Here is a 55,003-nt window from a genome sequence, read left to right as displayed (position 1 = left end):
TGTCGACTCAGCCAAGGCCGAGGTATTCGCCGAGCAGGCGAGGGTCACCCAGACCCGCGCCGCCTTCGTGCGTCAGCAGAAACTGTTGCCCAAGGGCTACACCAGCCAGAGTGAATACGACTCGGCTGAAGCTGCCCTGCGCAGCAGCCAGAGCGCGCTCAAGGCGGCCCAGGCACAACTGGCCAATGCCCGTGAGCAATTGAGCTACACCGACCTGGTGTCCGAGGCGGATGGGGTGATCACCGCGCGCCAGGCCGAGGTTGGCCAGGTAGTGCAGGCGACCATGCCGATCTTCAGCCTGGCCACCGACGGCGATCGTGATGCCGTCTTCAACGTCTATGAGTCGCTGCTGGTGTCGCCACCCAGCGACGAAGGCGTGATCGTCCGGCTTGTGGATAACCCCAAGGTGCAGGCCGAAGGACGGGTGCGCGAGATCACCCCGACGGTGTCTGCCGAGAGCGGTACGGTGCAGGTCAAGGTGGCGCTGCGTAACGTGCCGGCTGCCATGCAGTTGGGCTCGCCGGTAACCGCCACGGCTCACGCCCAGGGGCGCCCAAGCATCGAATTGCCCTGGTCGGCGCTGACCAAGGCGCTGCATGAGCCGGCGGTGTGGGTGGTGGGCGAGGGCGACAAGGTCGAACTGCGCAAGGTCCAGGTGGCGCGTTATCTCACCGGGCGCATCGTCATCAGCGACGGCGTGAAAAGCGGCGAAACCGTGGTGGTCAGTGGCGGCCAGTTGCTGCATCCGGGTATGCAGGTGCAGAAAGTCGACGCCAAGAGCCCCGGAGGTGAGCCATGAAACCCTTGCTGGTGTTACTTGCCGCAGCCACCCTGCTGCCCGGTTGCAAGGGCGATGAGCCGGCGCCCGAGCCCGTGCGTCCGGTGCTCTCGACCCTGGTGGAGCCACAGATGCAGTCGCAGCTCGGTCGTTTTGCGGGCACCATCCAGGCACGCTTCGAAAGTACCCTGGGCTTCCGAGTGTCCGGGCGCATTGCGCGGCGCTGGGTGGACGTGGGCGCGCAGGTAAAACCGGGCGACACCCTGGCCACCCTCGATCCCACCGACCAGCAGAACCAGCTGCGCGCTGCCGAAGGCGACCTGGCGCGCATCCAGGCGCAATGGATCAACGCCCAGGCCAATGCCCGCCGCCAGCAGCAGTTGTATGACCGCGGCGTCGGCGCCCAGGCCCAGCTGGACATCGCCCAGACCGACCTGAAGACCACCGGCGCCTCGCTCGAACAGGCGCGTTCGGCGGTCAGCCAGGCACGCGACCAGCTCGGCTACAGCACCCTGCGCAGCGACCACGCAGCAGTAGTCACCGCCTGGCGCGCTGAAGCCGGGCAGACGGTCAGCGCCGGGCAGGAGGTCGTCACCCTGGCGCGCCCGGATGTGAAGGAGGCGGTCATCGACCTGCCGATCCACCTGGCCGAACAACTGACCCCGGCGCTGACCTTCACGGTCGCCTCGCAACTGGACCCGAGCCTCAACACCACCGCGACCCTGCGTGAGCTTGAGCCTCAGGCCGACGCCACCACCCGCACCCGGCGTGCACGGTTGAGCCTGGTGAGCACGCCCAACGGCTTCCACCTCGGTACCGCGATCAGCGTCACCCTGAGCTCGGCGGTGACTCCGCGCAGCCAGCTGCCGGCCACCGCGCTGCTCGAGCGTGATGGCAAGACCCAGGTGTGGGTGGTCGATCCGCAGCAGAAGACCGTGGCTACCCGCGACATCACCCTGCTCGAGCGCACCGATGACAGCATCGTCCTGGCAGGCGGTGTGCAGCCTGGCGAGCGGGTAGTGACCGCCGGTGTCAACAGCCTCAAGCCTGGCCAGAAGGTCACCTTCGACGAGGACGCACGATGAAAGGAAGCTTCAACCTCTCCGAATGGGCCCTCAGGCACCAGTCCTTCGTCTGGTACCTGATGTTCGTCAGCTTGCTGATGGGCGTGTTTTCCTACCTCAACCTGGGCCGCGAGGAAGACCCTTCCTTCACCATCAAGACCATGGTGATCCAGACCCGCTGGCCCGGCGCGACCCAGGACGAGACCCTGCTGCAGGTCACCGACCGTATCGAGAAAAAGCTCGAGGAACTGGACTCGCTCGACTACGTGAAAAGCTATACCCGCCCCGGTGAGTCCACCGTCTACGTGTACCTGCGCGACACCACCAAGGCCAAGGACATCCCCGACATCTGGTACCAGGTGCGCAAGAAGATCCAGGACATCCGCGGCGAATTCCCCGAGGGCATCCAGGGGCCGGGGTTCAACGACGAATTCGGCGATGTGTTCGGCTCGATCTATGCCTTCACTGCCGACGGCCTGACCCTGCGTCAGTTGCGCGACTACGTCGAGCAGGTGCGCGCCGAGGTGCGCGAGGTGCCCAACATCGGCAAGATCGAGCTGATCGGCACCCAGGACGAAGTGCTCTATCTGAACTTCTCCACCCGCAAGCTGGCAGCCCTGGGTATCGACCAGCGCCAGGTGATGCAGGCGCTGCAGTCGCAGAACGCGGTCACGCCTGCCGGGGTCATAGAGGCCGGCCCAGAGCGCATCTCGGTGCGCACGAGCGGACAGTTCGCCTCCGAGAAGGATCTGCAGAACGTCAACCTGCGCATCAATGATCGCTTCTTCCGCCTGGCCGACATCGCCAATATCGAGCGTGGCTACGTCGACCCGCCAGCACCCATGTTCCGCTACAACGGCGAGACGGCGATCGGCCTTGCGATCGGCATGAAGGCCGGCGGCAACATCGAGGTGTTCGGCCAGTTGCTCAAGGAGAAGATGACCAGCATCACCGCCGATTTGCCGGTGGGCGTGGGTGTGCATACGGTTTCCGACCAGGCTGTGGTGGTGAAGAAGGCTGTGGGCGGCTTCACCAGTGCGCTGTTCGAAGCGGTGGTCATCGTGCTGGTGGTGAGCTTCATCAGCCTGGGTATCCGCGCAGGGCTGGTGGTGGCCTGTTCGATTCCGCTGGTGCTGGCGATGGTCTTCGTGTTCATGGAGTACAGCGGCATCACCATGCAGCGGATCTCCCTTGGTGCGTTGATCATCGCCCTGGGGCTGCTGGTGGACGATGCAATGATCACCGTGGAGGTGATGGTCACGCGCCTGGAAATGGGTGAAACCAAGGAGCAGGCCGCGACCTTCGCCTACACCTCGACCGCGTTTCCCATGCTTACCGGCACCCTGGTGACCGTGGCTGGCTTCGTGCCGATCGGGTTGAACGCCAGCTCTGCCGGCGAGTACACCTTCACCCTGTTCGCGGTGATCGCCGTGGCGTTGCTGGTGTCGTGGATCGTGGCCGTGTTCTTCGCCCCGGTGCTGGGCGTGCACATTCTCAACAGCCAGAAGGTCAAGGCCCACGAGACCGAGCCGGGCAGGGTAGGGCGCGCCTTCGAGCATGGCCTGCTGTGGTGCATGCGCCATCGCTGGATCACGGTGATCGGCACCATCGTGCTGTTCATCCTGTCGGTGGTGGGTATGCGTTTCGTGCAGAACCAATTCTTCCCATCTTCGGACCGCCCGGAAATCCTGGTCGATCTCAACCTGCCGCAGAACGCCTCGATCGAAGAGACCCGCAAGGCGGTGGATCGCCTGGAGGCGACCTTCAAGGACGATCCGGACATCGTCAGCTGGAGCACCTACATCGGCCAGGGCGCGATTCGTTTCTACCTGCCTCTCGACCAGCAACTGCAGAACCCTTACTACGCGCAATTCGTGATCGTCAGCAAGGGCCTGGAGGAACGCGGCGGGCTGATGGCGCGCCTGCAGGAGCGCCTGCACAAGGACTTCGTCGGCATCGGTACCAACGTCCAGTCGCTGGAAATGGGCCCGCCGGTGGGGCGGCCGATCCAGTATCGGGTCAGCGGCAAGGATATCGACCAGGTGCGCCGCCATGCCATCGAGCTGGCCACCCTGCTCGACAGCAACGAGCACATCGGTGAGATGATCTACGACTGGAACGAGCCCGGAAAGGTGCTGCGGGTCGAGATCGCCCAGGACAAGGCCCGGCAGTTGGGGCTGTCGTCCGAAGACGTGGCCAATGTGATGAACAGCATCGTCAGTGGCGTGCCGATCACTCAGGTCAACGACGACATCTACCTGATCGATGTGGTCGCCCGTGCCGAGGACAGCGAGCGTGGCTCGCCGGATACCCTGCAGAACCTGCAGATTCTCACCCCTAACGGCACCTCGATTCCGCTGCTGGCCTTCGCCACCGTGCGCTACGAGCTGGAGCAGCCGCTGGTGTGGCGCCGCGACCGCAAACCGACCATCACCATCAAGGCCTCGGTGGCCGGCGAGATCCAGCCCACCGATCTGGTGGCCCAGCTCAAGCCGAAGATCGACGAGTTCGCCAGCAAGCTTCCAGTGGGCTACGAGGTGGCCACGGGCGGTACGGTGGAGGAGAGCGCCAAGGCCCAGGGCCCGATCCGTCAGGTGGTGCCGCTGATGCTGTTCCTGATGGCGACCTTCCTGATGATCCAGTTGCACAGCGTGCAGAAGCTGTTCCTGGTGGTCAGTGTCGCGCCGCTGGGGCTGATCGGCGTGGTGCTGGCGCTGGTGCCGACGGGAACGCCGATGGGCTTCGTTGCGATCCTCGGGATTCTTGCGCTGATCGGCATCATCATCCGCAACTCGGTGATCCTGGTGACCCAGATCGACGAATTCGAGGCCCAGGGCTACTCACCATGGGACGCGGTGGTCGAGGCGACCAACCATCGGCGCCGGCCGATCCTGCTCACGGCCGCGGCGGCCAGCCTGGGGATGATCCCCATTGCTCGCGAGGTGTTCTGGGGCCCGATGGCCTACGCCATGATCGGCGGGATCATCAGCGCAACGCTGCTGACCTTGCTGTTCCTGCCGGCGCTGTACGTGGCCTGGTACAAGATCCGAGAGCCGCAGGCGCAGAACTGAAGCCTCGCCCCCTGTAGGAGCGGGCTTGCCCGCGAATGCAACAGTGGCTGCACCACGGCATTCGCGGGCAAGCCCGCTCCCACAGCCACCTACTGGGCTGTTCAGTAATTCAGTTATATAAACATTCTTAAACAGTATTTTTAAGAATATCCCGCCATCACTAAGATTGCCCTCAAGCCAGGCGCAATCCCCTTCCTCTGCCCGGCACCCTTACTCAATGGAGAACGAGCATGAGTGCATCTCTGCGTAGCATCGACGGTCAGGACGAAGCCACCATTCTGCGTGAAATCCAGAGCGCGCTGCGCGACCTGCGCTTCGGTGCAGTGGAGATCACCGTGCACAACGCTCAGGTCGTGCAGATCGAGCGCAAGGAGAAATTCCGCCTGCAGCAGCCCGGCAACAAGTCCGGCTGAGTCCGACACATCCAACTAGAAAAAATGCCAATCGGGAGCTTCACCATGTCCATCCGCCGTTATGCGCTCGCCGCTCTGGCCAGTGCCGTTTTTGCCGGTTCCGCCATCGCCAAGGATTACGAACTGCTCAACGTGTCCTATGACCCGACCCGTGAGCTGTACCAGCAGTACAACGCCGAATTCATCAAGCACTGGCAGCAGACGCATCCGGACGACAAGGTGAAGATCCAGCAATCCCACGGTGGCTCGGGCAAGCAGGGCCGCGCGGTAATCGATGGCCTGCGCGCCGACGTGGTGACCCTGGCCCTGGCTGGCGACATCGACGAGATCGCCAAGCTTGGCAAGACCCTGCCGGAAAACTGGCAGACCCGTCTGCCGGACGCCAGCACCCCCTACACCTCGACCATCGTGTTCCTGGTGCGCAAGGGCAATCCGAAAGGCATCAAGGACTGGGGTGACCTGGTCAAGAAAGACGTCTCGGTCATCACTCCGAATCCGAAAACCTCCGGCGGCGCGCGCTGGAACTTCCTCGCCGCCTGGGCCTATGGCCTGAAATCCGGTGGTAGCGAAGCCAAGGCCAAAGAGTACGTGCAGGAGCTGTTCAAGCACGTACCGGTGCTGGATACCGGCGCCCGCGGCTCCACCATCACCTTCGTCAACAACGGCCAGGGCGATGTCCTGCTGGCCTGGGAAAACGAAGCCTTCCTGGCACTGAAGGAAGACGGTGGCAGCGACAAGTTCGAGATCGTCGTGCCGTCGCTGTCGATCCTCGCCGAACCGCCAGTGGCGGTGGTCGACAAGAACGCCGAGAAGAAGGGCAACACCGAGATCGCCACCGAATACCTGAAACACCTGTACAGCCCTGCTGGGCAGAAGATCGCTGCGGAAAACTTCTACCGTCCGCGTGACGAGAAAGTCGCCGCCGAATTCGCCAAGCAGTTCCCGAAACTTGACCTGGTGACTATCGACAAGGACTTCGGTGGCTGGAAAACTGCTCAGCCGAAGTTCTTCAACGACGGCGGTGTGTTCGACCAGATCTACCAGGCGCAGTAAGGCCCGAGGACAGCGGGGCCGCTCCTGCAGGGGAACGCGATCCCTGCAGGAGCGGCCTTGTGCCGCGAATGGGCTGCGCAGCAGCCCAGGATTCAAAAGTTTGCACCGGCCCGGGATCCTTCCGGGCCAAGTGCGTTCAACCAGGGATATTTATGTCACGTCGCATCTCCCCCGTCATACCCGGCTTCGGGCTGACGCTGGGCTACACCTTGGTGTACCTCAGCCTGATCGTGCTGATACCGCTGGCGGCCATGTTCATTCATGCCTCGCAGCTTACCTGGGAGCAGTTCTGGAACATCATCAGTGCACCGCGGGTCATCGCGGCGCTCAAGCTGAGTTTCGGTACCGCCCTGTTCGCCGCCATCATCAATGGCGTGATCGGCACCCTGCTGGCCTGGGTGCTGGTGCGCTACACCTTCCCCGGGCGCAAGATCATCGAAGCGATGATCGACCTGCCGTTCGCCCTGCCCACCGCCGTCGCCGGTATTGCCCTGACTGCCCTGTATGCACCTGCGGGCTGGGTCGGCCAGTTCGCCACCGACCTGGGCTTCAAGATCGCCTACACCCCGCTGGGCATCACCCTGGCCCTGACCTTCGTCACGCTGCCGTTCGTGGTGCGTACGGTGCAGCCGGTGCTGGCGGACATCCCGCGTGAGGTCGAGGAGGCCGCCGCCTGCCTGGGCGCCAAGCCGTTGCAGGTGTTCCGCCATGTGCTGGCGCCGGCACTGCTGCCGGCCTGGCTGACCGGCTTCGCCCTGGCATTCGCCCGGGGCGTGGGCGAGTACGGTTCGGTGATCTTCATCGCCGGCAACATGCCGATGAAGACCGAGATCCTGCCGTTGCTGATCATGGTCAAGCTCGACCAGTACGACTACACCGGCGCCACGGCCATCGGCGTGCTGATGCTGGTGGTTTCCTTCATCCTGCTGCTGCTGATCAACTTGCTTCAGCGGCGCATCGAAACCCCTTGAAGGAGGCCCGGTCATGTCTTCGTCATCCATAACTGCAAGCTCCGCCGCCAATGCCGCCCGCCGTGGCAGCGCCACCTCGCGCCGTGTACTGATCGGCCTTGGCTGGCTGGTGTTCGCGCTGTTCCTGCTGCTGCCGCTGGTGATCGTGGTGTCCCAGGCGCTGAAGAATGGCTTCGGCACCTTCTTCGAGGCGATCTTCGAGCCTGACGCGCTTTCGGCGCTCAAGTTGACGCTGCTCGCGGTGGTCATCTCGGTGCCGCTGAACCTGGTGTTCGGCGTCAGCGCCGCCTGGTGCGTGAGCAAGTACAGCTTCCGTGGCAAGAGCGTGCTGGTCACCCTGATCGACCTGCCGTTCTCGGTCTCGCCGGTCATTGCCGGCCTGGTCTATGTGCTGATGTTCGGCGCCCAGGGCCTGCTCGGCCCCTGGCTGCAGGACCACGATATCCAGATCGTCTTCGCCCTGCCGGGCATCGTGCTGGCGACCATTTTCGTCACCGTGCCCTTCGTCGCCCGTGAGCTGATCCCGCTGATGCAGGAGCAGGGCACGCAAGAGGAAGAGGCCGCGCGCCTGCTGGGTGCCAACGGCTGGCAGATGTTCTGGCATGTCACCCTGCCGAACATCAAGTGGGGCCTGATCTACGGCGTGGTGCTGTGTACCGCGCGGGCCATGGGCGAGTTCGGTGCGGTGTCGGTGGTCTCCGGCCATATCCGCGGCGTCACCAACACCTTGCCGCTGCATGTGGAGATCCTCTACAACGAGTACAACCATGTCGCGGCCTTCAGCGTGGCCAGCCTGTTGCTGATCCTGGCGCTCTTCATCCTGCTGCTCAAGCAGTGGAGCGAGAACCGTATTAACCGCCTGCGCCACAGCGCAGCGGAGGAATAAGTCATGTCGATCGAAGTTCGTAACGTCAGCAAGCGCTTCAACAGTTTCCAGGCCCTGAACAACATCAACCTGGATATCCACAGCGGTGAGCTGGTCGCGCTGCTCGGCCCCTCCGGCTGCGGCAAGACTACCCTGCTGCGCATCATCGCCGGCCTGGAGACGCCGGATGACGGCAGCATCGTGTTCCACGGCGAGGACGTCTCGGGCCACGATGTGCGCGATCGCAACGTCGGGTTCGTGTTCCAGCACTATGCGCTGTTCCGCCACATGAGTGTGTTCGACAACGTCGCCTTCGGCTTGCGCATGAAACCCAAGGGCGAACGCCCGAGCGAGAGCAAGATCGCCGAGAAGGTCCATGAGTTGCTGAACATGGTCCAGCTCGACTGGCTCGCCGACCGCTATCCCGAGCAGTTGTCGGGGGGCCAGCGCCAGCGTATCGCCCTGGCCCGTGCCTTGGCGGTGGAGCCGAAGGTGCTGCTGCTCGACGAGCCGTTCGGCGCCCTCGATGCCAAGGTGCGCAAGGAGCTGCGCCGCTGGCTGGCGCGGTTGCACGAGGATATCAACCTGACCTCGGTGTTCGTCACCCACGATCAGGAAGAGGCCATGGAAGTGGCCGACCGCATCGTGGTGATGAACAAGGGCGTGATCGAACAGATCGGCTCGCCGGGCGAGGTGTACGAGAAACCGGCCAACGACTTCGTCTACCACTTCCTCGGCGATTCCAACCGCCTGGCCTTGAGCGAGGGCAACCATGTGCTGTTCCGTCCTCACGAGGTGTCGCTGTCGCGCCATGAGACCGAGGGCCACCACGCTGCCGAAGTCCGCGACATTCGCCCGCTGGGCGCGACCACCCGAGTGACGCTGAAGGTCGAGGGGCAGAGCGAGCTGATCGAGGCCGAAGTGGTCAAGGACCACGACAGCCTGACCGGGCTTGCGCGCGGCGAGACCCTGTTCTTCCGGCCGAAGGTCTGGCAGAAGGTGGCGGATATCTAAGCTGCCGTGTGCATGAAAAACCCGGGTTTGCAGCCCGGGTTTTTTATTGCCTGGGCGAAGGTCGGGGCTGCTGCGCGGCCCTTCGCGGATAAACCCGCTCCACAGGCTCCCCTCGGCTTCAAGGACAGCGCTGTGCCTGTAGGCGCGGGCTTGACCCGCTATCGAGGGCGCAGCCCTCGCCGGATTTCGATACCTTCCACGAATATTTTGCATGCCGCACGTGCATGATTTTCCCCGTGCGTCGTTACAGCCCTTGTGCCACGCGGCTTTGCGGGAACCCCTGAAATCTTATATTCGATAAAGGAATAGCTATAATTTTAAACATTACTTTCAGAGATAAGCCTCTGGAATGGATGATTCAGCCACGAGGACCGGCCAAGGTCCGAAGACCTGCATCACGTTTCCAGGAGTCGATTCAATGGGTAATGTCCAGACGGCCGCGAGGGCCTACGACCAGCCATGGCGCCCGGCCCCGGGCGACCTGGTCGAGCTTGGACGCACGCTTCGCCTGCCGCTGGCGCAGCTGCGCCTGCAGCGCACGCCGGTCAGTGGTCTCAAGCGTCGCGACAAGCTGGCGCTGGGGTTGCTGGTGCTGGTCTTGCATGGCGCTGCGGCCTACTGGGTCAGTCAGCGACCAACCCCCGAGCTGCCGGTGATTCCGCCAGAGATTCCGCCGATGACCATCGAGTTCGCCGCCCCGGCGCCGCCGGTCGTCGAGCCGCCACCGCCTGTGCCTGTGGTCGAGCCGCCACCGCCACCACCGCCGGTGGTCGATGAGCTGGCTGCCAAGCCTGCACCGAAGCCGGTACCTAAACCAAAACCGGTGCCAAAGCCCGTACCCAAGCCGCAGCCCAAACCGGTCGAGGCGCCACCACCGGCACCGACCCCAGCGCCTGCACCGCCTGCTCCGGCACCTGCACCACCAGCACCGGCACCGGTCACGCCCGCTTCAGCCAACGCCGCGTACCTGAAGAACCCGGCGCCGGAATACCCGCAACTGGCCCAGCGCCGTGGATGGGAAGGCACCGTGTTGTTGCGGGTGGAGGTACTGCCTAGCGGCAAGCCGGGGCAGATCCAGATCCAGAAGACCAGCGGCCGCGATGCCCTGGATGCTGCCGCGCTCGCTGCGGTGAAGCGCTGGAGCTTCGTGCCGGCCAAGCAGGGTGACGTGGCCCAGGTGGGCTGGGTCAGCGTCCCGATCGATTTCAAGCTTCGTTAACTCGCGCCATCGAACCGAACATAGGAAGACTTCATCATGAGCCTGTTGGCATCCCCTCTCGAATCCGTTGAAAGCGCCGTCATCTGGCTGCTGGTTGGTTTTTCCGTGGTCACCTGGGCGTTGGCCCTGGTCAAGGTCGTGCAGTTCGTGCGGCTGAAGAACCAGGACAAGCGCTTCCATGCCCAGTTCTGGGCCGCTTCAAGCCTCGACTCGGCGGCCGAGATCAGCCACGAGCAGCCAGGCCCTGCGGCCCGCGTCGCCCAGGCCGGTTATGCCGCCATCGCCGTCGGCGAGCCGGGCCAGGCGGCCGACCTGAGCCATGCGATCAATCATCAGGACCGCCTCGAGCGCGCCCTGCGCCAGCAGATCGTGCGTGAGCGTCGCTCGCTGGAAACCGGCCTGGCCGTGGTCGCCAGTATTGGCAGCACCTCGCCGTTCATCGGTCTGTTCGGCACCGTGTGGGGCATCATGGAAGCGCTCAAGGGCATCAGCGCTGCCGGTTCCGCCAGCCTGGAAACCGTGGCCGGCCCGATTGGCGCGGCGCTGGTCGCCACGGGCGTGGGTATCGCCGTCGCGGTGCCGGCGGTGCTGGTCTACAACTACTTCCTGCGTCGCCTCAAGCTGACCGCTGCCGACCTCGACGACTTCGCCCACGACTTCTACAGCCTGGCGCAGAAGAGTGCTTTCCGCGTCCTGGTTCACCCGACCCTGCAAAAAGCCCAGGCCGGTTTCGGCCAGCCGGTGAAGGAGGCTTCCTGACATGGCGTTCTCGACCCAGGACAGCGATGAAGTCCTCAGTGAAATCAACGTCACGCCGCTGGTGGACGTCATGCTGGTGCTGCTGGTGGTGTTCATCGTCACCGCGCCGCTGCTGACCAACGCCATCCCGATCAACTTGCCCAAGACCGAGGCCGTCGCGCCGGTGGAGCAGAAAGACCCGTTGGTGGTGAGCATCGATGGTGGCGGCAAGCTGTTCATCAACAAGGATGAGATCCAGCCGGACCTGCTGGAAACCAACCTCAAGGCGGCCAGGGAAAAGGACGCGGATGTGCGTGTACAGCTGCAGGCTGACGACGGTGTCAACTACGGCGAAGTGGCGCGGGCGATGGCGGCCATCGAACGTGCCGGGATCAGCAAGCTGGCGGTGATCACCGCGCGTTGATCGGCAACACCCTCTTCAGGCAAGTGCTTCAGGGCCATTTCTCTTGGCAGGGGATGGCCCTTTTTTTTTATGCACCTCCCTGTAGGAGCGGGCTTGCCCCGCGATGGCGTCCGCGCAGGCGACGATGTTGCCCAGGCGGACGTCATCGCGGGGCAAGCCCGCTCCTGCAAAGGGGCGTGCAGTTACCTTGATTATGGTTATTAATAAATAGCTTCTTATTCCTTTACGAATATAACTGCCTCCCTATACTTGGTTCCCAAGCACGCAAACTTCCAAGGAGGCGTCCCCATGCGCAATGAGTCGATTCGTTACCTGATTGTGCCGGGCTGGCAAGGATCGCCAGACAATCATTGGCAAAGCCACTGGCAGCGCAGCCTGCCCAACAGCGCCCGGGTCGAGCAGCGAGATTGGCTCACCCCGCAGCGGCGCGACTGGGTGCAGGCGCTCGAGCAGGCGATTGCCGCCGAACGCTCGCCGGTGATCCTCATCGCCCACAGCCTGGGCTGCGTCACCGTCGCCCACTGGGCCGCGCAGGCCAGCCCTGCGCTGCTGCGCCGGGTGCGAGGGGCGCTGCTGGTGGCGCCAGCGGACGTCGAACGGCCGACCTGCGCGCCGGCCTTGCGCAACTTTGCGCCCATCCCGCTGCATGCGCTGCCGTTCCCCAGCCAGGTGGTCAGCTCGGACAACGATCCGGCCGTCAGCGTGCCGCGTGCACTGTACCTGGCCAAGGCCTGGGGGGCGGAAGCGGGGCTGTTGAGCAATGCCGGGCACATCAACGTCAAATCCGGTCACGAGCGTTGGGAACAGGGCTTCGCTTATCTGTACCGCCTGCAAGGCCGGATCGAGCAGCGCTCACTGCGCCGCGCCTGACCTGGTCTTTCAACCGATTCGCTGACTCCCCGGTCGCCTGCGGCCGGGGCGGGAGTTTTCCATGAGTTTCAACAATCCCTTCGGCCAGCCGCTGCTGACGTTCCCCGAGCTGGACAAGAGCCCGCTGAGTATCCGTGCCAAGGCGCTGGTATTCGTCGATGCACGTTCGCAGCAACTGCGCGAAGCGCTCGAACGCCTGGCGCCGCAACCGCTGCCGGTGCTGATCCGTGGTGAGACCGGCACCGGCAAGGAGCTGCTGGCCAGGCAGATCCACCGCGCCAGCGATCGCGCGGGGCTGTTCGTCTCGGTCAACTGCGCGGGCATCAGCCACACCTACGCCGATGCCGAGCTGTTCGGCTACAGCGCCGGTACCCATGGCGGCACGGCCAGCAGTCGCGCAGGCTGGTTCGGTTCGGCCAATGGCGGCACCTTGTACCTGGACGAGATCGCCGACCTGCCGTTGGCCATCCAGGGCAAGCTGCTGGCGGCACTGGAAAACCGCGAGGTCACCCGGGTCGGCGCCCACCAGCCACAGGCCGTGGATGTGCGCCTGGTGGCCGCCTCCAGCATCGACCTGGCCCAGGCAGTGCGTGCCGGGCGCTTCAACGAGCGGCTGTACCTCTATCTGCGCGAGGGCGAACTGGAGCTGCCAGCGCTGCGCCAGAGGGTCGGGGACATCCTGCCGCTGGCCGAATACTTCGTCGGCATCTACAGCGTGCGCCTGGAACGCAGCGTGCCGCTGATCAGCGAAGCGGCGCAGCAAGCGCTGGAAGCCCATGCCTGGCCCGGCAACACCCGCGAGCTGGAGAACGTCATCCACTTTGCCCTGCTGGTGGCCGAGGGCGATGAAATTCTCCCGCAGCATCTGGACCTGCCCGAGCGCGCGCCCCTGACCCGTCTGGCCAGCCAACTCGCGCAACTGGGGCGCAGCCGTGAGCCAGGTACGCTTGCCGCCTTGCGCGAATTGCTGGAGCGAAGCCTGATCGAACTGAATACATCCGCGCGCTAGAGCGGTCGCCGACGGCTCATAAGCAAAGTGGGTGATGGCTTTTTGTTTTTGGAATAAGCAGCGAATCAAAAGATATTGTTAGGGCATAAAAAATCCCGGTATCGTCCGCTCCACGCCCACTGTCGAGACGGTGCGGCACCTGACTTCGCCATCGTCGATGGCCCCAGCTTGATAACAAGGATCACCATGAAAAAGACCCTGCTGACGACTGCCCTCGCCGCTGCCCTGTCGCTGTCCGGCCTGGCTCACGCCGCCGAAAAACTGGTGGTAGCCGCCACGCCGGTGCCACACGCCGAAATCCTCGAGCTGATCAAGCCCACCCTGGCCAAGGAAGGTGTGGACCTGCAGATCAAGGTCTTCACCGACTACGTGCAGCCGAACGTGCAGGTCGACCAGAAGCGCCTGGACGCCAACTACTTCCAGACGCTGCCGTACCTGAAGAACTTCAACGAAGGCAAGGGTACCCACCTGGAAACCGTGATCGGCGTGCACGTCGAGCCGTTCGGTGGCTACTCGAAGAAGGTCAAGAGTCTGTCGGAGCTCAAGGAAGGCGCCACCGTGGCTATTCCGAACGAGGGCAGCAACAGTGGTCGCGCCCTGCTGCTGCTGCAGAAGGCCGGCCTGATCACCCTGAAGGATCCGAAGAACGCCCTGGCAACGCCGAAAGACATCGCCGAGAACCCGAAGAAACTGAAGTTCCGCGAGCTCGAGTCGGCCATGCTGCCGCGCGTGCTGGATCAGGTCGACCTGGACATGATCAACACCAATTACGCGCTGGAGGCGGGCCTGAACCCGGCCAAGGATGCGCTGGTGATCGAGGGCAGCGACTCGCCTTACGTGAACTTCCTGGTTGCGCGTCCTGACAACAAGAACAGCGACGCCATCCAGAAGCTGGCCAAGGCCCTGACCAGCCCTGAAGTGAAAGCCTTCATCGAGAAGAAGTACCAAGGTGCGGTGCTGCCGGCGTTCTGATTTGCCCGGTTAGTGCTTCACATGAAAACGCCGACACTGCTGTGTCGGCGTTTTCGTTTGGAAACCGAAACCTTCAGCGCTGCCCGGCAAGCGCCTTGCGCAGGGCCAGCAACCACTGAAGCTGTTCATTCGAAATGGGCGTGCTTGGGCTGTTCATTGTTGTCGTCCCTGTGGGCCTGGCTGGCCGATCAGTCTGAAGTCCTTTTGAGAGGTATTTCGAAGGAAAGATCCCTGGCAGATGTATGAAATTTCCGGTTAGCCCGTCGGGTGATATCAATATGCAATAAAGGTATTTAGAGAAAGATTTTTATGCCTTTAGAGTCTACCCATCGTGCTTACCCGCACACACCTTTTCATCGTCCACGACGCTGAGCCAACCTCGCGTCGAGCCCGGAACCTTGCCCATGTCGTACCTCCGTGACCCTGTGTCGAGGCGTTATCCATGACCTTCGACACTGCCTTCATGCTTAGCACACTCCCGGCATTCCTCAAGGCTGTTGGCGTCACCCTGCAGGTCGGGCTGATCGCCATCGCCACCTCGCTGCTGGTCGCCGTGTTCAATGCCGCCGTACTGGTGTTTCGCACCCCCTACCTGTGGCGGCTGGTCAAAGGCTACGTAGAGCTGGCGCGCAACACGCCGCTGCTGATCCAGTTGTTCTTCGTCTATTTCGCATTGCCGACCCTGGGTTTGAAAGTATCCGGCTTCGCTGCCGCGATCATCACCATGACCTTCATGGGCGGCGCCTACCTCACCGAGGTGCTGCGGGCGGGTGTCGAAGCGGTGCCACGGGCGCAGCTGGAGTCCGGGCGCTCCATCGGCTTGTCCGAGGGCCAGCTGCTGCGCCACGTGATCCTGCCCCAGGCCGGCATCCTCAGCTTGCCGGCGCTGTTCGCCAACTTCATCTTCCTGCTCAAGGAAACCACCGTGGTCTCGGCGGTAGCCGTGCCGGAAATCCTCTACACCACCAAGAACTACATCGCCCTGTACTACAAGACCTACGAAATGCTCGCAGTGCTGACGTTGCTCTGCGTGCTGCTGTTCCTGCCGTTGTCGCTGCTGCTGCGCCACCTGGAAAGGAGGTTGCAACATGGCCAGTTCGGCAATTGAGCTGCTGCTGGTGTCCTTGCCGCAACTGGCCAAGGGCGCCGGACAGACCCTGGCGATCTCGGCCTTGGGCATCGTTTTCGCCACCCTGGGCGGTGTGCTCTATGGCGTGCTGGCCACGTTGGGCAAGCGTGCGGTGAACATCGCCTTGCAGGTCTACCTGGAGCTGTTTCGTGCAATACCGGTGCTGGTCTGGTTGTACCTGGTGTTCTTCGGGTTGCCGATCTTCTTTTCGCTGAGCATCCCCAGCTTCTGGTGCGCGGTGCTGGTGCTGGGGCTGTGGGGCGCCAGCGAGGTGGGCGAGGTGGTACGCGGGGCGCTGGCTTCGCTGCCGCGCGGCCAGCGCGAGGCGGGGCTGGCGATCGGTCTTTCGGGCCTGCAGTTGTATGGGCACGTGCTGTTGCCGCAGGCGCTCAAGCGCATGACGCCACCCACCATCAATATCTACACACGGATCGTCAAGACCAGCGCGCTTGCCGTGCTGATCGGCGTCGTCGACGTCATCAAGGCCGGCCAGCAGATCATCGAGCGCACCTACGAGTCGGTGCTGATCTACGGCGTGCTGTTCCTGTTCTTCTTTTTTATCTGCTACCCGCTTTCCGCCGCCTCGCGCGCGCTGGAACGCCGCTGGGCCCACTCATGAGCGCATTGATTGAATTCCAGGGTTTCAACAAGTTCTTCGGCGAGCACCAGGTGCTCAAGGATGTCGACCTGCAGGTTCAGGCCGGTGAAGTGGTGGTGATTCTCGGCCCCAGTGGCTGCGGCAAGAGCACCTTGCTGCGTTGCCTGAACGGTCTGGAGGACGCCCATGGCGGTAGCCTGCGCCTCGATGGCCAGGAGCTGCTGGGCCCCGGCACCGACTGGCGCCAGGTCCGCCAACGGGTGGGCATGGTGTTCCAGAGCTATCACCTGTTCGGCCACATGAGCGTGATCGACAACCTGCTGCTCGGCCCGCTCAAGGTGCAGAAGCGCGAGCGCACCGAAGCCCAGGCGCAGGCCGAGGCGTTGCTGGCGCGGGTGGGGTTGCTGGACAAGCGGGACGCCTTCCCCCGGCAGTTGTCGGGTGGCCAGCAGCAGCGCATCGCCATCGTTCGTTCGCTGTGCATGAACCCGCAGGTGATGCTGTTCGACGAGGTCACCGCAGCCCTGGACCCAGAGATGGTCAAGGAGGTGCTGCAGGTGATCCAGGGCCTGGCCCGGGACGGCATGACCCTGCTCATCGTCACCCACGAAATGGCCTTCGCCCGTGCGGTGGCCGACCGTATCGTGTTCATGGAGGCCGGCAGGATCCTTGAACAGAGCGACCCCGAGAGCTTCTTCAGCCAACCGCGGACCGCACGCGCGCAGCAGTTCCTGGACAAATTCTCCTTCGTCGAAAGCCTGCCGAAGACACTACACAAGGAACTGTCATGAAAACTGCCCACTTCACCAAACTGCTGGCGCCGCTGTTCGGCCTGGCCTTGCTGGCCGGTTGCGACAAACCCGCGGAGCCGGGCAAGTCGGCTGCGGCGACGTCTGCACCGTCCACCAGCTACCTGGAAACCATCAAGGCCCGCGATAAGCTGATCGTCGGCGTCTTCACCGACAAGCCGCCGTTCGGCTTCGTCGACGAGAGCGGTCGCTACGTGGGCTTCGACACCGATATCGGTCGTCGCTTCGCCAAGGACCTGCTCGGCGACGAGAACAAGGTCGAGTTCGTGGCCGTGGAACCGGCCAGCCGCATTCCGTTCCTGCAGAGCGACAAGGTCGACCTGATCCTCGCCAACATGACCGTCACCCCGGAGCGCAAGGAAGCGGTCGATTTCACCAACCCCAACCTGCGTGTGGCGGTGCAGGCCATCGTCGCCGATGGCAGCCCGGTGAAAACCCTCGACGAGCTGGCCGACAAGACCATCATCGTCACCACCGGCACCACCGCCGATATCTGGCTGACCAAGAACCACCCGGATTGGAAGTTGCTCAAGTTCGAGAAGAACAGCGAATCGCTGCAGGCCCTGGCCAACGGTCGTGGCGATGCCTATGCCCAGGACAACCTGATTCTGTTCAGCTGGGCCAAGCAGAACCCGGGCTACCGCGTGTTGCCAGAATTGCTGGGTGATGAGGCGCCGATCGCCCCGGCGGTGAAGAAGGGCAACACCGAGCTGCGTGACTGGGTCAATGCCGAGCTGGCCAAACTGGGGGAGGAGAAGTTCCTGCTCAAGCTGTATGACCAGTACGTGCGCAAGGAACTGAGCGACGACACCAAGCCTGAGAGCGTGATCGTCGAAGGCGGCAAGTGGCAGGGGTGAGTCGAGGCGCAATCGCGGGGCGAGCCCGCTCCTACAGCTATTTGTAGGAGCGGGCTGCACAGCGCATTGGCCTATCAGCTGTTACGCGGCAACCAGTTCAACAGGAACTCATTCACCACCTTCGGGTTCTCCAGGCTGGAGATATGCCCTGCGAATGGAATCTGCGCTGCCAGGCAACCGATGATCCGTGCCATTTCGTTGCTTTCGGCAGGCGGACGCGGGATGTCCTGGTCGCCGCAGACCACGATGGTCCGCTCTGCCGGCAACTCGCCCAGGCGGCCCAGCAGGTCAGGGCGTCCGAAAATCACCCGCCCCATCGGGTCGAGGCTCTGGCGAATGGCCTCGGCACTGCTGGCCTTGAGGGCGGCGCGGAACTGCTCGCGAACTTCCGGCACCGTCTGGCCGCCGGCATGGAAGAAGATCGGCACCACGATGTCGAGCAGTGGGTCAGGGAAGAACCCTGCGCCGCTGGCAGCATCCAGCAGGCCGAAGTACTTCAGGCGCGTTGCTTCAGGTTCGGCGCCGAGGTAGGTATCCATCAGCACGATGCGGTCAACCCGTTCCGGGTGCTCGATCGCCAGCTCAGCACCCCACATGCCGCCGACCGACAGGCCGACCAGATGGCATTTGTCGATGCCCAGTGCGTCGAGAAACGCCAGGTGCTGGCGTGCCAGCGCGCTCATGTCGGTGGTGGTGGCTGGTGGTGCCTCGGAGTCGCCATGGCCCCAGAGCTCGGGCACCAGCACGCGGAAGTGTTTCGACAGCGCATCGATCTGCGGTTGCCACATCGCGGCAGACCACAGATAGCTATGGCCCAGCAGCACCGGGAAGCCCTGGCCCTGGTCGACGTAGCTCATGCGGGCGCCGTCGATTTCGATGAAGTGCTTTTGCATGAGGAAGGCTCTTGGAAGAAAGGGGCGCTCAGGTTACCTGTTCGCAGTGTGAAGGGTTGTGAAACCGGTCATGTTCGGGCTGCGCCTGTGGTGATCTTTTCGCGGGCACGTCGGCGCGACGAATCGCCGCTCGCGCAGACGTGCACCGCCGATGTCCAGGGCTCACTGCCCCGGCGGCACCAAGCGCAAGGTGCTGCGCGCCGGAATCACCCCCATCTGCGCCTTGTGATAGCGCCCCTGCACATAATCCTCGGCCTGGTCCGAATAGTGCCGGTCGAACGGTACGCCACTCTGGCCTACAGGGTTGATTGTCAGCGCTTGCCCGGCATCGGCGAAGTCGATCAGGCGTCGGGTCGAAGGCCCGTAGTTCACCGGCCAGGGCGCTGGGCCGATCTTCGCCGACAGGTTGTTCGGCACTTCGTGGGTGCCCGGTGCGGCGAAGGGGCCGACATTGAACAGCAGGTTCAACGGTTTCTGCTGGCCCAGCGGGTGGTTGTGGGTGAGGGTGTGGGCTTTGCCCCATTGCCAGTCCGCCGGGTCGTTGCCGTACAGCTCGCGCAGATGCGCCAGGCTGCGTTGCCAGGCCTGACGGACGATGGCGGTGCGGTCGGTACGGTCGTGGCCGCCGCGCAGGTTCCACCAGGGGGAGTCGGCGTCGGCCGCCAGGCGCGGTAGCGCAGCGTCGATGGCACGGGTGCTGATCAGCACCTTGAACCAGGTGTCGCCCAGCTCGTCATGCAGGGCGGCGAACGCCAGTTCGTAGAGGAACTGGTTGAACAGCGTGGCGCTGGTCGAATCCAGCGGGTAGTCGCCGCGCCATGCGGCCAGCTGTTCGACCAGCTCCTTCTGCTCGTCACCCTCGGCGATCGCACGCAGGGTACTCAGCAGCGGCGCCAAGGTACGAGGGCCGTAGTCGGTGCTGGTGTCCAACTGCAGCGTCTGGCTGTTCTGCACATCCCATTTGACCTGCGGGTCGGCCAGTCGACGATCCAGCTGGCGGCCACGGTCGGGCAGGTTGTAATAGCCGGGAATCGGGATGGCGGCCGGCGGCTGGTAGTTGGCCGAGACAATGTAGCCGCTGGGCGGGTTCTCCTGCTGGGGATTGGCGCTGAAGGGGTAGAAGCCGAGCTTGTCGGCCTGGTGGGTACTGCCGTCGAGAATGAACGCCGGGTTGACCCCGTCTGGACGAATGGGTAACTGCGCCGAGGCCCACCAGCCGATGTCACCGCGAGCGTTGGCCCATACCAGGTTCAGCCCCGGTGCCTGGATCTTCGCTGCGGCCTCGCGCATCTTGCCCAGGGTGTCGGCGCGGTTGACCTGGTAGAAGGCGTCGAGAATAGGGTTTTCGGTTTCCAGGAACGCCCACCACATGGCAATGGGGGTTTGCCCTGCGGTTTCGCCGAGTACATCGTTGACGATCGGCCCGTGGGGCGAACGGCGCAGGTTGATGGTCACCGGCGCTTCGCCCTTGACCGCGATCTGTTGCTCGGTCGTCTCCAGCGCACGCCACTGGCCATCGACCATGACCTGGTTGGCGTCGGCGGGATTGGTCTTCTCGGCGATCAGGTCGACGTCGTCGTTCTGGAACATGGTCAGGCTCCAACCGAAATCACGATTGTGACCGAGCAGGGCGAAGGGGTTCAGCGCCTGGAAATAGCCGTAGAGGTTGAAGCCCGGGGCCGATAGCTCGGCCTCATACCACACCGCCGGTACTGCGAAGCCGATATGCGGGTCGCCCGCCAGCAGGGGGCTACCACTGCGGGTATGGCTGCCCGCGACGACCCAGGCGTTGCTGCCTTCGAACTGCGGGATGCCGGCGTCGCCGAGCGCCTGGTGGCTGAGCTGGGCCAGGCCTTCGAGGGTGCGCCAGTCACTGGCGGCAAGGGCCGGGCGCAGAGCGCCATCGGGCTGCCAGTCGAGGTCGAAGATCTTCAGATACTCGGGGCCGAGCTGGTCACGAATGTAGGTCAGCGCAGGCTCGGTGCGGAAGGCTGCGGCAAAGCTGTAGGCCAGGTAGCCGGCGATGCTCAGGGTGTCTTCGGCAGTGAAGGGCCGTTCAGCGATGCCGAGGACGTCGAACTCCACCGGCTTGGGATGGTTGGCCTGCCAGCTGTTCACGCCTTCCAGGTAGGCCTGCAATGCGAGCCAGGACGGTGACTGGTGATCCAGGCGCTCGACCATCCGCGCCGCCTGCTCGCGGATGCGCAGGCTGCGAAACAGGGTGTCGGTGGGCACCAGCTTGCTGCCCAGCACTTCGGCCAGCTCACCCCGTGCCAGGCGGCGCACCAGTTCCATCTGGAACAACCGGTCCTGGGCGTGCACATAGCCCAGGGCACGGTACAGGTCGGGCTCGCTCTGCGCCTGCAGATGCGGCACTCCGCGTTCGTCATAGCGCACGCTGACCGGTGCGCTCAAGCCGGTGATAGCCACTTCGCCTTCGCGCTGCGGCACTTTGCCGTGCACGTACCAGTACGCGCCGGCGGCGGCCATGGCCAGGACGACGGCAAGCAGAGTGAGGCTGCGCTTCATAGAATTCCTTATGCCATTGGGGAGGCGGCGATGAGCTTAAAGCGCACTGAGAATAGCTTGCTCGAGCCGGTGATCGTCAATCTCGAGCCTGAGGTCAAACCTACCGGAAAATCTTCGCGTCGCGCATGGCTTCCTCGGCAAGGGTGCGACGGTTGGCGATCAGCCGGCCGAGCATCTCTTCGACCTGGCTGATCTGTCGTTCGAGCTGTTCCTGGCGGCGGTTGCGCTCCCAGGTGCGGGTTTGCAGCTGCTTGAGCTTTGCTCGGCGGCTGGACAGCTCGCGGCAGGCTCGTTCGAGGCGATGAGCCCGCTCATGCGTGACAGCAACCGTGGAGAAGAGGCAAGCCTGCAGGTCGCGCTGATAGTTGACCAACAGCGTGTCAACGGCATCGATCTGCTGTTGCAGGCGCTGCAAGGTGTTCATGCCGCTCGAAGGGCCCGCTAGTTCGCTGATGGCGCGCTCCAGCTGTTCCTCCAGGTGCTCGGGGGACCGCTGGAAGGCGACGACGGCATAGCTGCTGTCGCTGGAGGAAGATGGGCTGACGATATGTTCGCGCAGGCTGAGCCTTGTCACCGGGTAGTTCAGGGATATCTGATGCTGGCCCCAGAGCAACTCGATGTGGTCCTGATCTTCGTTCGTCAGGGGGGGAGAAGAGCGAGCGAAGACAGGTGCCATGGCGTTTTCCTTAAGCGGTAGGCCAATACGCTAAGGGGCTGGTATGTGCGCGACGTCATAAATATCTACCGCTGCTGATCTTTCCGCCATGGGCAATAGCACCCGCTGGCCAGGGCATTGGAGGCCTGTACCCGGCGCCCTTGCAGCAGCGCCCGGATGACGGGTTCGATGAAGCTGTTGCTCGAGTTGCACACCGCGCCTTCGCTATAGGGGCCGAAGTAGGCGAGCTGCCCCTGTCGATCCCAGATCGCCACTGCCGGAGAGGCGGGCAGGTGTTCGCTGCCCGGCAGCTCGCGGATCGGCTGCAGGGCGCCAAGGTTGGCGGGAAGCTGGCCGTGGCTGCCGGGCTTTTGCAGTACATGGAAGGTTACACCCTGCGCGGCGAACTGCTCGATGAGTTCGGCCAGGTGTTGCTGGTTGCCGACGTTGCAAGGGCAGGTGGGGTCCCAGAAGTGCACGACGCGGATCGGGCCAGGGCCTGCGAGCTCGGCGGGCAGTTGCAACTGGCTACCGTCGAACAGCGTGGCCTGGTCGTCGAACTGGCGCAGGTAGCGCGACTGGAAGCTGTCGTAGGCCCACCACAGCAAGGCGGCGCAGAGCAGGGTGGCGAGCAGCGTGGTGAGGGTTTTCATCGGTAGTCCGCAACGTTGCACCGGGCTTTTTCGCGGGCTTGCCCGCCAAGAGCGCGTCTGGGTGCATGACAAAGACAAGAAGACGCCAGCTTGCCATGGCCGGGCACAGAGCTGAATATCGCAGATCAATACTCGCGCCACTCTGGATGTACCGATGCCTTCACCCTTCCACCCTGACCTGCTGCGCACCAGCCTTGACGCTCTTGCGGCGCGCCAGCCACTGTCGGCCCAGGCCCTCGACTACCAGCGCTTCTACGGTCTCGACCTGCCCGCACACAGCTGGTTGGGTGGCTTCAGCGTGGCAGGTTTCGACCTGGCCGGGCAGGTGTGGCTGCCGCAAGAACCGGTGGCAACGCTGTTCCTGCTGCATGGCTACTACGACCACATGGGCCTGTACCGCCATGTGATCGCCTGGGCCTTGCAGCAGGGCTTCGCGGTGATTGGCTGCGATCTGCCCGGTCACGGGCTGTCCAGTGGCGAGCGGGCCAGCATCGCCGACTTCGCGATCTACCAGCAGGTGCTCGATGCCCTCTTCGAACAGGCGCGCAGGCTCGACTTGCCACGGCCTTGGCATCTGTGTGGGCAGAGCACGGGTGGAGCCATCGTTGTCGATCATCTGCTGCACTGCGGCGAGCAGAGCCCGGCGGACGGCCAGGTGATCCTGCTGGCGCCGTTGGTGCGACCGCGGGCCTGGCACTGGTCGAAGCTGAGTTATCGGGTGCTGCGCCATTTCGTCGATGGTATCGAGCGACGCTTCAGTGCCAATACCAACGACCCGGCATTTCTTGCGTTTCTCGAGGCCGATCCGTTGCAGCCGCGGCGCCTGCCGACGGCATGGGTGGGGGCGCTGATGGCCTGGATCAAGCGCATCGAGGCGGCGCCGCATAGTCGGCGTCGGCCGCTGATCGTTCAGGGCGAGGCAGACGGCACGGTGGACTGGCCCTACAACCTCAGAGTGCTGAAGGAGAAGTTCGCCGAGCCGCAGATTCTCCTGCTGCCCGAGGCGCGGCATCACCTGGCCAACGAGCTGCCGGATATCCGCCAGCGCTACTTCACCTTTCTCGACCAGCGCCTGCTTACTTGAGGTTGGCGCTGCTCTGGCCCACAGCCAGCCCCGCACGCACCGCGGCCAACGCGGCATTGTAGTAGGCCTTGCCCTCTGCGGATTCGGCGAAAGTGGCGAACGCTTCCAGTTCGTCGTCGGACAGCTCGCGGTAGACGTACAACAACGTGTTGTTCAGGTCTTCGCCAATCTCGTTCATCAAACGTTGGCGCTGACCATCGAGCAGGCCCTGGGCCTGGCCGCCGCCGAACAGGCCGGGAATCATCGAGCTGAGGCTGTCGGCGGCAACCCCGGCGATCGCCAGGCTGACCTCGGCCCCAGCTTCGCGGGCCGGCAGGGCCTGGGCCAGGTGACCGATGGCCAGCAGGCGGTTGTCGCTGGCCTGGATCCTTGGCAGGCCCTTGGCGTTCTTGGCCAATTGGTCCTTGCGCGTGGCCAGCAATTCGGCGGCAACCACCTTGCGTCCCAGCGGCGATTGGAAGAACGCCAGCGCCGGCGCCGGATTCTTAAGGTTGGCGCGCAGTTGGGCCTGGGCACGCTGATCCATCGCCTGGGCCTGGAAGCGTTGGTTGCTGTTGTTGACGAGTGCCTGGTAAACCGCGGGCGGCAGGCTGTTGCGGTAGCGCTGCTGGGCGGCACCGATGGCATCATTGAAGTGGGCGCGCTGGTCCGGCCAGCCGGCGGCCTTGTACAGCTGGTCGAGGCTGTCTGCCCAGACAGGCATGGTGCAGATCATCAGCACAAGCAGGGAAAACAAACGGCGCATTCAGGACTCCTGTCGGCAGGCCGCTATTGTCTGTGGGGTGGTACGCCTTTGTCGAGATATCAGCGCGCTTCTCGGCCAAGTGGCGCTGTCCGTGTACATGGCTAATGGATATGATGCGCGCCATGCATACCTCTCCTGAACATCCGCTGCTCTCGACCATCGTCGACGACCTGGCCACCCGTGGCTGGTCGCAGCAGGCACTTTTCCTGCCGCTTGAGCTGGCCGGCGCACTGGCCGCCGAGTGTCGCAGGCGCCATGCCGAGGGCGAACTGAACCCCGCAGGTGTCGGCAGGGGCGCGGCCCAGGAGGTACGCGAGGCGATCCGTGGCGACCAGATCCAGTGGATCGACCCCGGCCAGGCCGAGCCCTGCGACCGTTACCTGGAGCTCATGGACAACCTGCGCCAGGCGATCAACCAAGGGCTGTTCCTGGGGCTGGAAGACTTCGAGTGTCATTTCGCCCTGTATCCGCCGGGCGCCTTCTACCGCAGGCATCTTGACCGTTTCCGCGACGACGACCGGCGCATGGTGTCGGTGGTGCTCTATCTCAATGAGTGCTGGCAACCCGAAGACGGCGGGCAACTGCGGATGTTTCTCGCCGACGATGTCGAGCATGATGTCCAGCCCGAGGCTGGCAGCCTGGTGGTGTTCCTTTCGGGTGAAGTCCCGCATGAAGTCCTGCCGGCCAATCGCGAACGCCTGTCGCTGACGGGCTGGTTCCGGCGCCGTGGCAATGATCCCTTCTGAGTCGTCCAAGGTCCTGGTCAGCGCCTGCCTGCTGGGGCAACCGGTGCGCTATGACGGGCGCGACAGTGGCCACCCCGATCTGCTCAAGCAATGGCAGGCCGAGGGCCGTGTAGTGCCCTTGTGCCCGGAGGTGGCGGGTGGCTTGCCGACGCCGCGACCGGCCGCGGAGATCCAGGGCGGACAGGGTGGCCAGGTGCTCGATGGGCAGGTTCAGGTCCTGACCGTCGCTGGCGAGGATGTCAGCGCGGCATTTTTGAGCGGCGCTCGGCAGGCCTTGGCGCTGGTGAGGCGGCATGGGATTCGGGTTGCGGTGCTCAAGTCCGGTAGCCCGTCGTGCGGTAACCGACTGACCTACGATGGCAGTTTCAGCGGGGTGAAGGTGCCGGGGGAGGGCGTCGTTGCTGCGCTGCTGCGCCGGGAAGGGGTGCTGGTGTTCAGCGAGTTGGAGCTGGATGAGGCGCAACGGGCACTGGGGTAGTTCGGTGTCGTTCTTTTCGCGGGCAAGCCCGCTCCCACAGGCCTATGGTGAGTCCAACCCTGTGGGAGCGGGCTTGCCCGCGAAGAGGACGACGCGATATCACTGCTGCGCGGCAGTCTTCTCGAACCACTTCTGCTCGAGCTCCGCCATCCGCCCACTGTCCTTGAGCCGCTGCAGGGCATTGTTCAGCGCGCTTTCGAATGCAGGGTTATCTTTCTGGAACGGAATCACCAGCTTCTTCTCGCCAAACGGCTGGCTGGCATCGAGCGCGCTTTCGGTCGCAGATTGTTGGCCTGTCGGGGTCAGCGCGATGTCGTACTTGCCGCTCTCCACGCCCGGTAACACTTCGTCGGCAGGCGCTTCGATGAATTCGGCGCGCAGGTCCATCTCCCGGGCCAGGTCCTGGCCGAACTCGATGTCGAACCCGGTCAGGTGCTCGTTTTCCTTGAAGGCGTAGGGTGCATTGTCGGCTTGGACGGCGATGCGCAGTTCACCTCGGTCGTTGATTTCGTCGATCAGCTCTGCCTGGGCCAGGGGGCTGATGAGTACTGCCAGCAGTAGGCCAATGGTCAAACGCATGAATATCCCTTTTATTTCTCGGCAGATGGATGTCATTCGCCGTGGCTTTCTGTGTTTGCCGCGATCGAACGCAGCCTATGACCCCTACATCGCGCGTATGTTTGAGCTGGCATTGAAATTTTCATGCCGGCATTTTTGAACCTGCGGCGTGGCAGGTGGACTATGGTGAAGTACCGCCTCGCTTCTTTTAAGTGATAGCGGTCAATTGAAGTGAATGACAGGAGATGTGAATGAAAAGCCCAGTTTCGCGTGCTGCCCTCGCCGGTTTGCTGATGGGAGCCTCTTTGCTTGCCACGGCTGCGGATGCCCTGAAAAGCCAGGAGCCGCCGAAAGATGCGAAGGTCTTCATCGTTTCCCCTGCCGATGGCGCTACGGTCGACAAGACCTTCACCGTCAAGTTCGGCATTGAAGGGATGGCGCTCAAGCCGGCCGGCGACCAGACTCCGCATTCCGGGCACCATCACCTGCTGGTCGATGTCGACAAAGCGCCTGTAGCTGACCAGCCATTGCCGACCAGCCTGATGCCTGAGGGCAACCAACCCCTGCCAGCCGGGCCGCAGGTGCTGCATTTCGGCAAGGCGCAGACCGAGGCGACCATCACCCTGACCCCGGGCAAGCACACCCTGCAACTGGTACTGGGCGACCAGTACCACGTGCCGTTCAAGCCAAGCGTCGAGTCGAAGAAGATCACCGTCAATGTGAAGTAACGCGGGGAATGCTTCGCGGCGCTCCGGCGCCCCGACCCGCCCGCGAAGCCGAAGACACGGATCGGGCAGGCAAAAAAAGGGAGGCCACCAGGGCCTCCCTTCTTCATGCAGCCATCAGGCTCAGAACAGTACGCGCGAGCGGATGGTGCCCTTGACGTGCTGCAGCTTCTCTTGCGCCAGGTCCGAGTACTCGGCGTCGACGTCGATGACCACGTAGCCCACTTTCTCGTCGGTCTGCAGGAACTGACCGGAGATGTTGATGCCGTTCTCGGCGAAGACCTTGTTGATCTCGCTGAGCACGCCCGGGATGTTTTCGTGGATGTGCAGCAGGCGGTGCTTGCCTGGGTGCGCCGGCAGGGCTACTTCAGGGAAGTTGACCGACGACACGGAGGTACCGTTGTCGCTGTACTTGACCAGCTTCTCGGCCACTTCCAGACCGATGTTGGCCTGGGCTTCGGCGGTCGAACCGCCGATGTGCGGGGTCAGGATGACGTTGTCCAGGCCGCGCAGCGGGCTTTCGAACTCTTCGTCGTTCGAGCGCGGCTCGACCGGGAACACGTCGATGGCCGCGCCGATCAGGTGCTTGTCCTTGATCGCGGCAGCCAGGTGATCCAGCTCGACCACGGTGCCGCGTGCGGCGTTGATCAGGATCGAACCCTTCTTCATCGCACGGATTTCCTTCTCGCCGATCATCCACTGGGTGGATGGCAGCTCAGGCACGTGCAGCGAGACGATGTCGGCCAGGCCCAGCAGTTCGTTGAGGCTGGTGACCTGGGTGGCGTTGCCCAGTGGCAGCTTGGTCAGCGGGTCGAAGAAGTAGACCTGCATGCCGACGCTTTCGGCCAGTACCGACAGCTGGGTGCCGATCGAGCCGTAGCCGACGATGCCCAGCTTCTTGCCGCGGATCTCGAACGAGTTGGCCGCGCTCTTGATCCAGCCACCGCGGTGGCAGGAGGCGTTCTTCTCGGGGATGCCGCGCAGCAGCAGGATGGCTTCGGCCAGCACCAGTTCGGCAACCGAACGGGTGTTGGAGTACGGCGCGTTGAACACCGCGATGCCGCGCTCGCGGGCCGCGTTCAGGTCAACCTGGTTGGTGCCGATGCAGAAGCAGCCGACTGCGACCAGTTTCTTCGCACAATCAAAGACTTCTTCAGTCAGTTGAGTGCGCGAGCGGATGCCGATGAAGTGGGCGTCCGCGATCTTTTCCTTCAGTTGCGCATCCGGCAGTGAGCCAGTGAGGTACTCGATGTTGGTGTACCCGGCAGCCTTGAGGGTGTCCACAGCATTCTGGTGGACGCCTTCGAGAAGAAGGAACCTGATCTTGCTCTTGTCGAGAGAAGTCTTGCTCATCTGCGTAAACCTGTATCCCGGAGAAAAAATGGCGAGGGGGGCAAAGCGGCGCGGCGACGGGCCTTAGCACGATCGACGGGAGGGCTATGCTAGCATACGCGACACCGTCTGAGCTTATCCCGACAGGTGAAGAGTGCTCAGGGTGACTATGAATCATTCGAGAGTTCTGCCGATGATCGACGTTGCGGTAATTGATGAGCTGAAGACCCTGGTCGACCCTGGCAAGGTCCTTGTCGACCCCGCCTCGCTCGAGGCGTATGGCAAGGACTGGACCAAGCACTATCCACCGGCTCCTTCGGCCATCGTGCTTCCCAAAACCATCGAGCAGGTCCAGGCCATCGTCGCCTGGGCCAACCGCTACAAGGTCGCGCTGGTGCCGTCCGGCGGACGCACCGGCCTGTCGGGCGCTGCAGTCGCTGCCAATGGCGAAGTCGTGGTGGCCTTCGACCAGATGAACCAGATTCTCGACTTCAACGCGTTCGACCGCACCGTGGTCTGCCAGCCGGGCGTGATCACCCGCCAGTTGCAGCAGTTCGCCGAAGACCAGGGGTTGTACTATCCGGTAGATTTCGCCTCGAGCGGATCCAGCCAGATTGGCGGCAATATCGGCACCAATGCCGGCGGAATCAAGGTCATTCGCTACGGCATGACCCGCAACTGGGTGGCAGGGCTGAAGGTTGTCACCGGCAAGGGCGAATTGCTGGAGCTCAATCGCGACCTGATCAAGAACGCCACCGGTTACGACCTGCGCCAGTTGTTCATCGGTGCCGAGGGCACCCTGGGCTTCGTGGTCGAAGCGACCATGCGCCTGGACCGTGCACCGCGCAACCTTACGGCGATGGTGCTCGGCACGCCGGACTTCGACTCGATCATGCCGGTGCTGCACGCCTTTCAGGGCAAGCTCGACCTGACCGCCTTCGAATTCTTCTCCGACAAGGGCCTGGCCAAGATCATGGGGCGCGGCGATGTGCCGGCGCCGTTCGACACGCAATGCCCTTTCTATGCGCTGCTGGAGTTCGAGGCCAGCACCGAGGAGGTGGCCAACGAAGCCCTGGCCACCTTCGAGCACTGCGTCGAGCAGGGTTGGGTGCTCGATGGGGTGATGAGCCAGAGCGAGACGCAGCTGAAGAACCTGTGGAAGCTGCGCGAGTACCTGTCAGAGACCATCTCCCACTGGACGCCCTACAAGAACGATATTTCCGTCACCGTCTCCAAGGTGCCGGCGTTCCTGCGCGATATCGATGCAGTGGTCGGCGAACACTACCCCGACTACGAAGTCGTCTGGTACGGGCATATCGGCGACGGCAACCTGCACCTGAACATTCTCAAGCCCGACCACATGAGCAAGGATGATTTCTTCGCCTCGTGCACCAAGGTCAACAAATGGGTGTTCGAGATCGTCGAGCGCTACAACGGTTCGATCTCTGCCGAGCACGGCGTGGGCATGACCAAGCGGGACTACCTGGGCTACAGCCGCTCGGCAGATGAAATTGCCTGCATGAAGGCGATAAAGGCGGTGTTCGACCCGAACGGCATCATGAATCCGGGTAAGATCTTCGCACCTGAATAAGAAAGCAGTATCCAGAGGAGTCGGCCCCATGAGTTACCAGCACCAGTACGTAGACGGCACGCGCATCCACTTCCCGCTGGGCAAGGTGGTGTGCATCGGCCGTAACTACGCCGAGCATGCCAAGGAACTGGACAACCCCATCCCCAGCGAGCCGCTGCTGTTCATCAAGCCTGGCAGCTGCGTGGTGCCACTGGAAGGCGGCTTCAAGATCCCGACCGACCGTGGTTCGGTGCACTACGAAGCCGAGATCGCCGTGCTCCTGGGCAAGCCGCTGTCGACCAAGCCGACAGTCGAAGAAGTGCTGGATGCCATCTCCGGCTACGCCCCGGCCCTGGACCTGACCCTGCGCGACGTGCAGGCCAAGCTCAAGGAGAAGGGCCTGCCGTGGGAGCTGGCCAAGAGCTTCGACGGCGCCTGTGTATTGCCGCCGTTCGTCGCCGCATCCAGTTTCGAGGACGTGACCGACATTCCGGTACGCCTGACCATCAACGGCGAAGTGCGCCAGGATGGCAGCAGCGCAATGATGCTCAACCCCATCGTGCCGATCATCCAGCACATCGCCGCGCACTTCTCTCTGCAGGCGGGCGATGTGATCCTCACCGGCACCCCCGCCGGTGTCGGGCCGTTCAATGTGGGTGATGAGCTGGTGCTTGAGCTGCCGGGTGTCAGCCGCTTCGAGAGCCGCGTGCTTTGATCTGACTGCGCGTCGCCTTTTCGCGGGTAAACCGGCTCCTACAGGGATTTGCACAGCCTTGTGAGAGCGGTTTTACCCGCGAACGATTTACCGTTTTTTCACACCCCATCTGGATAATGCGCGAATCTTCGCCCATTTACCCAGGACCCCCTGCATGCCAGCACCTTCCAGCGCCCCAGCTTCCACCAAGCGTCGTTTCTACCTGCGCTGGCCGTTCGCCCTGGCTGTGGCAGCGGTGATCGGCTATGGGGTGGCCGTCGCCATGCACTGGGACGACCGTGGCCTGCTGTGGGTCAAGGAGCGTTTCGAGAGCAGTGCCGAGCGAATTGAAAGCGTCTGGCTGCCGGACTACCTGGTAGACATCGACGCCAAGCCGTTGCCGGGCATGGACGACGACGAAGCCTCGGACCTGTCGTTCAATCCGCAGACCCGCACGCTGTTCGCGGTGATGGGCAAGAACCCCTTCCTGGTCGAGCTCACGCTCGATGGCGACGTGTTGCGCAAGATTCCGCTGGTGGGTTGGGAAAATCCTGAAGGCCTTGCCGTGCTGGAAAACGGGCTGATCGCGATCGTTGATGAGCGCAACCATGACCTGACGCTGGTAAAGGTGGACGCGAGCACCTCGACGCTTAATCACGATGACTTCCCCAGCTATGACCTGGGCAAGTCGGTCAAGAGCAACAAGGGTTTCGAGGCCATCGCCTGGGACCCGATGCGCCAGCGCCTGATCATCGGCGAAGAGCGCCCGCCGCGTCTGTTTACCTGGAGCACCGATGGTCGCGGGCCGCTCAAGGGCGACAAGCAGCTGCTGCCCAGTGACGAGCTCGACCTGCGCAACCTGTCTGCGCTGGCGGTTGATCCACGCACAGGCCACCTGCTGGTGCTGTCGGCTGACTCGAACATGCTGCTGGAACTGGACGAGAAGGGTGAGCAGGTCAGCTTCATGACCTTGCTCGGGGCGTTCAACGGTCTGGGTAGCCGTGTGCCTCGGGCCGAAGGTGTGACCATGGACGATCAGGGCAACCTGTACATGGTCAGCGAGCCCGCGCTGTTCTATCGCTTCAAGAAGCACTGACAGGATTGTCGGGATTTTCTGATGATGGCCTTAAGCTTTATTTCAGCTATGAATGATTAGATTCGGCATCCTCCGTCGAGTCCTCTTCATGCGCCGTCATCTTCGTTCGTTTCTCTTTCTTCTGGCTTTCTCCGTGCTGGCGGTGCTTGGCGTGGTGGGGCACGAGTTCCGTCTGTTCGAGCGCGGCTGGTTCAACCTCAAGAGCTGGTGGCAGCCGACCGAGCAAGGCATCGGGCTAGATCGCTACCAGGTGGTGATCGAGGCTCAGCCCATCGAGGGCCTGGACGACGATGTTTCGGCGCTTACCTACGACCCCGATCGCAAGACCCTGTTTACCGTCACTAACGCCCGCTCGGAGCTCATCGAGCTTTCGCTGGATGGGCGCATCCTGCGCCGCGTGCCGCTGACCGGCTTCGGCGATCCCGAGGCGGTGGAGTATGTCGGGCCCAACAGCTACGTCATCACCGACGAGCGCCAGCAACGGCTGATTCGCGTGCGATTGGACGACGACACGCCGTTTCTCGACGCCAACGACGCCGAGCAGCTCACCCTGGGCATCGGCCTGAACGGCAACAAGGGCTTCGAAGGGCTGGCTTACGATTCGGCTGGCAAGCGCCTGTTCGTCGCCAAGGAGCGTGATCCGATGCTGATCTACGAGGTGCACGGTTTCCCCCATGCCAATCCGGAGCAGCCCTATGCGGTGCATGTGGTGCAGGACCGCAAGCGTGATTCACGGTTGTTCGTGCGCGACCTGTCGAGCCTGCAGTTCGATGAACGCAGCGGGCATCTGCTGGCGCTGTCGGACGAATCACGGCTGGTGCTGGAGCTGGATGTGAAGGGGCGGCCGCTGAGCACCCTGTCGTTGCGCAAGGGATATCAGGGCCTGAAGAAGACGGTGCCGCAGGCTGAAGGGATCGCCATGGACGATGCCGGGACCATCTACCTGGTGAGTGAGCCGAACCTGTTCTATGTGTTCAGGCAGCCGGCTGAGTAGGTGTAGTTCAGGGCTCTGTGGGGGCAGTGGTCTTTGTTGTGTCAGTGCTGGCCTATTCGCGGGTAAACCCGCTCCTACAGGTTTCCCGGCGTCCTTCAGAACAGCGGGGTACTTGTAGGAGCGGGCTTGCTTATTCAGCCTTCAGGCTCTTCACGCCTTCGGAAGTCCCCAGCAGCAGCAAGTCTGCCGGACGCGCCGCGAACAGGCCGTTGGTGACCACGCCAACGATCGCATTGATCTTGCTTTCCAGCTCCACCGGGTTGGTGATCTGCAGGTTGTACACGTCGAGGATGACGTTACCGTTGTCGGTCACCACGCCTTCGCGGTACACCGGATCGCCACCCAGCTTGACCAGCTGGCGCGCCACGTGGCTGCGGGCCATCGGGATCACCTCGACCGGCAGCGGGAAGGCGCCGAGCACCGGCACCAGCTTGCTGGCGTCGGCGATGCAGATGAAGGTCTTGGCCACTGCCGCGACGATCTTCTCGCGGGTCAGGGCCGCACCGCCGCCCTTGATCAGGTTCAAGTGCGCGTCGCTCTCGTCGGCACCGTCGACGTAGAACTCCAGCTCGCTGACGCTGTTCAGCTCATAGACCGGGATGCCATGACCCTTCAGACGCTGTGCGGTGGCCTCGGAGCTGGCGACGGCGCCGTCGAAGGCGGTCTTGTGCTGGGCCAGGGCGTCGATGAAGAAGTTGGCGGTCGAACCGGTGCCGACGCCGACGACGCTCTTTTCATCCAGCTTGGGCAGAATGAAGTCGACAGCGGCCTGGGCGACGGCCTGTTTGAGTTGGTCCTGGGTCATGCGGGCTCCGAGAGGGGCGGGAGGTTTTCTGAAGTCGCCTAGTATAACGAGTCCGGCGGCTTTGCTGTGGTCGCCCGACAGGGCGCTGGGGTAGACTTCCAGCCCTTGTCCCGCGGCCCAGTGATGTTTCCAAGATGCTCGAACAGTACGTCAAGAAGATCCTCACCTCGCGCGTCTACGACGTCGCCGTCGAAACCCCGCTGCACAACGCCGGCCAACTGAGCAAGCGCCTGGGCAACCAGGTCCTGCTCAAGCGCGAGGACCTGCAGCCGGTGTTCTCCTTCAAGATCCGCGGGGCGTACAACAAGCTGGCGCAACTGAGCGCCGAAGAGCTGGCGCGTGGCGTGGTCACCGCCTCTGCCGGCAACCACGCCCAGGGCGTGGCCCTGGCTGCGCGGGAGCTGGGCATCAAGGCCACCATCGTGATGCCCAAGACCACGCCGGAGATCAAGGTCGAGGGGGTGCGCTCGCGTGGCGGCAAGGTGGTGCTGCACGGCGACTCCTTCCCCGAGGCGCTGGCCTATTCGCTGAAGCTGGTCGAAGAGAAGGGCTTCGTCTACATCCACCCCTACGACGATCCCCACACCATCGCCGGGCAGGGCACCGTGGCGATGGAGATCCTGCGCCAGCACCCGGGCCGCCTGGACGCGATCTTCGTGCCGGTCGGTGGTGGCGGGCTGATTGCCGGCATTGCGGCCTATGTGAAGTACCTGCGCCCCGAGATCAAGGTGATCGGCGTCGAGCCTGACGATTCCAATTGCCTGCAGGCCGCGATGGCTGCGGGCGAGCGTGTGGTGCTGCCGCAGGTGGGGCTGTTCGCCGACGGTGTCGCGGTGGCGCAGATCGGTCAGCACACCTTCGATATCTGCAAGGATCATGTCGATGAGGTGATCACCGTCAGTACCGATGAGATCTGCGCAGCGATCAAGGATATCTACGACGATACCCGCTCGATCACCGAACCTGCCGGCGCCCTTGGCGTGGCGGGCATCAAGAAGTACGTCGAGTTGACCGGCGTCTCGGGGCAAACGCTGGTGGCCATCGACTCCGGTGCCAACGTCAATTTCGATCGTCTGCGTCACGTTGCCGAGCGCGCCGAACTGGGTGAGAAGCGCGAGGCGATCATCGCCGTGACCATCCCGGAGCGTCCGGGCAGCTTCAAGGCGTTCTGCGAGGCTATAGGCAAGCGTCAGATCACTGAGTTCAACTACCGGTACCACGCCGACAAAGAGGCGCACATCTTCGTCGGCGTGCAGACCCATCCAGAGACCGACCCGCGCGCCGCCCTGGTTCAGCACCTGACCGAGCAGGGCTTCCCGGTAACCGACCTGACCGACAACGAACTGGCCAAGCTGCATATCCGTCACATGGTCGGTGGCCACTCGGCGGCGGCCAGCGATGAGCTGGTGCTGCGTTTCGAGTTCCCTGAGCGTCCGGGGGCGCTGTTCAACTTCCTCAACAAGCTGGGCGGGCGCTGGAACATCTCGATGTTCCACTACCGCAACCACGGTGCCGCCGATGGTCGCGTGGTGGCCGGGTTGCAGGTGCCGGAAGACGAGCGCCACCTGGTGCCCGAGGCGCTGGCCAAGATCGGTTATCCATACTGGGATGAAACCGACAACCCGGCGTACAAGCTGTTCCTGGGTTGAGCGGCTACGCTTGGCATGAATGGCAACACCGAACTTGCAGAAGCGGGCTTGTCCCGCGGTGAGGCCGAAAAAAGTCTTTCGAGGACCCGCACGCGATGGAACACCTGACCACCCTCAAGACCCTGCACATCCTCGCCACCGTACTGTTGATCCTCGGTGCGCTGGGTCTGGCGATCTGGACCTTGCGTGCCCGCCGGCAGGGTGATGCCGAGGCCTACGCCAAACTGCTGCGTCGGCCGCTGGTGTTCGTCTGGCTGGTGATGGGGCTGTGCCTGCTGAGCATGCCGTTCACCGGCTGGTGGATGGTGCACCTGGTAGGCTGGCCGTTGGGCCAGACCTGGGTGCTGGCCTCCAGCATCCTCTATACCCTGGGCGCTTTCGCCGTGTGGTGGCTGCTGGTGCGGCTGAACCGCCTGCGCAAGGCCGAGCCTGCCGGGCTGCGCCTGACCCTGGCGCTGGCGTTGTTCAGTGGGGTGTGCTTCCTGTCGATTGCAGGATTGATGGGGGCCAAGCCGGTCTGATGCGTCTGCGGGGCCTTTTTCACGGGTAAACCTACGAAGAGAGCCCCGCGATCTCAATCGCGTAACGAAATCACCGGCCATCCGCGCCGCTCGGCCTCTTCACGCAGTTTCGGATCCGGGTCCACCGCCACCGGGTGCGTCACCTGCTCCAGCAACGGCAGATCATTCAGCGAATCGCTGTAGAAGTAGCTGTCTTGTAGATCGTAGCCGTTCTCCAGCATCCAGCGCTTCAGGCGCGTCACCTTGCCTTCACGGAAACACGGTATATCGGTGCTACGCCCGGTATAGCGCTCGCCATCACGCTCGCATTCGGTGGCCAGCAGGGTGCGCACGCCCAGGCGGCGGGCGATGGGCGCAGTGACAAAGCGGTTGGTGGCGGTGATGATCACCAGTTTGTCGCCAGCCTCGCGGTGCTGCTGCAGCAGGGCGAGGGCCTTGGGCAGGATGATCGGCTCGATGCAGTCGCGCATGAATTCGCGGTGCCATTGGTCGAGCTGGGCAGGTTCGGTGGCGGCGAAGATCTCCATCGAGAACGCCAGGTAGGCCTGCAGGTCCAGGGTGCCGTTGAGGTAATCCTGATAGAAGGCGTCGTTGCGTTGCTTGTAGGCGATGGGGTCGAGGATGCCCCGTTCACACAGGTAGTCACCCCAGGCGTGATCGCTGTCACCGCCGAGGAGGGTATTGTCCAGGTCGAATAAAGCCAGGCGCATGGGTTTTCTCGCAGAAGCCTCCGGGAAGAAGTCCCGCAGAATACGGAGTTTTCACCTCGCTGCACATAAGCTATGGCGGGTGCGTTGCTGCGCTCGCAAGCTTTGTGGAACAATGCGGTGACATGCGTTTTCGAGGTTGCTGCCGTGATCGACCCGGATGGTTTTCGCCCCAATGTCGGGATCATTCTCACGAATGATGCCGGGCAGGTGCTATGGGCTCGGCGGATCAACCAGGATGCCTGGCAGTTTCCACAGGGTGGTATCAACCCTGACGAAACCCCAGAGGATGCCCTGTACCGCGAGCTGAACGAAGAAGTTGGCCTGGAACGCGAGGATGTGGAAATTCTTGCCTGCACTCGAGGCTGGTTGCGTTATCGTTTACCCCAGCGCCTGGTCCGTACGCACAGCCAGCCGCTGTGCATCGGCCAGAAGCAGAAGTGGTTCCTGCTGCGGCTGGTGAGCAACGAACAGCGGGTGCGGATGGACCTGACCGGAAAACCGGAATTCGATGGCTGGCGCTGGGTCAGCTACTGGTATCCGCTGGGTCAGGTGGTGACATTCAAGCGCGAGGTGTATCGCCGCGCCCTGAAAGAGCTAGCCCCGCGCCTGTTGACGCGCGACTGACGACGGAGTCCGACCCCGAGCCATGCTCAATACGCTGCGCAAGATCGTCCAGGAAGTGAACTCCGCCAAAGATCTCAAGACGGCGTTGGGTATCATTGTCTTGCGCGTCAAGGAGGCCATGGGCAGCCAGGTATGCTCGGTCTACCTGCTCGACCCGGAAACCAACCGTTTCGTGCTGATGGCCACCGAAGGCCTGAACAAGCGCTCGATCGGCAAGGTCAGCATGGCCCCGAACGAAGGCCTGGTCGGCCTGGTCGGCACCCGTGAAGAGCCGCTGAACCTCGAGAACGCTGCGGATCACCCGCGCTATCGCTACTTCGCCGAAACCGGCGAGGAACGCTTCGCCTCCTTCCTTGGTGCCCCCATCATCCACCACCGTCGCGTGGTCGGGGTACTGGTCATCCAGCAGAAGGAGCGGCGCCAGTTCGATGAAGGCGAAGAAGCCTTCCTCGTGACCATGAGCGCCCAGCTCGCCGGGGTTATCGCCCACGCCGAGGCTACCGGCTCGATACGCGGCCTGGGCCGCCAGGGCAAGGGTATCCAGGAAGCACGCTTCGTTGGCGTGCCGGGCTCGCCAGGCGCTGCCGTCGGCCGCGCGGTGGTCATGCTGCCCCCCGCTGACCTCGAAGTGGTTCCGGACAAGACCGTCGAAGACATCGACGGCGAACTCAAGCTCTTCAACAACGCCCTCGAAGGGGTGCGCGCCGACATGCGCAAGCTGTCGGCGAAGCTTGCGACCCAGCTGCGCCCCGAAGAGCGTGCGCTGTTCGATGTGTACCTGATGATGCTCGAGGATGCCGCCCTGGGTGGCGAAGTGGCCGAGGTCATCAAGACTGGCCAGTGGGCCCAGGGCGCGCTGCGCCAGGTGGTCGGCGAGCACGTCAGCCGCTTCGAGCTGATGGATGACGATTACCTGCGCGAGCGCGCCTCGGACGTCAAGGATCTCGGCCGCCGCCTGCTGGCCTACCTGCAGGAGGCTCGATCGCAGACGCTGGTCTACCCCGACAACACCATTCTGGTCAGCGAGGAGCTGACCCCGGCGATGCTCGGCGAAGTGCCGGAAGGCAAGCTGGTCGGCCTGGTGTCGGTATTGGGCTCGGGCAACTCCCACGTGGCGATCCTGGCGCGAGCCATGGGTATCCCGACGGTGATGGGCCTGGTCGACCTGCCGTATTCGAAGGTCGATGGCATCGAGATGATTCTCGACGGCTACAAGGGCGAGGCCTATACCAACCCCAGCGACGTACTGCGCAAGCAGTACAGCGACGTGGTCGAGGAAGAGCGCCAGTTGGCCCAGGGGCTCGATGCCCTGCGCGAGCTGCCGTGCGTCACCCCCGATGGCCACCGCATGCCGCTGTGGGTCAACACCGGCCTGCTCGCCGACGTGGCCCGGGCCCAGCAGCGTGGCGCCGAAGGCGTGGGCCTGTACCGCACCGAAGTGCCGTTCATGATCAACCAGCGCTTCCCCAGCGAAAAGGAACAGCTGGCGATCTACCGCGAGCAGTTGGCGGCCTTCCATCCGCTGCCGGTGACCATGCGCACGCTGGACATCGGCGGTGACAAGGCGCTGTCCTACTTCCCGATCAAGGAAGAAAACCCCTTCCTCGGCTGGCGCGGCATTCGCGTCACCCTCGACCACCCGGAAATCTTCCTGGTGCAGACCCGCGCCATGCTCAAGGCCAGCGAGGGGCTGAACAACCTGCGTATCCTGCTGCCGATGATCTCCGGCATCCACGAGCTGGAAGAGGCGTTGCACCTGATCCACCGCGCCTGGGGCGAAGTGCGTGACGAAGGCACCGACGTGCCGATGCCCCCGGTTGGCGTGATGGTGGAGATTCCGGCGGCCGTTTACCAGACCAAGGAACTGGCCCGTCAGGTCGACTTCCTCTCGGTCGGCTCCAACGACCTCACGCAGTACCTGCTGGCGGTCGATCGCAACAACCCGCGGGTCGCCGATCTGTACGACTACCTCCATCCGGCGGTGCTGCAAGCCTTGCAGACCGTAGTGCGCGACGCCCACGCCGAAGGCAAGCCGGTGAGTATCTGCGGCGAGATGGCCGGTGACCCGGCAGCGGCGATCCTGCTCATGGCCATGGGCTTCGACAGCCTGTCGATGAACGCCACCAACCTGCCGAAGGTGAAGTGGATGCTGCGTCAGATCAACATGAGCAAGGCCCGTGAGCTCCTGACCGAGGCCATGACCCATGACAACCCGCAGGTTATCCACAGCTCGCTGCAACTGGCGCTGAAGAACCTTGGGCTGGCGCGGATGATCGGGCCGAACAAGAGCCTTTGATCGTTCACAGGCCTCTTCGCGGACGTGCCCGCGAAGAGGCCTGAAAAGTCATACGAGGTTCAGTTCAACTTCCCCCAGATGCCCACCAAAGGGCCCGAAACTGCGCTCGATCATCCGCCTTCTGCCCTGATCATCCACGATCAGCACGGTACTCGCCCGTGTCCCGTAATTCTGGCTGGCAATGAACACGCTCGACAGCAGCCGCTCGGTCGCCAACCCTACGCCGGTCTCCGGCAACTCAGCGTCCTGTGCTGGCGCAGCATCGGCCAGCAGCGCCAGTAGCTGCTGCGGGTCTGCCGATTCGAGCACCTCGCCCAGCGCCGAGCGCGCTTTCACCAGTTTCGGCCACGGCGTGTCCAGCCCGGCGTTGGATAGCCCGTAAATGCCAGGTGGTAGAAGTCGTGGCGCCGGGTCTCGGGCGTGCAGATAGCCCAGCCGCTCGCCATCGCCCACCAGCAGGTTGAACCCCGAGTACTGCGCACTGCGGCTGGCGACCTGATCCAGATACGCTTCCACGCCCAGTTCGCCCTGCAGGAAGGCGGCCACCAGTTCCCCGCGCGAACGCGGCCCGAGCGGCTGGCGAGGGTCGCGGATATTGGTCAGCGCCGCGAAGCGCCCGCCGGGGCCTATGCCCAGCCAGCTGCCACCGGCTTCGAGGTCGCGCCCGGCATGCACGCCCGGGGCATCCTCCCAGGTGGCCAGCGCCTGGGTGGGGCGGGCGTAGAACTCGTCGCGGTTGGCCGCGACGATCAGCGGCAGGGCGTGCCCCGGCCGCCAGGCGAATACGATCAGGCACATGGGTTGGCCTCAGTGTTTTGTGCCACTCTAACCACAGTCTGGTTGCACTGCCATCACCTGACACAGAGTTCACTAGAGGCGCAGCCCCGGCTTCCGTTACCATGCCGGATCGTATTCACAGGGTCTGCGAATGGAATTCGTGCTCTATCTGCTGTTGGGCGCTTGCGCCGGCGTACTGGCCGGGCTCTTTGGCGTGGGCGGCGGCATCATCATCGTGCCGGTGCTGGTATTCAGCTTCACCCTGCAGGGCTTCGATGCCTCGATCCTCACGCACCTGGCGGTCGGGACTTCGCTGGCGACCATCGTCTTCACCTCGATCAACGCCGTGCTGGAACACCACCGCAAGGGGGCCGTACAGTGGCCGGTGTTCCTGTGGATGACCGTTGGCATCCTCATCGGCGCGGGCATTGGCGCCAAGACCGCTTCGTTGATCCAGGGGCCGATGCTGCAGAAGATCATCGGCGTGTTCGCCCTGCTGGTATCGCTGCAGATGGCCCTTGACCTCAGGCCCAAGGCCAGCCGTGGCATCCCCGGCAAGCCTGGGTTGATCGCTGCCGGTGGGGTGATCGGCTGGGCCTCGGCGATCTTCGGTATTGGCGGCGGCTCGCTCACGGTACCTTTTCTCACCTGGCGCAGCCTGCCCATGCAGAAGGCCGTGGCCACCTCGTCGGCCTGCGGCTTGCCTATCGCCCTGGCCAGTGCCCTGAGTTTCATGATCCTGGGCTGGAACGAAACTCACCTGCCCGCGCACAGTCTGGGCTATGTCTATCTCCCCGCGCTGGTCGGCATTGCCGTCACCAGCATGTTTTTCGCCCGCTTCGGCGCGCGTCTGGCGCACAAGCTGTCGCCGCGCCTGCTCAAGCGCCTGTTTGCCGCGCTGCTGTTCTGCGTCGGCCTCAGCTTTTTGATCTAGAGGAACCACCATGCTGCCTTACCCGCAGATCGACCCCGTGGCCGTGGCCCTCGGGCCGCTGAAAATCCACTGGTACGGCTTGATGTACCTGATCGGCATCGGCGGCGCCTGGCTGCTCGCCTCGCGCCGGTTGAACCGCTTCGACCCGACCTGGAACCGCGAGAAGCTCTCCGACCTGGTGTTCTGGCTGTCGATGGGCGTAATCGTCGGCGGGCGCTTGGGTTATGTGCTGTTCTACGACCTGCACCAGTACCTGGCCAACCCGACGCTGATCTTCGAAGTGTGGAAAGGCGGCATGTCGTTCCACGGCGGTTTCATCGGCGTGATGCTGGCGGCACTGTGGTTCGGCAAGCGCAACAACAAGTCGTTCTTCGAGCTGATGGACTTCGTCGCGCCGCTGGTGCCGATCGGCCTGGGTGCCGGGCGTATCGGCAACTTCATCAATGCCGAGCTGTGGGGCAAGCCGACCGACGTGCCATGGGCGATGATCTTCCCGCCGTTCAGCGATCCGGCGCAGTTGCCCCGTCACCCTTCGCAGCTGTACCAGTTCGCACTGGAGGGTGTGGCGCTGTTCCTGATCCTCTGGCTGTTCTCGCGCAAACCACGCCCGACCATGGCGGTTTCCGGCATGTTCGCGCTGTTCTACGGGATCTTCCGCTTCATCGTCGAGTTCGTCCGCGTGCCGGACGCACAGCTGGGTTACCTGGCGTGGGGCTGGCTGACCATGGGTCAGATTCTCTGCATACCGATGATCGTCGCTGGCCTCGCCTTGATCTGGTGGGCTTATAATCGCAAACCCACGGCGACACCCGCCCACTGATAATTCCACGGCAGGGGCGATCCCCCTGCCGTGCTTGCCACAGGTAGGCCATGAAACAGTATCTAGACCTGGTTCGCGACGTCATCGAGAACGGCACGCTGCAGGGCAACCGCACCGGTATCCGCACCATCAGCCTGCCGGGCGCCATGTTGCGCTTCGACCTGCAGAAGGGTTTTCCGGCCATCACCACGCGCAAGCTGGCGTTCAAGTCGGCGATCGGCGAGATGGTCGGTTTCTTGCGCGGCGTGAAGAATGCCGGCGAGTTTCGCGACCTTGGCTGCAAGGTCTGGGACCAGAACGCCAACGAGAACGCCCAATGGCTGGCCAACCCCTTCCGCCAGGGCCATGACGACCTCGGCGAGATCTACGGTGTGCAATGGCGCCAGTGGCCAGGCTACAAGCGCATCCCGCTGAGCAACCCGGCCGCCATTGAAATGGCGGAAAAAGCCGGTTTCCGCCAGATCGCCAAGGACGAGGAAGACGGCCAGGCATTCGTCATCCTCTACAAAGCCATCGACCAGGTGCGCCAGTGCCTGGACACCATCGCCAACGACCCGGGCAGCCGACGCATCCTGTTCCACGGCTGGAATTGCGCCCAGCTCGACGAGATGGCACTGCCTCCCTGCCACCTGCTGTACCAGTTCCACCCCAATGTCGAGACGAAGGAAATCTCCCTCACGCTCTACATTCGCTCCAACGACCTGGGCCTGGGCACGCCGTTCAACCTCACCGAAGGTGCGGCGCTGCTGTCGCTGTTCGGGCGCCTGACCGGCTACACCCCGCGCTGGTTCACCTACTTCATCGGCGATGCCCATGTGTACGAGAACCATCTGGACATGCTCAACGAGCAGCTCAAGCGCGAGCCGCTGGAGGCGCCGAAGCTGGTGATCAGCGACCGTGTGCCGGCGTTTGCCGAGACCGGTGTGTATGAGCCTGAGTGGCTGGAAAAGATCGAGCCGAGTGATTTCTGGCTGGAAGGGTATGAGCATCATGCGCCTATGACGGCGCCGATGGCGGTCTGACTCAGAACCGCGTCGTTCTTTTCGCGGGCAAGTTGGAGCGCCGAACCGACGCTCCGACTTGCCCGCGAAGGTCTTTACCGGCCTCAATGCCCGTGGCTACGCCCCACATGCGAATGCTCGGTCTCCGGCACCGACACTGCGCCATTGACCTCCAACTGCTGCAAAATCGCGCACTCATCCCCCTGCGCATTGCACTGCCTGCGTAACTCCACCAGCTGCGTCTGCAGCGCCATCAAGCCGTCGATCCTCGCCTGTACATGCTCGATATGCTCGTCGATCAGCGCATTGACGCTGCCGCACGCACCTTCGGGGGTATCGCGCAGACGCAGCAGGCTGCGGATTTCGTCGAGTGTCATGTCCAGGGTTCGGCAGTTGCGAATGAAGGTCAGACGCTCCACATGGGCCTGGGTGTACAGGCGGTAGTTGCCGTCGGTGCGGGCGGGTTCGGGCAGCAATTGCTCGCGCTCGTAGTAGCGGATGGTTTCCACGGCGCAGTCGGTGGCCTTGGCCAGTTCTCCGATCTTCATGACGAAATCTCCTGGGATCGCTTGACCCTATAGTGGCTACAGGGTGTTCACTTGGCAACAACCCCCCGTCAGTGGGCACTCTCCATCAGGGCGAACCTATGAACCAGCCTGTCAGTCACGACCACAAGCACGATCATGATCATGGCCACGATCACGGCCATGATCATGGCGCCAAGTCTTCCTGCCACGACACCCAGGCCCATAGCTGCTGTGCCAGCAAAGCGGCGCCGGCCTTCGTGCAACTGACCGAAAAGGCCAGTGACCAGGCGCGTCTCAGCCGTTTTCGCATCGAAGCGATGGACTGCCCGACCGAGCAGACCCTGATCCAGGACAAGCTGGGAAAGCTCGCTGGTATCGAGCAGCTGGAATTCAACCTGATCAACCGCATTCTCGGCGTGCGCCACACTCTCGACGGCACCGCGCAGATCGAGCGCGCCATCGACAGCCTTGGCATGAAGGCCGAGCCGCTGGCTGCAGACGATGATGGCAGTGCCAATGCCCCTGCCGCCCACAAGACCCGGTGGTGGCCCTTGGCGTTGTCGGGTCTTGCGGCGATTGGCGCCGAAATCGTGCACTTCTCCGCGCTGGCGCCGGAGTGGGTGGTGGCCCTGCTGGCACTGGCCGCCATCCTCGGCTGCGGTCTGGGCACCTACAAGAAGGGCTGGATTGCGCTCAAGAACCGTAACCTGAACATCAACGCACTGATGAGCATCGCCGTGACCGGTGCCGTGCTGATCGGCCAGTGGCCGGAAGCGGCTATGGTCATGGTGCTGTTCACCATCGCCGAACTGATCGAGGCGCGTTCGCTGGACCGTGCGCGCAACGCCATCAGCGGCCTGATGCAGCTGACGCCAGACATGGCCACCGTGCAGCAGGCGGATGGCCAGTGGCGCGAGGTCGAGGTGCGCGAGGTGGCCATCGGTGCGCGAGTGCGGGTGCGCCCGGGCGAGCGTATCGGCCTGGATGGCGAGGTCGTCAGCGGGCAATCGAGCGTCGATCAGGCGCCGATCACCGGCGAAAGCCTGCCCGTCGAGAAGGCGCTGGGCGACAAGCTCTTCGCAGGCACCATCAACCAGGCCGGCGCGCTTGAGTACCGCGTCACCGCCGCAGCCGGGCAATCGACCCTGGCGCGCATCATCAAGGCAGTGGAAGAAGCGCAAGGCGCACGAGCACCGACCCAGCGCTTCGTCGACCAGTTCTCCCGCATCTACACCCCCGCCGTGTTCGCCGTGGCCCTGGCCGTGGCGATCATCCCGCCGCTGTTCATGGCCGGTGCCTGGTTCGACTGGGTCTACCGCGCCCTGGTGCTGCTGGTGGTGGCCTGCCCATGTGCGCTGGTGATCTCGACCCCGGTGACCATCGTCAGCGGCCTTGCCGCCGCGGCGCGCAAGGGCATCCTGATCAAGGGTGGTGTCTATCTCGAGGGCGGGCGCAAGCTGGACTTCCTGGCCCTGGACAAGACCGGCACCATCACCCACGGCAAGCCGGTGCAGACCGACTTCAAGGTGCTCGAGCCGTTGTTCGAAGGTCGGGCCCAGGCGCTGGCTGCAAGCCTCGGCGAGCGTTCCGACCACCCGGTATCGCGTGCAATCGCCCAACATGCCCGGGAGCAGGGCATTGCCCTCGCAGAGGTAGCGGAGTTTGCAGCACTGGCCGGGCGCGGGGTGCGCGGCGAGATCGACGGCCAGGCCTATCACCTGGGCAACCATCGTCTGGTCGAGGAGCTGGGCCTGTGCTCGCCGGAACTCGAGGCCGAGCTCGATGTGCTTGAGCGCCAGGGCAAGACCGTGGTGTTGCTGCTCGATCGCTCCGGCCCGCTGGCGCTGTTCGCCGTGGCCGATACCGTGAAGGACAGCAGTCGCCAGGCCATCGCCGAGCTGCATGAGCTGGGGATCAAGACGGTCATGCTGACCGGCGACAACCCGCACACCGCCCAGGCCATCGCCGCTCAGGTGGGTATCGATCGCGCCGAGGGCAATCTGCTGCCTGCCGACAAGCTCAAGACCATCGAAGATCTCTACGCTCAAGGCCACCGTGTGGGCATGGTCGGTGACGGCATCAACGACGCGCCGGCCCTGGCCCGCGCCGAGATTGGCTTCGCCATGGCGGCGGCCGGCACCGATACCGCCATCGAAACTGCCGATGTGGCGCTGATGGACGACGACTTGCGCAAAATCCCGGCGTTCGTCAGGCTGTCGCGCCAGAGCGCTGCGATTCTCATCCAGAACATTGTCCTGGCACTGGGGGTCAAGGCGATATTCCTGGCCATCACCTTTGCCGGCATGGCCACCCTGTGGATGGCGGTGTTCGCCGATATGGGCGTGAGTTTGCTGGTGGTGTTCAACGGCTTGCGCCTGTTGCGCAAATAACGAGGTGCCATGCTCGGTTCGGAGCTCAAAGCCTTCTACATGGTGGCCCGCCTGGGCAGCATCACGCTGGCGGCGAAGAAGCTTGGGCTCAGCCAGCCCACGGTGACCACGCAGATCCGCAACCTGGAGAGCCAGTACGCGGTCGAGCTGTTCTATCGGGGCGGCCGACGCCTGGTGCTGAGCGAGGAGGGCGCCAGGCTCCTGCCGCGGGTCAAGGCCTTGTTGCAGCAGGAAGCGGACATCGAGTTCGAACTGCGCAACAGCGGCCAGGCCCAGGGCAGCCTGCGTGTCGCCGCTACCGCGCCGTATTACATTCTCGACCTGGTGAAGGTGTTCCGTGAACGCCTGCCTCAGGTCGAGGTGGCGGTGGAGATCGGCAACTCGCAACAGGTGCTGGAGATGCTCGAGGAGTACCGGGTGGATATCGCCGGCTCGTCGCAGTTGGTCGAGGATGCGCGCCTTGTGCGCCGGGTGCTGGGCAGCGATCCGCTGGTCGTGGCTGTGCACCGTAGCCATCCCCTGGCGCAGCGCCAGGCGGTGGGCATCGAAGCCCTCTGCGGGCATTGCCTGTTGATGCGCGAGCCGGGTTCGACCACGCGCAAGCTGACCGAGCAGATGATGCAGGAGGCCGGGGTGAAGGCTGGTGCGCTGCTGGAAATCGGCAGCCGCGAGTCGATCCGCGAAGCGGTGCTGCGCAATATCGGCATCAGTGTCATTGCCCGCCATGAAGTGCCGCTGACCCCGGAGCTGCGGGTGCTGGCGCTGGAGGGTGCGCCGCTGATGCACGAGTACCTGTATTGCCTGAAGGAGCGGCGCCAGGCGCGCTTGCCGGCGGCGTTTCTCGGGGTGGCGCAGGAAGTGGCGGGGGCTCGGTTCTAGATTTCCTGTGGCTTCTTCGCGGGCAAGTCGGGGCGCCGAACCGCCGCTCCCACAGGTACTATCCCTGTCCCTGTCTCGCCTTGTGGGAGCGGCGGTTCGGCGCCCTGACGTGCCCGCGAAACAGACACCGCGGTGCCATGTCCGTGTTCCCAGGCCCTCAACCAAAATCCGCCAATGCCACTATCACCCACTTTGCCCTGATCGCCACAGAACCTTCGCACAGCCTTCCTAGCATGGCCCTCATCTCTTCGATGAGGCCCAGCCATGAACCACGCAACCCCGGGCGCACACATGAACGTGCGCGGTATCCACAAGCGTTTCGGCGCGTTCACCGCGCTGAACGACGTGTCCCTGGACATCGCCGCTGGCGAGCTGGTCTGCCTGCTCGGCCCCTCCGGCTGCGGCAAGACCACCCTGCTGCGCTGTATCGCCGGCCTCGAACGCCAGGACCGGGGCTCGTTGTACATCGGTGAGCGGGATATCTCCGAGCTGCCGCCCCAGGCCCGTGACTACGGCATCCTGTTCCAGTCCTATGCGCTGTTCCCCAACCTCACCGTCGAGGCCAATATCGCCTATGGCCTGACGGGCGGCAGCCGCGAGCAGTCGCGTCAGCGGGTCGCCGAAATGCTCGAGTTGGTTGGCCTGGCCGGTAGCGAAAAGAAATATCCCAGCCAGCTCTCCGGTGGCCAGCAACAGCGCGTTGCCCTGGCTCGTGCCTTGGCGCCATCGCCATCGGTGCTGTTGCTCGACGAGCCGATGTCGGCGCTGGATGCGCGGGTGCGCGAGCACTTGTGTACCGAGCTGCGCCAACTGCAGCGCAAGCTGGGCATCACCACCTTGATGGTTACCCACAATCAGGACGAGGCCATGCTGATGGCCGACCGCATCGCGGTGATGAACAACGGGCAGGTCGAGCAGTACGCCTCTCCGCAGGATATCTACGACCGGCCTGCCACACCGTTCGTTGCCGAGTTCGTCGGCCAGGGCAACTGGCTGCCGTTCCAGCGCCATGACGACAGCCACGCCCAGGTGGGCAGCATGAGCATGCGCCTGGCGCCGGGGGCGGTGAGTGCGCGCAGTGGCCGGCTGTTCTGCCGTCCGGAGGCGATCACGGTCAACCCGGTAGTGCACGAGGAGAACCTGTTCCCGGCCAAGGTGCGTGAGCTCACCTTTCTTGGCAACCGCTGCCGCATGAGCTTCGAGCTCAAGGCCTTGCCGGGGCACGCGTTGCTCGCGGAGCTGGCGCCCGAAGCCATGCCGCGCCTGGGCTCGCAGGATATCTGGGTGGCCCTGCCACCGCAGAGCCTGCAGGTGTTCGCCTGAGATGGCCGCGTCCATGAGCGTATCGGTGAGCGCCGCCAAGGCCGTACCACGCAGTGGCGTCGCCCTGGGTGATCGATTGTTCGTCGTCGGCGGCAAGAGCCTGCTGTTGCTTCTGCTGTTGCTGGCCGTGCTGATGCCGCTGCTGGCCATCTTCTGGCGTGGTTTCAGCGGCGAGGCGGGCCAGGGCGGTGGCCTGCAGGCGGCCGCCGAGCTGTTTGCCAGCGACAACTTTCGCTGGCTGCTCGGCAACAGCCTGGCGGTGGCCTTCAGCGTAGCGCTGATCGTCGTGCCACTGGCCTACTTGTTCGCCTATGCCCTGCAACGCACGCTGATTCCGGCCAAGGGCCTATGGCGCGGGATTTCACTGCTGCCGCTACTGGCGCCGTCGATGCTGCCGGCCATTGCGCTGGTCTACCTGTTCGGTAACCAGGGCCTGCTGCGCGGGCTGCTGAGCGACAACATCTACGGGTTCTGGGGGATCGTGCTTGGCGAAGCGATCTACACCTTCCCGCATGCCTTGATGATCCTGCTGTCAGCGCTGTCGCTGGCCGATGCACGGCTGTTCGACGCAGCCTCGAGCATGGGCGCCGGACCATGGCGGGTGTTTCGCAGCATTACCTGGCCGGCCACGCGCCAGGCGGTGTTCGCCGCGTTCTGCCTGGTGTTCACCCTGACCATTACTGACTTTGGCGTGCCGGTGGTGGTCGGTGGCGACTATCAGGTACTGGCGCTGGAGGCCTACAAGGCGGTGGTCGGCCAGCAGCAGTTCGGCCGTGGCGCCCTGATCGGCATGGTCCTGCTGGTGCCGGCGCTGCTCAGCTTCAGCGTCGATGCCTGGCTGCGCCGCCGCCAGGGCGAGGCGATGAGCGGGCGCGCGCAGGTATTCGAGCCCCAGCCTTCGCGTCGTCGCGATGCCTGCTTCCTGGCCATCGTGGTGCTGGTCTGCGCGGCGCTGCTGGGGGTGATCGGCATGGCGGTGTATTCGTCGCTGGTGACCTTCTGGCCCTATAACCTGACGCTTTCGTTCAAGCACTACCTGTTCGACGAGACCGCCGGTGGCGGCTGGCTGGCCTACCGCAACAGCGTGACCATGGCCCTGTGCTGCGCCGTGATCGGCAGTGTGGTGATCTTCACCGGCACCTACCTGATGGAGAAAACCCAAGGCCAGCGCCTGCTCAACCAAGCCTTGCGCCTGCTCAGCTTCGTGCCGATGGCGGTGCCAGGGCTCGTCCTGGGCCTGGGCTACGTGTTCTTCTTCAACCTCGCCGGTAACCCGTTGCATGTCTTCTACGGCAGCATGGCGCTGCTGGTGGTATGCACCATCGCCCACTACCTGACCACCGCCCAGATGACCGCAAGCACTGCGCTGCGCCAGCTCGATGGTGAGTTCGAGGCGGCTGCGCTGTCGCTCAAGGCGCCGCTGCACCGGCATTACCTGCGCGTCACCGTACCGATCTGCCTGCCTGCACTGCTGGATATCGTGCGCTACCTGTTCGTTTCCGGGATGACCACGGTGTCGGCAGCGATCTTCCTCTACAGCCCCGACACGATCCTGGCCGCCGTCGCCGTGCTGAACATGGACGATGCCGGCAACGTTGGCGGTGCTGCGGCGATGTCCACCCTGATCCTGCTCACCAGTGCCACGGCCTCGCTGCTGCTGGCGGGGGCTTCACGCGGCCTGTTGCGCCGTTCCCAGGCCTGGCGCCAGCGCGCGCCCAAATCCTGATCCGACTGTCCACCTCAAAGGAGCTGCCTCATGTTCAAGCCACTGGCCCTTGTTGCTGCCGTATCTGCCGTGTTCAGCCTGCAGGTCTCGGCGGCCGACACCCAGCTGACCGTCTACACCGCCCTGGAAGCCGAGCAGCTCAAGAGCTACAAGCAGGCCTTCGAGAAGGCCAACCCGGATATCGAGATCAAATGGGTGCGTGACTCCACCGGCATCATCACCGCCAAGCTGCTGGCCGAGAAGGATCGCCCGCAGGCTGATGCGGTGTGGGGCCTGGCGGCTTCGAGCCTGGCCATTCTCGATCAGAACGGCATGCTTGATGCCTACGCGCCGAAAGACCTGGGCAAGATCGCACCCAATTACCGCGACGCCGCCAACCCGCCAGCCTGGGTGGGGATGGACGTGTGGGCCGCGACGATCTGCTTCAACACCATCGAGGCCGAGAAGCAGGGCCTGAGCAAGCCCGTGAGTTGGCAGGACCTGACCAAGCCTGAGTACAAGGGCAAGATCGTCATGCCCAACCCGGCCTCCTCCGGCACCGGCTTCCTCGATGTCAGCGCCTGGCTGCAGACGTTCGGCGAACCGCAGGGCTGGGCCTACATGGATGCCCTGCACCAGAACATCGGCCAGTACGTTCATTCCGGCTCCAAGCCCTGCAAGTTGGCGGCGGCGGGCGAGTTCCCGATCGGCATCTCGTTCGAGTACCCGGCCGTACAGCTCAAGCGCCAGGGCGCGCCGCTGGACATCGTGCTGCCCAAGGAAGGGCTCGGCTGGGAAATCGAGGCCACCGCGGTGATCAAGGGCACGCCTAAGGCCGATGCCGCGCGACGCCTGGCCGATTTCTCGGCGAGCCCTGCGGCCATGGAGCTGTACAAGGAGAACTTCGCCGTACTCGCCGCGCCTGGGATTGCCAAGCCGCAGACAGAGCTGCCTGCCGACTACGAGCAACGCCTGATCAAGAACGACTTTGCCTGGGCGTCGAAGCACCGCGACCAGATCCTGGCCGAGTGGCGCAAGCGCTACGACGGCAAGTCGGAGAAGGCGGCGCAGTAAGTCGAACGACATTCAGCAGGTCTATCCTCACCACACCAGGACCCTACCGCGATGCCGACCCCAGCCCAGATCATCGACAACACCTTCGCCTTGTATGAACGCCACGGCGCCGACGACTACATCGGCGAAGCCATCACCCAGATCGAGCACATGTCCCAGGCTGCGCAACTGGCCATGGCCGAGGGCTTCGACGACGAGGTGGTGCTCGCTGCGTTCTTCCACGATATCGGCCACCTGTGCGGCGGCGACGCCAGCATGGGCGGTTATGGTGTGGCCAGCCATGAGCGTATCGGCGCCGAGTACCTGCGCCGTTGCGGCTTCGGTGAGCGCATGGCGCGATTGGTGGAGTTCCACGTGGAGGCCAAGCGCTACCTGACCTTGCGCAAGCCGGGATACTACGAACGGCTGAGCGAGGCGAGTCGGCGCACCTTGGGTTACCAGGGGGGCGTGATGAGCGATGCCGAGGCCGATGCCTTCGAGCGTGATCCGCTGTTTGCGGTGAGCCTGCGCATGCGTGAGTGGGATGAGATGGCCAAGGAAGTCGGGATGCCTGTGCTGGACATGACGGTGTTGAAAGGGAAGGCGTTGGCCTTGATCTGAGATTGGTGCACTCGTTAGCGCGTAGGAGCGGGCTTGCCCGCGAAGCAGGCGATGCGATGGTGAATGACACCGGCTTTGCCGGTGTTCGCTGGCAAGTCGGAGCGCCGAACCGCCGCTTCTACACGGAGAGCCTCAGATCTGTGACACCAACGCCTCGAGCTGCTCCAGGCGCTCGGCCTGGTTCAACCGTGCGCCCGGATTGAGCGTGGACCACTGCGGATGCGCCCGCGCCTTGCTCAACGCCTCCGGCAATTTGCCCTCGCGCCAGGCCTTTTCATCCAGCTCGCCCAGCCGCACCCTCTCCTGTGCTGCATGGCCACGGCTGTCCAGCGCCAGCATCAGTTGCTGTTGCCGCAGCGCCAGCAGACGCAGCACGCTGTCATCCACGGTCAGTTCACGCTGGCCCTTGAGTTTGCCCAGCAACCGCGATCCATAATTGCGGGCGGTTTGTAGGGCGCCTCCGGCAATGGCACCCGCCAGCGCGGCAGCGCCGAGGGTCAGGCCACCGACCAGCAGATCGACACCCGCACCGGCCGCGGCTCCGGCGGCGACACCGCTGCCCAGGCGTACGCCCAGCAGCTTCAGGGTCTCGGGGTTGAACAGGTCATCGCCCCAGCGACCGTCCAGCAACGGCAGGTCGCCGGCATTGGCGTCTTCACGACGGAAGGCATAGAGCTTGAGCAACGCCTCGACACAGCGCTGCTCACGTTGGCGAACATCCTGACGCAGCGCCTCGATGGCCTTGGCTTCAGCGGCAGGCTCTGCCTCGACGCTGCGCCGACAGGCGGCGCAGTCCAGCAGGAGCTCAGCGATCAGGCGTTTGCCGCTGTGCTGGCGGGCCAGGCGCTGGGCCTGCTGGTCGTCGATCAAGCGCTGCAAGGCGGGGCGCGATGTCTCCAGCAGCAGGGCGAGGCTCTCGTAGAGGCGTCGCTCGCCGTCCTCGGGCGGGGCCACGCTGTCGAACCGCACCAGCGCGTGCAGCCCCAGGCGGGCCAGGGCTTCGCGCCATTCTGGCTCGCGGTGCTGGCTGCTGGCGACGAAGTTGAGCACGGGCAGCAGCGGCTTGCCGCAGCCGGCGAGTACCTCCAGCTCGTCGCGGTACTTGGCCAGTACCGGCTCGCGTGCATCGATCACATAGAGACCGGCATTGCTCGCCTGTAACTGACGCAGCACCTTGGCTTCCTGCTCGAAGCGCTGGCGCGCCTCGCTACCCTGGAGAAAGCGCTCCAGGCGGGCCGGGCCGTCAAGGCGTTCACCGGGGCGTTCCAGGCGCTCCAGATAGTCGAGCAGGGCAATGGCGTCTTCCAGGCCGGGGGTGTCGTAGAGCTCGAGCAAGGGCTCGCCGTCCACCGACAGCCGCGCGCCTTCGACATGGCGGGTGGTGCTGGGGCGATGGGAAACCTCACCAAAGCCGACATCGCGGGTGAGGGTGCGCAGCAGCGAGGTCTTGCCGACGTTGGTATGGCCGACCACGGCCAGCTTGAGCGGATCAGTCATGGCCATGCTCCAGCCAGGTCAGGGGCGAGGTGTCGGCGTGGTGCAGGCCAAGGCGGTCGAGGGCTTCGTGCCAGTCGCCCAGGCGAGCGGCGTCGAGTGCCTGGCCGGGCAGGGCCTGGAGCAACCAGATGCGCGTGGCGCCTGCGTTGCGCGCGAGTTCAGCGAGCAACGCCAGGCTGCCACGATCAGGCGAGCGGCGAGGGTCGCAGGCGATGGCCAGGCGCGCCGGTGGGAAGCGGCTGAGCTGTTCGAGCAGTTTGTTGCGTGATTCGCGGCTGTCGAGCACGCCGGCGTTGGTCACCGTGCGCGGCAGCGTGGGCGGCCAGGCGCGCTGGTCATCCAGCTCCAGGCCTACCAGCAGGGCGCCGCTGCTGCCAGTTTCCAGTTGGCCGGCCTCGAACTGTGGCAGGTGCTCGGGGGCGGCGTCCTGTACACCGATGCGCTCGCTGCGCGGCATCAGCGCGTCACGCAGTTGTGCATGGCCTGGCAGGCTGAGATCCAGGGCCAGTTGCCTGCGGCCCTGGCGCCAGCGCCACAGGCACAGGGTCGCCAGCAGCAGGCGGGGCAGCAGGCCGTACACCAGCACCACGCCGAGCAGCCAACTGGCCCAGGCCTGGCGGGCGATGTCCAGGCTCGGCAGGGTCGCGCCGCTGGCGCGGATCATGCTCTCGTCGGGAATGCTGAAGCCCAGCAGCGAGGGCAGGGCGCCGAGGGCGTTGGTCAGGGCGATGAAGGGTTCGGCTGCGAGCAGGGTGGTCTCCCAGACGAAGCCGTAGCGCCGGGTCGCCAGCAGCGCCAGCAGCATGCCGAGCGCCGCGCTCATCGCCAGCAGCCACAGGCCATGCACCAGCAGGCCGAGCAGCCAGCGATTGAGACGCTTGCGCTGCAGCAGCACCAGCAGGGCGGGAGCCAGGTGCACGGCCTTGGCATCACGGGCGAAGCGTTCGCTGAGCCACAGCCAGAGCCGGCCCAGGGCCGCGCCCTGCTCGCCCGCGAAGAAGAAGCCCAGGGCCCAGCCGACCAGCAACACCAGATTCAGGCCCAGCAGGCTGCCCAGTGCCCAGAACACATTCACCGGGCGTTGGCCGTCACCCAGCGCCGCGAGGCCGAGGCCGGCGCCGCTGAGCAGGGCGATGATCATCAGGGCCAGCAGGGCCAGGCGTGCACCCTGCTTCCAGTGGCGCAGGGCCTGGGTCATGCCGTCGCGCTCGGCCAGCCACAGGGCGCGATGCTCGATGTGTGCCGCCAGGTCGCCGCCCTGCTGGCGCGCGCGACGGTTGGCTTCCTGGTCTTCCAGGGGCCCGGTGTGTTCTTCGCGCAGGCGCACCGCTTCGGTGAGCCAGCGTTTGTCCAGTTCGGTCGGTGCAGTCACAAGGTCTTCCATTGCACGGGTCGAGGCCCAAGCATAACCCACGTGACGAGTGCTATCCTCGCTGGCATGAACACATCACTTCCCCTCAGCCTGATCGCGGCACTCGCCGAGAACCGCGTGATCGGCATCGACAACTCCATGCCCTGGCACCTGCCGGGGGACTTCAAGTACTTCAAGGCCACCACCCTGGGCAAGCCGATCATCATGGGGCGCAAGACCTGGGATTCGCTCGGGCGACCACTGCCGGGGCGCTTGAACATCGTCGTCAGCCGCCAGCCCGGGTTGACGCTGGCGGGCGCCGAGGTGTTCGCCTCGCTGGAGGCAGCGCTGGTGCGTGCCGAGCAGTGGGCGCGCGAGCAGGGGGTTGGTGAGCTGATGCTGATCGGCGGCGCGCAGCTCTACGGGCAGGCGCTGGAGAAGGGGCTGGTAAGCCGGATGTACCTGACGCGTGTGGAGCTGGCGCCTGAAGGGGATGCCTGGTTCCCGGCGTTCGACGCGGCGCAGTGGACGCTGGCATCGACCGAGCGGCAGGTAGAGGAAGGCAAGCCGGTCTACCACTTCGAGGTGTGGGACAAGCGTTAGGCTCTGTCTGAAATGTATCTGCACTCGCCCATACTGCGTTGAAACGGGGCTCGGAATGCTCATGTACTCCAGTACACTGCGCTTCCTCCCCCCGTTTCGCCTTGTCTGGCCTTCGCGCAGACACATTTCAGACAGACCCTAGAGCTTTTCCTGTGGAAGCGGGTTCGTCCGCTCCCACAGGGCAAGTGTTGCTCAGGAGTGACTCAGCTCGGCATGCTCGTCTCCGGCCAGCACTTGCTGGTCGGTCTGCTTGAGCAGTTGACTGGTCACCACGCCGGCAGTCATCGAGCCGTTCACGTTCAATGCAGTAC

54 protein-coding genes (2 of these 54 running past the window's edge) are annotated in these 55,003 nt (G+C 64.0%); 40 read left to right on the top strand and 14 right to left on the bottom strand.

Translation table 11 applies throughout. The features are described 5' to 3' along the window. The 18 genes from ACTYOL_RS26795 to ACTYOL_RS26710 all read left to right on the top strand — a co-directional run. Positions 1-799, top strand: partial view of an efflux RND transporter periplasmic adaptor subunit gene (locus ACTYOL_RS26795; RefSeq protein WP_054891095.1) — the 3' portion only. It extends 290 nt beyond the left edge of the window; 799 of the gene's 1,089 nt are visible here — the last part of the coding sequence; the start codon falls outside the window, past its left edge; the stop codon is at positions 797-799. Further along, a complete protein-coding gene (locus tag ACTYOL_RS26790) occupies positions 796-1,863 on the top strand; it encodes an efflux RND transporter periplasmic adaptor subunit (protein WP_444757342.1) in 1,068 nt (355 codons plus the stop codon). Before ACTYOL_RS26795 ends, ACTYOL_RS26790 begins: the two co-directional genes overlap by 4 nt. After that, positions 1,860-4,913 carry an efflux RND transporter permease subunit gene (locus ACTYOL_RS26785; RefSeq protein ID WP_054891097.1) on the top strand — a complete coding sequence of 1,018 codons (3,054 nt, stop codon included), beginning with the start codon at positions 1,860-1,862 and terminating at the stop codon, positions 4,911-4,913. The genes ACTYOL_RS26790 and ACTYOL_RS26785 overlap by 4 nt, the downstream gene beginning before the upstream one ends. Positions 4,914-5,143: 230 nt before the next feature. Continuing rightward, the gene (gene oscA, locus ACTYOL_RS26780; RefSeq protein ID WP_016489716.1) at positions 5,144-5,326 is read left to right on the top strand and encodes a sulfur starvation response protein OscA; all 183 of its coding nucleotides are present in this window, start codon (positions 5,144-5,146) and stop codon (positions 5,324-5,326) included. Positions 5,327-5,371: 45 nt separating this feature from the next. Next, complete coding sequence (locus ACTYOL_RS26775) at positions 5,372-6,379, top strand: sulfate ABC transporter substrate-binding protein (protein WP_065864011.1); 1,008 nt, start codon at positions 5,372-5,374, stop codon at positions 6,377-6,379. A gap of 152 nt (positions 6,380-6,531) precedes the next feature. Beyond that, positions 6,532-7,350 carry a sulfate ABC transporter permease subunit CysT gene (gene cysT, locus ACTYOL_RS26770; protein WP_054891099.1) on the top strand — a complete coding sequence of 273 codons (819 nt, stop codon included), beginning with the start codon at positions 6,532-6,534 and terminating at the stop codon, positions 7,348-7,350. A 13-nt stretch (positions 7,351-7,363) separates the two neighbouring features. Beyond that, a complete protein-coding gene (cysW, locus tag ACTYOL_RS26765; protein WP_112899462.1) occupies positions 7,364-8,236 on the top strand; it encodes a sulfate ABC transporter permease subunit CysW in 873 nt (290 codons plus the stop codon). A 3-nt stretch (positions 8,237-8,239) separates the two neighbouring features. After that, a complete protein-coding gene (locus ACTYOL_RS26760) occupies positions 8,240-9,229 on the top strand; it encodes a sulfate/molybdate ABC transporter ATP-binding protein (RefSeq protein WP_054891101.1) in 990 nt (329 codons plus the stop codon). Between the two features lie 418 nt (positions 9,230-9,647). Next, positions 9,648-10,448, top strand: a complete 801-nt coding sequence (locus tag ACTYOL_RS26755; protein WP_063541728.1) for an energy transducer TonB — start codon at positions 9,648-9,650, stop codon at positions 10,446-10,448. Between the two features lie 36 nt (positions 10,449-10,484). Next, positions 10,485-11,207: a MotA/TolQ/ExbB proton channel family protein gene (locus tag ACTYOL_RS26750; RefSeq protein ID WP_054891103.1), complete on the top strand. Its 723-nt coding sequence runs from the start codon at positions 10,485-10,487 to the stop codon at positions 11,205-11,207. A 1-nt stretch (position 11,208) separates the two neighbouring features. Next, positions 11,209-11,610, top strand: a complete 402-nt coding sequence (locus ACTYOL_RS26745; RefSeq protein WP_054891104.1) for an ExbD/TolR family protein — start codon at positions 11,209-11,211, stop codon at positions 11,608-11,610. Positions 11,611-11,898: 288 nt separating this feature from the next. Then, positions 11,899-12,480, top strand: coding sequence for an alpha/beta hydrolase (locus tag ACTYOL_RS26740; protein WP_197890518.1), 582 nt, complete (start codon positions 11,899-11,901; stop codon positions 12,478-12,480). A gap of 61 nt (positions 12,481-12,541) precedes the next feature. Beyond that, the gene (locus ACTYOL_RS26735) at positions 12,542-13,489 is read left to right on the top strand and encodes a sigma 54-interacting transcriptional regulator (protein ID WP_197890515.1); all 948 of its coding nucleotides are present in this window, start codon (positions 12,542-12,544) and stop codon (positions 13,487-13,489) included. A 186-nt stretch (positions 13,490-13,675) separates the two neighbouring features. Then, positions 13,676-14,461: a MetQ/NlpA family ABC transporter substrate-binding protein gene (locus tag ACTYOL_RS26730; RefSeq protein ID WP_153774827.1), complete on the top strand. Its 786-nt coding sequence runs from the start codon at positions 13,676-13,678 to the stop codon at positions 14,459-14,461. Between the two features lie 442 nt (positions 14,462-14,903). Next, complete coding sequence (locus tag ACTYOL_RS26725) at positions 14,904-15,569, top strand: amino acid ABC transporter permease (RefSeq protein WP_065864006.1); 666 nt, start codon at positions 14,904-14,906, stop codon at positions 15,567-15,569. After that, a complete protein-coding gene (locus ACTYOL_RS26720; RefSeq protein WP_444757341.1) occupies positions 15,550-16,209 on the top strand; it encodes an amino acid ABC transporter permease in 660 nt (219 codons plus the stop codon). The genes ACTYOL_RS26725 and ACTYOL_RS26720 overlap by 20 nt, the downstream gene beginning before the upstream one ends. Then, positions 16,206-16,979 carry an amino acid ABC transporter ATP-binding protein gene (locus ACTYOL_RS26715; RefSeq protein ID WP_151926461.1) on the top strand — a complete coding sequence of 258 codons (774 nt, stop codon included), beginning with the start codon at positions 16,206-16,208 and terminating at the stop codon, positions 16,977-16,979. Before ACTYOL_RS26720 ends, ACTYOL_RS26715 begins: the two co-directional genes overlap by 4 nt. After that, positions 16,976-17,854 (top strand): transporter substrate-binding domain-containing protein, encoded by an 879-nt coding sequence (locus tag ACTYOL_RS26710; protein ID WP_444757340.1) that lies wholly within the window; start codon positions 16,976-16,978, stop codon positions 17,852-17,854. The genes ACTYOL_RS26715 and ACTYOL_RS26710 overlap by 4 nt, the downstream gene beginning before the upstream one ends. 74 nt (positions 17,855-17,928) lie before the next feature. Here ACTYOL_RS26710 and ACTYOL_RS26705 read toward each other — a convergent pair whose 3' ends face one another. The 4 genes from ACTYOL_RS26705 to ACTYOL_RS26690 all read right to left on the bottom strand — a co-directional run bounded on the left by ACTYOL_RS26705 (position 17,929) and on the right by ACTYOL_RS26690 (position 22,584). Next, on the bottom strand, positions 17,929-18,747 hold the full coding sequence (locus ACTYOL_RS26705) for an alpha/beta fold hydrolase (protein WP_444757339.1): 819 nt from the start codon (positions 18,745-18,747) through the stop codon (positions 17,929-17,931). A 162-nt stretch (positions 18,748-18,909) separates the two neighbouring features. After that, positions 18,910-21,276 carry a penicillin acylase family protein gene (locus ACTYOL_RS26700; RefSeq protein WP_444757338.1) on the bottom strand — a complete coding sequence of 789 codons (2,367 nt, stop codon included), beginning with the start codon at positions 21,274-21,276 and terminating at the stop codon, positions 18,910-18,912. A gap of 100 nt (positions 21,277-21,376) precedes the next feature. Beyond that, positions 21,377-21,952 (bottom strand): hypothetical protein, encoded by a 576-nt coding sequence (locus ACTYOL_RS26695; RefSeq protein WP_197890507.1) that lies wholly within the window; start codon positions 21,950-21,952, stop codon positions 21,377-21,379. A gap of 65 nt (positions 21,953-22,017) precedes the next feature. Beyond that, positions 22,018-22,584, bottom strand: coding sequence for a DUF6436 domain-containing protein (locus tag ACTYOL_RS26690; RefSeq protein ID WP_153774833.1), 567 nt, complete (start codon positions 22,582-22,584; stop codon positions 22,018-22,020). Positions 22,585-22,738: 154 nt separating this feature from the next. Between ACTYOL_RS26690 and ACTYOL_RS26685 the strand changes: the two genes are divergently transcribed. Continuing rightward, positions 22,739-23,668, top strand: a complete 930-nt coding sequence (locus tag ACTYOL_RS26685; protein ID WP_197890503.1) for an alpha/beta hydrolase — start codon at positions 22,739-22,741, stop codon at positions 23,666-23,668. Here ACTYOL_RS26685 and ACTYOL_RS26680 read toward each other — a convergent pair. Then, the gene (locus ACTYOL_RS26680; RefSeq protein ID WP_153774834.1) at positions 23,661-24,413 is read right to left on the bottom strand and encodes a DUF2059 domain-containing protein; all 753 of its coding nucleotides are present in this window, start codon (positions 24,411-24,413) and stop codon (positions 23,661-23,663) included. The genes ACTYOL_RS26685 and ACTYOL_RS26680 overlap by 8 nt on opposite strands. A gap of 113 nt (positions 24,414-24,526) precedes the next feature. On the opposite strand from ACTYOL_RS26680, the gene ACTYOL_RS26675 reads away from it, so the two are divergent. Continuing rightward, positions 24,527-25,159, top strand: a complete 633-nt coding sequence (locus ACTYOL_RS26675; RefSeq protein WP_197890546.1) for a 2OG-Fe(II) oxygenase — start codon at positions 24,527-24,529, stop codon at positions 25,157-25,159. Beyond that, positions 25,146-25,637 carry a DUF523 domain-containing protein gene (locus tag ACTYOL_RS26670; protein WP_151926455.1) on the top strand — a complete coding sequence of 164 codons (492 nt, stop codon included), beginning with the start codon at positions 25,146-25,148 and terminating at the stop codon, positions 25,635-25,637. Before ACTYOL_RS26675 ends, ACTYOL_RS26670 begins: the two co-directional genes overlap by 14 nt. Before the next feature lie 99 nt (positions 25,638-25,736). Here the strand turns inward: ACTYOL_RS26670 and ACTYOL_RS26665 are convergent, their stop codons facing one another. Beyond that, a complete protein-coding gene (locus ACTYOL_RS26665) occupies positions 25,737-26,216 on the bottom strand; it encodes a substrate-binding periplasmic protein (RefSeq protein WP_153774836.1) in 480 nt (159 codons plus the stop codon). Positions 26,217-26,446: 230 nt separating this feature from the next. Between ACTYOL_RS26665 and ACTYOL_RS26660 the strand changes: the two genes are divergently transcribed. After that, a complete protein-coding gene (locus ACTYOL_RS26660; protein WP_054891119.1) occupies positions 26,447-26,923 on the top strand; it encodes a DUF4399 domain-containing protein in 477 nt (158 codons plus the stop codon). Between the two features lie 120 nt (positions 26,924-27,043). Here the strand turns inward: ACTYOL_RS26660 and serA are convergent, their stop codons facing one another. Then, positions 27,044-28,273 (bottom strand): phosphoglycerate dehydrogenase, encoded by a 1,230-nt coding sequence (serA, locus tag ACTYOL_RS26655; RefSeq protein ID WP_054891120.1) that lies wholly within the window; start codon positions 28,271-28,273, stop codon positions 27,044-27,046. 172 nt (positions 28,274-28,445) lie between these two features. Here serA and ACTYOL_RS26650 point away from each other — a divergent pair, with 172 nt between their 5' ends. From ACTYOL_RS26650 to ACTYOL_RS26635, 4 genes are all read left to right on the top strand, one after another. After that, entirely contained in the window at positions 28,446-29,843 is a 1,398-nt protein-coding gene (locus ACTYOL_RS26650; protein ID WP_151926138.1) for an FAD-binding oxidoreductase, read from the top strand. Positions 29,844-29,871: 28 nt separating this feature from the next. Further along, positions 29,872-30,537, top strand: coding sequence for a fumarylacetoacetate hydrolase family protein (locus tag ACTYOL_RS26645; protein WP_054891122.1), 666 nt, complete (start codon positions 29,872-29,874; stop codon positions 30,535-30,537). A gap of 154 nt (positions 30,538-30,691) precedes the next feature. Next, positions 30,692-31,612: an SdiA-regulated domain-containing protein gene (locus tag ACTYOL_RS26640; protein WP_197890501.1), complete on the top strand. Its 921-nt coding sequence runs from the start codon at positions 30,692-30,694 to the stop codon at positions 31,610-31,612. An 88-nt stretch (positions 31,613-31,700) separates the two neighbouring features. Further along, entirely contained in the window at positions 31,701-32,606 is a 906-nt protein-coding gene (locus tag ACTYOL_RS26635) for an SdiA-regulated domain-containing protein (RefSeq protein WP_200602941.1), read from the top strand. 130 nt (positions 32,607-32,736) lie between these two features. On the opposite strand, the gene rpiA is transcribed toward ACTYOL_RS26635, so the two are convergent. Beyond that, on the bottom strand, positions 32,737-33,411 hold the full coding sequence (gene rpiA / locus ACTYOL_RS26630; protein WP_197890499.1) for a ribose-5-phosphate isomerase RpiA: 675 nt from the start codon (positions 33,409-33,411) through the stop codon (positions 32,737-32,739). Positions 33,412-33,545: 134 nt separating this feature from the next. On the opposite strand from rpiA, the gene ilvA reads away from it, so the two are divergent. Both ilvA and ACTYOL_RS26620 read left to right on the top strand, forming a co-directional pair. After that, entirely contained in the window at positions 33,546-35,060 is a 1,515-nt protein-coding gene (ilvA, locus tag ACTYOL_RS26625; protein ID WP_054891126.1) for a threonine ammonia-lyase, biosynthetic, read from the top strand. 95 nt (positions 35,061-35,155) lie between these two features. Next, positions 35,156-35,581: a DUF2269 domain-containing protein gene (locus tag ACTYOL_RS26620; protein ID WP_444757337.1), complete on the top strand. Its 426-nt coding sequence runs from the start codon at positions 35,156-35,158 to the stop codon at positions 35,579-35,581. A 53-nt stretch (positions 35,582-35,634) separates the two neighbouring features. Here the strand turns inward: ACTYOL_RS26620 and ACTYOL_RS26615 are convergent, their stop codons facing one another. Then, positions 35,635-36,291, bottom strand: a complete 657-nt coding sequence (locus tag ACTYOL_RS26615; RefSeq protein WP_054891128.1) for an HAD family hydrolase — start codon at positions 36,289-36,291, stop codon at positions 35,635-35,637. 144 nt (positions 36,292-36,435) lie between these two features. Here ACTYOL_RS26615 and ACTYOL_RS26610 point away from each other — a divergent pair, with 144 nt between their 5' ends. Both ACTYOL_RS26610 and ptsP read left to right on the top strand, forming a co-directional pair. Continuing rightward, complete coding sequence (locus tag ACTYOL_RS26610; protein WP_029614755.1) at positions 36,436-36,915, top strand: RNA pyrophosphohydrolase; 480 nt, start codon at positions 36,436-36,438, stop codon at positions 36,913-36,915. A gap of 22 nt (positions 36,916-36,937) precedes the next feature. Continuing rightward, a complete protein-coding gene (gene ptsP / locus ACTYOL_RS26605; protein WP_054891129.1) occupies positions 36,938-39,211 on the top strand; it encodes a phosphoenolpyruvate--protein phosphotransferase in 2,274 nt (757 codons plus the stop codon). Positions 39,212-39,259: 48 nt separating this feature from the next. On the opposite strand, the gene ACTYOL_RS26600 is transcribed toward ptsP, so the two are convergent. Beyond that, entirely contained in the window at positions 39,260-40,009 is a 750-nt protein-coding gene (locus tag ACTYOL_RS26600; RefSeq protein WP_065863989.1) for an NRDE family protein, read from the bottom strand. 130 nt (positions 40,010-40,139) lie between these two features. Here ACTYOL_RS26600 and ACTYOL_RS26595 point away from each other — a divergent pair, with 130 nt between their 5' ends. From ACTYOL_RS26595 to ACTYOL_RS26585, 3 genes are read left to right on the top strand one after another with little or no spacing between them, the layout of a single operon-like run. After that, entirely contained in the window at positions 40,140-40,922 is a 783-nt protein-coding gene (locus ACTYOL_RS26595) for a sulfite exporter TauE/SafE family protein (RefSeq protein ID WP_063541683.1), read from the top strand. Positions 40,923-40,932: 10 nt separating this feature from the next. Continuing rightward, positions 40,933-41,742, top strand: coding sequence for a prolipoprotein diacylglyceryl transferase (gene lgt / locus ACTYOL_RS26590; RefSeq protein ID WP_054891132.1), 810 nt, complete (start codon positions 40,933-40,935; stop codon positions 41,740-41,742). A gap of 50 nt (positions 41,743-41,792) precedes the next feature. Beyond that, positions 41,793-42,764 (top strand): thymidylate synthase, encoded by a 972-nt coding sequence (locus tag ACTYOL_RS26585; protein WP_153774841.1) that lies wholly within the window; start codon positions 41,793-41,795, stop codon positions 42,762-42,764. An 83-nt stretch (positions 42,765-42,847) separates the two neighbouring features. Here the strand turns inward: ACTYOL_RS26585 and cadR are convergent, their stop codons facing one another. Then, complete coding sequence (gene cadR / locus ACTYOL_RS26580) at positions 42,848-43,291, bottom strand: cadmium resistance transcriptional regulator CadR (RefSeq protein ID WP_054891134.1); 444 nt, start codon at positions 43,289-43,291, stop codon at positions 42,848-42,850. Positions 43,292-43,389: 98 nt separating this feature from the next. Here cadR and ACTYOL_RS26575 point away from each other — a divergent pair, with 98 nt between their 5' ends. The 6 genes from ACTYOL_RS26575 (at position 43,390) to ACTYOL_RS26550 (ending at position 51,241) form a co-directional block, all read left to right on the top strand. Further along, a complete protein-coding gene (locus ACTYOL_RS26575) occupies positions 43,390-45,660 on the top strand; it encodes a heavy metal translocating P-type ATPase (RefSeq protein ID WP_372821838.1) in 2,271 nt (756 codons plus the stop codon). A 9-nt stretch (positions 45,661-45,669) separates the two neighbouring features. Beyond that, complete coding sequence (locus ACTYOL_RS26570; protein WP_054891136.1) at positions 45,670-46,539, top strand: LysR family transcriptional regulator; 870 nt, start codon at positions 45,670-45,672, stop codon at positions 46,537-46,539. Between the two features lie 264 nt (positions 46,540-46,803). Then, positions 46,804-47,862: a putative 2-aminoethylphosphonate ABC transporter ATP-binding protein gene (locus tag ACTYOL_RS26565; protein WP_444757336.1), complete on the top strand. Its 1,059-nt coding sequence runs from the start codon at positions 46,804-46,806 to the stop codon at positions 47,860-47,862. Between the two features lies 1 nt (position 47,863). Beyond that, the gene (locus tag ACTYOL_RS26560; RefSeq protein WP_200602938.1) at positions 47,864-49,588 is read left to right on the top strand and encodes a putative 2-aminoethylphosphonate ABC transporter permease subunit; all 1,725 of its coding nucleotides are present in this window, start codon (positions 47,864-47,866) and stop codon (positions 49,586-49,588) included. 30 nt (positions 49,589-49,618) lie between these two features. After that, positions 49,619-50,641 carry a putative 2-aminoethylphosphonate ABC transporter substrate-binding protein gene (locus ACTYOL_RS26555; protein WP_125931169.1) on the top strand — a complete coding sequence of 341 codons (1,023 nt, stop codon included), beginning with the start codon at positions 49,619-49,621 and terminating at the stop codon, positions 50,639-50,641. 51 nt (positions 50,642-50,692) lie between these two features. Beyond that, entirely contained in the window at positions 50,693-51,241 is a 549-nt protein-coding gene (locus tag ACTYOL_RS26550; RefSeq protein ID WP_444757335.1) for a phosphonate degradation HD-domain oxygenase, read from the top strand. A gap of 132 nt (positions 51,242-51,373) precedes the next feature. Here ACTYOL_RS26550 and ACTYOL_RS26545 read toward each other — a convergent pair whose 3' ends face one another. Both ACTYOL_RS26545 and ACTYOL_RS26540 read right to left on the bottom strand, forming a co-directional pair. Beyond that, entirely contained in the window at positions 51,374-52,738 is a 1,365-nt protein-coding gene (locus ACTYOL_RS26545; RefSeq protein ID WP_197890480.1) for a GTPase/DUF3482 domain-containing protein, read from the bottom strand. Next, a complete protein-coding gene (locus ACTYOL_RS26540; protein WP_444757334.1) occupies positions 52,731-54,122 on the bottom strand; it encodes a DUF2868 domain-containing protein in 1,392 nt (463 codons plus the stop codon). The genes ACTYOL_RS26545 and ACTYOL_RS26540 overlap by 8 nt, the downstream gene beginning before the upstream one ends. A 54-nt stretch (positions 54,123-54,176) precedes the next feature. On the opposite strand from ACTYOL_RS26540, the gene ACTYOL_RS26535 reads away from it, so the two are divergent. After that, positions 54,177-54,692 (top strand): dihydrofolate reductase, encoded by a 516-nt coding sequence (locus ACTYOL_RS26535; RefSeq protein ID WP_444757333.1) that lies wholly within the window; start codon positions 54,177-54,179, stop codon positions 54,690-54,692. A gap of 192 nt (positions 54,693-54,884) precedes the next feature. Here the strand turns inward: ACTYOL_RS26535 and ACTYOL_RS26530 are convergent, their stop codons facing one another. Further along, positions 54,885-55,003 carry the 3' end of an L-cystine transporter gene (locus ACTYOL_RS26530; RefSeq protein WP_153773265.1) on the bottom strand. It continues 1,273 nt past the right edge of the window, so only the last 119 of its 1,392 coding nucleotides appear in the window; its start codon lies beyond the right edge, outside the window; the stop codon is at positions 54,885-54,887.

Origin of the sequence: Pseudomonas sp. A014 (assembly GCF_052378495.1) — a bacterium.
Classification (GTDB): domain Bacteria; phylum Pseudomonadota; class Gammaproteobacteria; order Pseudomonadales; family Pseudomonadaceae; genus Aquipseudomonas; species Aquipseudomonas machongensis.
The sequence above is the reverse complement of the archived record's forward strand: the minus strand, read 5'-3'. Positions and strand labels throughout refer to the sequence as shown.

What these genes read in the sequence shown, in the direction of transcription:
- ACTYOL_RS26790 (WP_444757342.1), top strand. Translation starts at nt 796, where the DNA reads ATGAAACCCTTGCTGGTGTTACTTGCCGCAGCCACCCTGCTGCCCGGT.
- ACTYOL_RS26785 (WP_054891097.1), top strand. Translation starts at nt 1,860, where the DNA reads ATGAAAGGAAGCTTCAACCTCTCCGAATGGGCCCTCAGGCACCAGTCC.
- oscA (WP_016489716.1), top strand. Translation starts at nt 5,144, where the DNA reads ATGAGTGCATCTCTGCGTAGCATCGACGGTCAGGACGAAGCCACCATT.
- ACTYOL_RS26775 (WP_065864011.1), top strand. Translation starts at nt 5,372, where the DNA reads ATGTCCATCCGCCGTTATGCGCTCGCCGCTCTGGCCAGTGCCGTTTTT.
- cysT (WP_054891099.1), top strand. Translation starts at nt 6,532, where the DNA reads ATGTCACGTCGCATCTCCCCCGTCATACCCGGCTTCGGGCTGACGCTG.
- cysW (WP_112899462.1), top strand. Translation starts at nt 7,364, where the DNA reads ATGTCTTCGTCATCCATAACTGCAAGCTCCGCCGCCAATGCCGCCCGC.
- ACTYOL_RS26760 (WP_054891101.1), top strand. Translation starts at nt 8,240, where the DNA reads ATGTCGATCGAAGTTCGTAACGTCAGCAAGCGCTTCAACAGTTTCCAG.
- ACTYOL_RS26755 (WP_063541728.1), top strand. Translation starts at nt 9,648, where the DNA reads ATGGGTAATGTCCAGACGGCCGCGAGGGCCTACGACCAGCCATGGCGC.
- ACTYOL_RS26750 (WP_054891103.1), top strand. Translation starts at nt 10,485, where the DNA reads ATGAGCCTGTTGGCATCCCCTCTCGAATCCGTTGAAAGCGCCGTCATC.
- ACTYOL_RS26745 (WP_054891104.1), top strand. Translation starts at nt 11,209, where the DNA reads ATGGCGTTCTCGACCCAGGACAGCGATGAAGTCCTCAGTGAAATCAAC.
- ACTYOL_RS26740 (WP_197890518.1), top strand. Translation starts at nt 11,899, where the DNA reads ATGCGCAATGAGTCGATTCGTTACCTGATTGTGCCGGGCTGGCAAGGA.
- ACTYOL_RS26735 (WP_197890515.1), top strand. Translation starts at nt 12,542, where the DNA reads ATGAGTTTCAACAATCCCTTCGGCCAGCCGCTGCTGACGTTCCCCGAG.
- ACTYOL_RS26730 (WP_153774827.1), top strand. Translation starts at nt 13,676, where the DNA reads ATGAAAAAGACCCTGCTGACGACTGCCCTCGCCGCTGCCCTGTCGCTG.
- ACTYOL_RS26725 (WP_065864006.1), top strand. Translation starts at nt 14,904, where the DNA reads ATGACCTTCGACACTGCCTTCATGCTTAGCACACTCCCGGCATTCCTC.
- ACTYOL_RS26720 (WP_444757341.1), top strand. Translation starts at nt 15,550, where the DNA reads ATGGCCAGTTCGGCAATTGAGCTGCTGCTGGTGTCCTTGCCGCAACTG.
- ACTYOL_RS26715 (WP_151926461.1), top strand. Translation starts at nt 16,206, where the DNA reads ATGAGCGCATTGATTGAATTCCAGGGTTTCAACAAGTTCTTCGGCGAG.
- ACTYOL_RS26710 (WP_444757340.1), top strand. Translation starts at nt 16,976, where the DNA reads ATGAAAACTGCCCACTTCACCAAACTGCTGGCGCCGCTGTTCGGCCTG.
- ACTYOL_RS26705 (WP_444757339.1), bottom strand. Translation starts at nt 18,747, where the DNA reads ATGCAAAAGCACTTCATCGAAATCGACGGCGCCCGCATGAGCTACGTC.
- ACTYOL_RS26700 (WP_444757338.1), bottom strand. Translation starts at nt 21,276, where the DNA reads ATGAAGCGCAGCCTCACTCTGCTTGCCGTCGTCCTGGCCATGGCCGCC.
- ACTYOL_RS26695 (WP_197890507.1), bottom strand. Translation starts at nt 21,952, where the DNA reads ATGGCACCTGTCTTCGCTCGCTCTTCTCCCCCCCTGACGAACGAAGAT.
- ACTYOL_RS26690 (WP_153774833.1), bottom strand. Translation starts at nt 22,584, where the DNA reads ATGAAAACCCTCACCACGCTGCTCGCCACCCTGCTCTGCGCCGCCTTG.
- ACTYOL_RS26685 (WP_197890503.1), top strand. Translation starts at nt 22,739, where the DNA reads ATGCCTTCACCCTTCCACCCTGACCTGCTGCGCACCAGCCTTGACGCT.
- ACTYOL_RS26680 (WP_153774834.1), bottom strand. Translation starts at nt 24,413, where the DNA reads ATGCGCCGTTTGTTTTCCCTGCTTGTGCTGATGATCTGCACCATGCCT.
- ACTYOL_RS26675 (WP_197890546.1), top strand. Translation starts at nt 24,527, where the DNA reads ATGCGCGCCATGCATACCTCTCCTGAACATCCGCTGCTCTCGACCATC.
- ACTYOL_RS26670 (WP_151926455.1), top strand. Translation starts at nt 25,146, where the DNA reads ATGATCCCTTCTGAGTCGTCCAAGGTCCTGGTCAGCGCCTGCCTGCTG.
- ACTYOL_RS26665 (WP_153774836.1), bottom strand. Translation starts at nt 26,216, where the DNA reads ATGCGTTTGACCATTGGCCTACTGCTGGCAGTACTCATCAGCCCCCTG.
- ACTYOL_RS26660 (WP_054891119.1), top strand. Translation starts at nt 26,447, where the DNA reads ATGAAAAGCCCAGTTTCGCGTGCTGCCCTCGCCGGTTTGCTGATGGGA.
- serA (WP_054891120.1), bottom strand. Translation starts at nt 28,273, where the DNA reads ATGAGCAAGACTTCTCTCGACAAGAGCAAGATCAGGTTCCTTCTTCTC.
- ACTYOL_RS26650 (WP_151926138.1), top strand. Translation starts at nt 28,446, where the DNA reads ATGATCGACGTTGCGGTAATTGATGAGCTGAAGACCCTGGTCGACCCT.
- ACTYOL_RS26645 (WP_054891122.1), top strand. Translation starts at nt 29,872, where the DNA reads ATGAGTTACCAGCACCAGTACGTAGACGGCACGCGCATCCACTTCCCG.
- ACTYOL_RS26640 (WP_197890501.1), top strand. Translation starts at nt 30,692, where the DNA reads ATGCCAGCACCTTCCAGCGCCCCAGCTTCCACCAAGCGTCGTTTCTAC.
- ACTYOL_RS26635 (WP_200602941.1), top strand. Translation starts at nt 31,701, where the DNA reads ATGCGCCGTCATCTTCGTTCGTTTCTCTTTCTTCTGGCTTTCTCCGTG.
- rpiA (WP_197890499.1), bottom strand. Translation starts at nt 33,411, where the DNA reads ATGACCCAGGACCAACTCAAACAGGCCGTCGCCCAGGCCGCTGTCGAC.
- ilvA (WP_054891126.1), top strand. Translation starts at nt 33,546, where the DNA reads ATGCTCGAACAGTACGTCAAGAAGATCCTCACCTCGCGCGTCTACGAC.
- ACTYOL_RS26620 (WP_444757337.1), top strand. Translation starts at nt 35,156, where the DNA reads ATGGAACACCTGACCACCCTCAAGACCCTGCACATCCTCGCCACCGTA.
- ACTYOL_RS26615 (WP_054891128.1), bottom strand. Translation starts at nt 36,291, where the DNA reads ATGCGCCTGGCTTTATTCGACCTGGACAATACCCTCCTCGGCGGTGAC.
- ptsP (WP_054891129.1), top strand. Translation starts at nt 36,938, where the DNA reads ATGCTCAATACGCTGCGCAAGATCGTCCAGGAAGTGAACTCCGCCAAA.
- ACTYOL_RS26600 (WP_065863989.1), bottom strand. Translation starts at nt 40,009, where the DNA reads ATGTGCCTGATCGTATTCGCCTGGCGGCCGGGGCACGCCCTGCCGCTG.
- ACTYOL_RS26595 (WP_063541683.1), top strand. Translation starts at nt 40,140, where the DNA reads ATGGAATTCGTGCTCTATCTGCTGTTGGGCGCTTGCGCCGGCGTACTG.
- lgt (WP_054891132.1), top strand. Translation starts at nt 40,933, where the DNA reads ATGCTGCCTTACCCGCAGATCGACCCCGTGGCCGTGGCCCTCGGGCCG.
- ACTYOL_RS26585 (WP_153774841.1), top strand. Translation starts at nt 41,793, where the DNA reads ATGAAACAGTATCTAGACCTGGTTCGCGACGTCATCGAGAACGGCACG.
- cadR (WP_054891134.1), bottom strand. Translation starts at nt 43,291, where the DNA reads ATGAAGATCGGAGAACTGGCCAAGGCCACCGACTGCGCCGTGGAAACC.
- ACTYOL_RS26575 (WP_372821838.1), top strand. Translation starts at nt 43,390, where the DNA reads ATGAACCAGCCTGTCAGTCACGACCACAAGCACGATCATGATCATGGC.
- ACTYOL_RS26570 (WP_054891136.1), top strand. Translation starts at nt 45,670, where the DNA reads ATGCTCGGTTCGGAGCTCAAAGCCTTCTACATGGTGGCCCGCCTGGGC.
- ACTYOL_RS26565 (WP_444757336.1), top strand. Translation starts at nt 46,804, where the DNA reads ATGAACCACGCAACCCCGGGCGCACACATGAACGTGCGCGGTATCCAC.
- ACTYOL_RS26560 (WP_200602938.1), top strand. Translation starts at nt 47,864, where the DNA reads ATGGCCGCGTCCATGAGCGTATCGGTGAGCGCCGCCAAGGCCGTACCA.
- ACTYOL_RS26555 (WP_125931169.1), top strand. Translation starts at nt 49,619, where the DNA reads ATGTTCAAGCCACTGGCCCTTGTTGCTGCCGTATCTGCCGTGTTCAGC.
- ACTYOL_RS26550 (WP_444757335.1), top strand. Translation starts at nt 50,693, where the DNA reads ATGCCGACCCCAGCCCAGATCATCGACAACACCTTCGCCTTGTATGAA.
- ACTYOL_RS26545 (WP_197890480.1), bottom strand. Translation starts at nt 52,738, where the DNA reads ATGACTGATCCGCTCAAGCTGGCCGTGGTCGGCCATACCAACGTCGGC.
- ACTYOL_RS26540 (WP_444757334.1), bottom strand. Translation starts at nt 54,122, where the DNA reads ATGGAAGACCTTGTGACTGCACCGACCGAACTGGACAAACGCTGGCTC.
- ACTYOL_RS26535 (WP_444757333.1), top strand. Translation starts at nt 54,177, where the DNA reads ATGAACACATCACTTCCCCTCAGCCTGATCGCGGCACTCGCCGAGAAC.